Consider the following 54103-nt stretch of genomic DNA (forward strand, 5'->3'; position numbering starts at 1 on the left):
AAGAGAAACCGCGCCGTCCCTCCTCCTTCGGATCCCCCCCCCCCGCTTCTCTCATTCCGAGAGGGGCTGGCGGGGCAGGCGCCGCACCTTGGCGCGCCGGCGGCGACGCTCGGGCACCATGGAGCGCATCTCGTCGAGCTTCCCGAAGCAGAACAGCCGGTCATCGGCCTCGAGCACGACGTGCTTGCGCGGGTTGGGGATCACCGTCACCCCGCGGTGCAGCGTCAGCACGGTGATGTCGCGTTCCCACAGACCCGCCTCGCCGAGCGTCTTGCCCACGAGGTCGACGGCGCCGTGCACCATGAGCTCGGCGACGCCGTACCCGGTCGAGACCGTGAGACGCTGACGCACATCGATCTCGGGGAACGCGACCTGTCCGGCGATGTAGTCGATGATCGCTCCCGCGACGTCGAGCTTGGTCGCCGTCTCGATGCCCTGGAGACCCGGCGAGGAGTTCACCTCCATCACGAGAGGGCCGTCATCGCCCTCGAGCATGTCGACGCCGGCGACGCGCAGGCCCATGATCTGCGCGGACCGGACGGCGGCGCGCTCGTACACCGGATCGAGCTCGACCGCCTCGACCGATCCGCCACGGTGCACGTTCGATCGGAACTCGTCGCCGGCCGCCGAACGGCGCATCGCCGCGACGACGCGATCACCGACGACGAGCGCGCGGATGTCGCGACCCCGGCTCTCCGCGATGAACTTCTGGATCAGCACGTTCTGCTTCGTGGAGTGCAGCGTCTCGATGATCGCCTCCGCCACCTTGACCTGCGGGGCGAGGATCACGCCGATCCCCTGCGTGCCCTCCAAAAGCTTGATGACGACAGGGGCCCCGCCGACGCGCTCGATGGCCGGGCGCACGTCGGCACGATTGCGCACGAAGGCGGTGGGCGGCATGGCGATGTTGTGCCGCGACAGGATCTGATTCGCGCGCAGCTTGTCACGGGCGCTCGAGATTCCGTTGGCCGTGTTCGGCGTGTAGACGTCCATCTGCTCGAACTGTCGCACGACGGCGGTGCCGAAGTACGTGATCGAGTTGCCGATGCGCGGCAGGATCGCGTCGTAATCGCTGAGCTGACGCCCCCGATAGTGCAGGTCGGGTTCGTCCGCGGTGAGGTCGATCGCGAAGCGCAACGTGTTCAGCACCTTGACGTTGTGCCCGCGCTGGAGCGCGGCGGCACGGAGGCGCTGGGTGGAGTACGCCTGGGGCGCACGGGAGAGCACTGCGAGCTTCACGAAGATTTCCTGCCAGGATGGTCGGGTGACGAAGACATCCCATTCAAACACTCTTACGGGGTGGCGAGAATGGGTGAGCCTGCCCGATCTCGGCGTGGACTGGATCAAGGCCAAGATCGACACCGGCGCACGTACTTCATCGCTCCACGCGTTCGACATCCACGAGTTCGATCAGGACGGCGCGCCGTGGGTCAGATTCAAGGTGAAGCCCTGGCAGGACAGTCAGGCGGATGCCGTCGTGGTCGAGTCCCCCGTGCACGACCGTCGCGCGGTGCGCAGCTCCTCCGGCCACGCGCAGGAGCGCCTCGTGGTGGAGCTCCTCATCCGCCTCGTCGACCGCGAGGTGCTGGCGGAGGTCACGCTGAGCAACCGCGACGAGATGGGCTTCCGCATGCTCATCGGCCGGGAGGCGCTCCGGCAAGGGTTCTCGGTCGACCCCGCGCGATCGTTCCTCGGGGGCCGGGCGCCGCGTGAAGCCCGTCGCCGGAACCGCGGCAGGATCTGACCGCTCAGGTGCGGATCAGCACCGTGCCCACGACCTTGTCGTGGAGTCCGCGCTGGTCGGCATCGAAGATCACTGCGGGGATCACGACGATGAGCAGCGCCGTGCGCACGATCGGTCGCCACAGGCCCACCCAGCCGCCGTCGAGGCGCACCACGCGCATCCCGAGGATGCGGTGCCCGGGGCTTCCTCCCGCCGTGGGGATGAAGAGGATCTGCAGCAGGGCGAACACGGCCATCGGGCCGAACTGGCTGAGTCCCGCCGCGGCGGGCAGCGCGAACTGGTCGAAGCCGAGGAACGCGGTGGCGATGATCGTGGCCGCGACGTAATCGATCAGGAGCGCTCCGATGCGTCGTCCGAGGCGTCCGACGCTCCCCGTGCCCGACGCGGGCAGTCCGAGGCGTTCACCGGGGTAAGCGTTCACAGCATCCGTCACCATCCCAGCCTACCGAGAGCCGATATGCGCTCCGACCGGCGAGGCGCTGTAACACGCTCGAAACAAAGTCGATACCGTGGAGAAATCCCCCGACCGTACTCTGCGAGTGGCCCCGAAGCCATCGATCCGTCTTACAGGAGTCGTACATGTTCAAAGATTCGTCCGAGGTTCTGAGCTACATCAAGGAGAACGACGTCAAGTTCCTTGACATCCGTTTCACCGATCTCCCGGGTGTGCAGCAGCACTTCAACATTCCTGCATCGACGGTCGACGAGGCGTTCTTCACCGAGGGCCAGCTGTTCGACGGCTCCTCGATCCGCGGCTTCGCCAGCATCCACGAGTCCGACATGCAGCTCATCCCCGATGTCACCACCGCGTACATCGACCCCTTCCGCGAGGCGAGCACCCTCGTGATGATCTTCGACATCTACAACCCGCGCACGGGTGAGATCTACTCGAAGGACCCGCGCCAGGTCGCCAAGAAGGCCGAGAAGTACCTCGCCTCCACCGGCATCGCCGACACCGCGTTCTTCGCCCCCGAGGCCGAGTTCTACATCTTCGACGACGTGCGCTACTCCGTCACCGCCGGTGAGAGCTTCTACAAGGTCGACTCCGAAGAGGCCGCGTGGAACACCGGTCGCGAGGAAGAGGGCGGCAACCTCGCCAACAAGACCCCGTACAAGGGCGGCTACTTCCCCGTCAGCCCGGTCGACAAGACGGCCGACCTGCGTGACGACATCACGCTCAAGCTGATCGACGCCGGCTTCATCCTCGAGCGCTCGCACCACGAGGTGGGCACCGCGGGTCAGCAGGAGATCAACTACCGCTTCGACACGATGGTGCACGCGGCCGACGACATCCTGAAGTTCAAGTACATCGTCAAGAACACCGCCAACGAGTGGGGCAAGGTCGCGACCTTCATGCCCAAGCCGCTCTACGGCGACAACGGCTCCGGCATGCACACGCACCAGTCGCTCTGGAACGACGGCAAGCCGCTGTTCTACGACGAGGCGGGCTACGGCCAGCTCAGCGACATCGCGCGCTGGTACATCGGTGGCATCCTGGCGCACGCGCCGGCCCTGCTCGCCTTCACCAACCCGACGCTGAACAGCTACCACCGTCTGGTCAAGGGCTTCGAGGCGCCGGTCAACCTGGTCTACTCGGCCGGCAACCGCTCCGCCGCGATCCGCATCCCGATCACCGGCTCCAACCCCAAGGCCAAGCGCATCGAGTTCCGCGCACCGGACGCCTCGGGCAACCCGTACCTGGCCTTCGCCGCGCAGCTCATGGCCGGCCTCGACGGCATCAAGAACCGCACCGAGCCGCACGAGCCCGTCGACAAGGACCTCTACGAGCTTCCCCCCGAGGAGGCCAAGGGCATCCCGCAGGTGCCGAACTCGCTGCTCGACTCGCTCGACGCTCTTGCGGCCGACCACCAGTTCCTCCTCGAGGGCGGCGTGTTCACCAAGGAGCTCATCGAGACCTGGATCTCGTACAAGTACGAGAACGAGATCCTCCCGATGGCGCAGCGCCCGCACCCGTTCGAGTACGAGCTGTACTTCGGGGTCTGATCCCGGATCGAGAAGAGCGCCCCACCGGCTTCGGCCGGTGGGGCGCTCTTTCGTTCTGCAGCGGCGTCACCCGCGCGGCATCGCGAACGCGTGGAGGCCGAGCTCCCGGCTCAGGACCTCGCTCACGTGATGTCCGCGCACGCTGGTCCCCTGCTCGTCGAGCGGCGGACTCACCACGGCCGCTCCCAGCGCCGTCGGCGCCGCGAGGACGATCGCGCCGGACACGCTCGACTTCGCCGGCACACCGACCTGGCGCATCCACCTCCCCGACCCGTCGTACACGCCGCAGGTCGCCATGACCGAGACGACGTCGCGTGCGACGTCGGAGCCGACGACCTGCACCCCGGTCAGCGGGTTCCGCCCTCCGGCGGCGAGCGTGGCGCCCATGGCCGCCAGATCGCGCGCGTCGACGAGAACGGCGCAGGCGCGGGCGTAGACGCCGACCGCCTCGTCGGCGCCGACCTGCAGCGTGCCCTCCGAACGCATCAGGTGAGCGAGCGCGTGATTGCGATCGCCGAGCAGGTGCTCGCTCTCGGCGACGCTCTCGGAGACGCTCAGGTCACGACCCGCGAAAGCCGACAGTCCCGCGAGGATCCGTCGACTCCTGGCGGCGGCATCCGCGCCGTCCACCAGCGCCGAGGTGAGCAGCGCGCCGGCGTTGACCATCGGGTTGGGCGGGCGGCCGGTGCCGCTCTCCAGCTTGATCGCGTCGAAGGCCTCCCCCGTCGGCTCGATGCCCAGACGATCGAGAGCCGCGGGTCCATGGTCCTGGAGCGCCAGGGCGAAGAGGAACGGCTTGACGGCGGATTGGATGCTGATCTGCACGTCGGCCTGAGCGGTCGCCCTCGTCTCGCCGTCGAGCGTGACGAGCGCGATGCCCAGCAGGTCGGGGTCGGCATCGGCGAGTTCCGGGATGCTGTCGTCGACGGCGCCCCCTCGCTCGCGCAGCGCCCGGTCGCGCACGCCGTCGAGATCGTAGGAGAGGGGATCGACCGCGGAGTTCATGGTCCCAGCCTGTCACGCCCGGGCCGAGGCTGGTCAGCTCGCCGGGTCGTACCCGAACTCCCGGAGCTCCTGAGGGCACCGGCATGCGTGAGCGACGCGCGCAGCCCAGTCGACGGCATCCGCTCGCGTGGGCAGCTCGAGGACGAGGAATCCTCCGGTGATCCGCGACCCGGGATACGTCTCGTCGCGCACGGCACCGCGACCGGTCACCAGCACCGGAGCCACATCCTCGTCGATCCCGCCGCCGAAGACGTAGACGCCCGCGCTCTTCGCCTCGTCGATCACGGCGTGCGAGGTCTCGACGACTTCCGGGAACTCCTCCTCCGTCAGATCCATCGCTTCGGCGGGGAAGGAGATCAGGTACTTGGTCATGCTCCGATGGTGCGTCGCGGGACGGGAGTGCGCAAGAGCCAGTCAGCGCGTGACCGCGGCCGGGTGATCGATACGTCCGTCGACGAGCTGGACCACGGAGTGCATCCGTGGCAGATGGACGAGATCGTGGGTGACGAGCAGCGTCGACGTGCGCCGCTCGTCGGTCAGACGCAGCAAGAGGTCGATGATGCTCGCGCCGCGCTCCTGGTCGAGTGCGCTGGTCGGTTCGTCGATGAGGAGCACGCTCGGTTCGTTCATCAGCGCACGCGCGATGTTCACGCGCTGACGCTGTCCTCCCGAGAGCTGGTGCGGACGCTTGTCGAGGTGCTCCGCGAGGCCGACATCCCTGAGGAGCGATTCGGCACGTCGGGTCGCGGCCGCACGGCGTCGCCGCGGACGACCGCCACCGAGCTCGTTCATGACCACGAGTTGCTCGTGAGCGGTCAGGGACGGGAGAAGATTCGATTGCTGGAAGACGATCCCGATGGACGTGCGGCGCAGTTCGGACGCCCGATCTGCCGTCAGGGTCGTGGCATCGACGCCGTCGATCACGACACGACCGGAGTCCGGCCGGATCAGCGTGGCCGCGACCGCCAGCAGGCTCGACTTGCCCGAGCCGCTCGGCCCGGTGATCGCCGTCACCTCGCCCGGGGACGACGAGAGCGTGACGTGGTCGACGGCGGTGATGCGATCGCTTCCGTCGGGGAAGGTGAGGGTGATTTCTTCGAGGCGGATCATCGGTTGCTCCCGAGTGAGGTGAGGGGGTCGGCGGAGGTGACGGAACGGAGGGCGAACGCGGCGCCGGCGAGACCGAGGACGATCATGAGCACGGCCGGAAGCACGGTGGTGAGCGGACTCAGGAGGAACGGCAGCGCGGCACCCGCAAGAGCTCCGAGGATCGACACGACGCCGATCCCGACGCCGATGCCCACCACGAGCACCAGCGCCGCCTGTCCGAGCGCATCGCGCACGAGCACCGAGGTGCGGGCGCCGAGGGCCTTCAGGATCGCGATGTCGGGTGTGCGCTGCATCGTCCACACGGTGAAGAACGCGCCGATGACCAGCGCCGAGATGCCGAAGAGCATCGCGACCATGAGGAGCAGGGACCCGATCTCCGAACGGAAGGCGCTCAGCGCCGTCAGCGAGCCGACGATGGTCGTCGATCGAGTGCCGATCCGGCTGTCAGCCGCGTCCCAGTCGGGTGAACCGGTGACCGCGAGCACCGTGGCGAAGGCATCCGGATCACCGGTCGCTGCCGCGTACGCCTGCCAATCCGCGAGGGTCATCCGCACGACGGGCGTGTGGCTGTACCAGTCGTCTCCCTCGATACCCACGACCGTGTACGCGGTGCCCGCGATCGTGACCGGGTCGCCGAGGTGCGCGTCGAGCTCGTCCGCTGCGGGACGCGAGAGCACGAGCTCTCCGGAGGCGACGGGCGACTGCGGTGCGAAGCCGGGCTGCACGCCGAAGACGGCGATCGACGCGACGGTGTCTTCCGACTCCGCTCTGGTCTGACTGATGCCGAGGGGGTGCACGGATTCGACACCGGCGGTGGATTCCCACTCGGATGCCTGCTCCGCGGTCACTCGTGACTCGGCGAAGCTCGGGCCATCGTCGGCGCCGGGATCGGCGAAGACCACGCGGTCCCCGGCGATGCCGACCACGGCAGAGATGTTCTGGACGGCGAGGCCGCCGGTCAGACCACTGAGAAATCCGACCAGGACGGTGATGAGCGCGACGACGGTGCCGATCAGGACGAATCGTCCGCGGGCGAAGCGCAGGTCGCGGAGGGCGATGTACATGCGGGGTTCCTCTCCTGCCGTCGGAGTGACGACGCTTCCACTCTCCTGTCTCGGGGGTCCGCGCTCATCGGCCGTGTGCATGGTCCTGACCAGCCGTTCGGTGGGGGACGGAATCGTCCTTTCGGACGATGCGGTGCGCACCCCGAAGCGTAGGATTCGAGGCATGGCCCACACCCCGCTCACACCCGTGTTCACGGGGTTGCGGACGGGATTGCACCTTCTGTTCGTCGCGCTGTGCGGACTCGTCATCGTGCGGGCCTTCCTCGCTCCGACCCCGACGAGCATCCCCGCGATCGCGCTCACCGTCGCGCTTCTGGCGACATACGGGTGCGGGGCGGCGCTGGCTCGCTCGACCTCTCGCTCGAGCTGGCTCACGGGTGTGTGGCTCGCGGCGGTCAGCGTCGAATGGGTGCTCCTGGTCTTCCTCACCGCCGAGGCCGCGTATCTGGTCTTCCCCCTGTTCTTCCTCTACCTGCACGTGCTCGGGCGCCGATGGGGCACGCTCACCCTGCTCCTGGCGACCGGGGTGGCGATCTGCACGCTCGGTCTTCACAGCGGATGGACCGTCGGCGGGGTCGTGGGGCCCCTCGTCGGCGCCGGCGTCGCCCTGCTGATCGGCCTCGGCTACGAAGCCCTCGCTCAGGAGGCACGACAGCGGGAAGATCTCATGCGCGAACTGCTCGCGACCCGCGACCGATTGGCGACCACCGAGCACGAGTCGGGAGTGCTGGCGGAGCGCGCACGTCTCGCACGGGAGATCCACGACACGCTCGCGCAGGGGCTGTCGAGCATCCAGATGCTGCTCCATGCCGCCGAGCGGACGGATCCGGAGCGCCCGGGGATCGAGCACATCCGCCTCGCTCGTGAGACCGCCGCGGACAACCTCGGCGAGGCACGCCGGTTCATTCGCGAACTCGCTCCCCCGGACCTCGATGACCACGGTCTCGCGGGGGCCCTCCGCCGTCTGGCCGACGACCAGTGGTCGCCGCAGGGACTCGACGTCGACGTGCGCGTCTCGGAGGCGGTCGATCTCCCCATGCACGTGCAGACCGCGCTGCTGCGGATCGCCCAGGGAGCGATGTCGAACGTCGTGCAGCACGCCGATGCGCGCACCGCGACGATCGCCCTCACCCTGGGTCCCGGCGACCTGGAGTTCGTGATCTCCGACGACGGCCGCGGGTTCGACGCCGGCCTGGACGCCGACCGCCCCGCCCGTTCGGACTCGTTCGGACTGCGCGCGACGCGCGAGCGCGTGGATCAGCTCGGCGGCACCCTCGACGTCCGTTCCCTTCCGGGTACGGGGACCACGCTGCGCGTCTCCTTGGCTCTCGAGGGCCGCGCATGATCCGCCTCCTGGTCGTCGACGACCATCCCATCGTCCGCGCCGGACTGGTCGCTCTGTTCGCCCTCGACGACGACATCGAGGTCATCGCGGAAGCCTCGACCCCCGACGAGGCCGTCGCCGTCGCAGAACGCGCGAACCCCGATGTCGTGCTCATGGATCTGCAGTTCGGCGCGGGAACGGCCGGATCCGGTGCCGAGGCCACGCGGAGGATCCGGGCACTCGACGCACCGCCCTACGTGCTCGTCCTCACGAACTACGACTCCGACGCCGACATCCTCGGAGCGGTGGAGGCGGGCGCGAGCGGCTACCTGCTGAAGGACGCGCCGCCGCACGAGCTCTCCGCGGCGGTCCGTGCGGCCGCGGCCGGGGAGAGCGCACTCGCGCCCGTGATCGCCACCCGGCTGCTGCAGCGGATGCGCGCCCCGAAGGCGAGCCTGAGCGCGCGCGAGATCCAGGTGCTCGAACTCGTCGAAGCCGGCCGCACCAACACCGAGATCGCGAGCGAGCTCTTCGTGAGTGAGACGACGGTCAAGTCGCATCTCGCGCACATCTACACGAAGCTCGACGCGACGTCGCGCACGGCCGCGGTATCGGAAGCCCGGCACCGCGGCATCCTGCGCTGACCCGCCCTCCACAGGCACAGAACAGTGGCCTGCGCAAGCCCGCGTGTCCCTGCTTGACCCGGGTCGGACGCGGTGGTCAACTGAGAGGTCTGCACTACGAGGGGATCCATCATGCGCCGCAGGAAATCAGTCACGAGGACCGAGACCATCGAATCGGGCCCCGCGACGGGCCGCACCTCGCGGCAGGTCAGCTCGGTCACGGCCGCGGCCCGCACGAATCCCTTCATGTTCGGACTGCTCGGCGCACTCGGCGTGCTGGTGGCCCTCGCGATCGGCGGGATGGTCGGCCAGCTGGCGACGGTGTTCGTCTACATCGGCGTCGCGATCTTCCTCGCCCTCGGACTCGACCCCATCGTCTCGTTCATCGAGCGCAAGCTCCCGCGGCCCGCCGCCGTCGCGATCGTCGTCGCCGTCGTGGTGCTCGCCTTCGCGGGCATCATCCTCGCGATCGTCCCGATCCTCGTGGAGCAGATCACCAACCTCGTCAACGACGGCCCGCAGATGGTCGAGGACTTCATGGCCAGCGCCTGGTTCAAGGACGTGACGGCGCAGTTCGGATCGACCTTCGAAGACGCGGCCCAGGGGGTTCTGAGCTTCGTGCAGGATCCCGGCAACATCCTCAACATCAGCGGCGGGGTGTTCGCGGTCGGCGCGGGTATCGCCGGCGGCTTCACGGGCGTGACGATCGTGCTCATCCTCACCCTCTACTTCATGGCCTCGCTGCGCAGCATGAAGAAGGTCGCGACGCGCTTCGTGCCCGCCTACCAGCGCGACACGTTCAGCGGCCTGCTGGAAGACGTCTCCGGCGCCGTCGGGCGCTACGTCATGGGCCAGGCGAGCCTCGCCCTCGTCAACGGCATCCTGAGCCTGATCTTCCTCAGCATCATCGGTGCGCCGGTGCCGGCACTGCTCGCTCTCATCGCCTTCATCGGATCGATGATCCCGCTGGTCGGCACCCTGGCCGCGTCGATCATCAACTCGCTGATCTGCCTGTTCATCAGCCCCGTGACCGCGCTCATCGCCATCATCTACTACCTGGTGTACATGCAGGTCGAGGCCTACGTGCTCTCCCCACGCATCATGAACAAGGCCGTCGCCGTGCCCGGCGCACTCGTCGTGATCGCTGCCGTCGCCGGCGGTGCGCTCGGCGGCATCCTCGGAGCCCTGGTCGCGATCCCCGTGGCGGCGAGCATCATCATCATCGTGCAGAAGGTCGTGTTCCCCGCTCAGGACCGCAAGCAGGTGCCGCCGGCGCTCACCGCACCGTGAGAGCGCCCGGCTGCACCCGCACCGCGAACTGAGTGATCTCGCCCATCTCCTCACCGTCGATCTCGAAGACGAGCGGCTGGGCAAGCGAGACAGCGATCCTCTCCACGGCGAGATGCTGCGCCGAATCGGTGCTGACCGCCTCGTCGCCACCGGTGAGCAGCCGCCGGATGCCGTTGTCCCACACCACTGAACGCAGGGTGTTCATCCACTGGAGCGCGCCCTCCGAGCTGATGAGGAGAATGTCGAGCAACCCGTCGTCGAGCTGCGCATCGGGGAGCAGGCGGAGTCCGCCCTGGAGCATGCCGCAGTTGCCGATGAGCATTGTGTGCCCGCGCACCTCCTCGGGTTCGCGATCATCCACGGTCACGGTGATGTCGGTCATCTCCGTGCCCGCCAGCGCGCGCCCCATGGCTTCGACATACGCGAGCCATCCCGCCCGGTCCTTGAGGTCGTCGTTCGTCTCGACCAGCATCTGCGCGTCGATCCCGAACCCCACCATGACGGCGAACGCGCGAGTCTCGCCGTTGAACTCCACCCAGCCCAGGTCGATGTGCTGCGGAGTGGCATCGCGCACGCGCTCGAGGGCCGCGACCATACCGGTCAGCGGCACTCCCAGGTTGCGTGCGAGCAGGTTGCCGGTCCCCTGCGGAATGATCCCCAGAGCGACCTCCGTACCGGCCAGGGCTTCAGCGACGGCACGGACCGTCCCGTCACCGCCCACCGCTACGACCACCTCGCACCCGTCCGCAACGGCCTCCTCGGCCATCCCCCGCCCCGGATCTTCGATGCTCGTCTCCCACCACCGAACCGGGGCGTCCGTTCCGAAGACCTCGTCGACCGCGGCGCGCACCTCGTCTCCGTCGATCTTGGACGGATTCCACACGATGCCGATGCTCGAGACGCTCATGAGGCCAAGCCTGGGGCCGAACGCGTCTCGCCGCAAGTCGACACGGGTCTAGCCGTAGAACTCCTGCTCGAACGCCTTGCGGGCGCGGCGAGTGACGCCCAGGTACTCCTCCTCGAGCTCGGTGGCCGAGCGGTCGGGATACCCGAGGATCCGCGCGATCCCGTCGAGCTCGCGGCGATCCGCGGGGAGCACGTCGCTGGTCGTTCCGGTGAGGATCGTGATCGCCGAACGCAGACGGCTCGACAGCAACCAGGCCTCACGGAGGCGATCGGCGGCCTCGGCCGGGAGGAGTCCGGCATCGACCGCCGCGCCGAGCGCTCCCAACGTCGACGTCGTGCGCAGGCCCGGCACGGCGTGGGCGTGCTGCAACTGGAGCAGCTGCACGAGCCACTCCACATCGCTGAGCGTCCCGGGGCCGAGCTTGAGGTGGCGACGCGGGTCGGCCCCCTGGGGAAGCCTCTCCCCCTCGACGCGCGCTTTGATGCGCTTGATCTCGCGGGTGCCCTGCAGATCGATCGACGCGGGGTAGCGGATCGTGTCGGCGAGCTCGGTGAAGCGCGCGATCAGCTTGGCGCTGCCGGCGACGCCACGCGCCCGAAGGAGCGCCTGCGCCTCCCACGACAGCGACCAGCGGCGGTAGTACTCGGCATACGCCTCGATCGATCGCACCACCGGACCGTTGCGACCCTCCGGGCGCAGTCCCGCGTCGAGATCGAGCGGAAGCCGATGGTCGGTGACCTGTTCACGGAGACCGGCGACGATCTTCGTCGCGAGAGTCTGCGCGCGGTCGGGATCGACGCCGTTCGCCGCGTACACGTAGAGGATGTCGGCATCCGATCCGAAGCCCAGCTCCGCTCCCCCGAACCGGCCCATGGCGATCACCGCGAAGTCGAGCGCATCGTCCTCGGGCGGCACGACCTCGCGCAGCACCGCACGCAGCGCGGCCTGGATGGTCGCCTCGGTGATGTCAGTGAGAGCGGTCGCGACGTCCTCGATCGTCAGGACGTCGAGCACCCCGCCCATCGCAGTGCGCAGCAGCTCGCGACGCCGTAGCGCGCGCACGGCACGCAGCGCGTCGCCGATCGTCTCGTGCCGCGTCTGGATCGCCCTGGCCTCCTCCGACAGCGCGGCGCCGCCGCGCGGACGCAGGGACTCGGTGCTGTCGAGCCAGGCCACGGACTCCGGGATCCATTCCATGAGCTCGCCGATGTACCGCGACGTCGACAGGATCCGGGTGAGGCTCTCGGCCGCCCCCGAGGAATCCCGCAGCATCCGGAGGAACCAGTGCGTGTTGCCCAGGCGCTCGCTGATGCGGCGGAACGCGATCAGGCCGTAATCGGGATCGGTGCCGTCGGCGAACCATCGCACCATCACCGGCATGAGGTGGCGCTGGATCGTGGCCTTGCGGCTGAGTCCGCTCGTGAGCGCGCCGATGTGGCGCAACGCGCCCGCCGGATCGCGGAAGCCGATCGCCGCCAGACGATCGTGCGCCTGCGCGGTCGACAGGGAGCGCTCGCCCTCGGGCAACGCGGCGACCGCGCTGAGGAGGGGACGGTAGAAGAGTCGCGTGTGGATCTCGCGCACTTCGCGTCGCACGCTCTCCCAGCGCGCCCAGATGCCGTCACCGCTGTCGGCCAGCGCCGTGCTGCGCGCGAGGACCCGGAGTCCCGCGGGCGTCCGCGGCAGGAGGTGGGTACGGCTGAGCTCCTTGAGCTGGAGCCGGTGCTCCATCAGTCGCAGGACCCGGTAGTCGTCGGCGAAGGTCGTCGCCTCGACCCGTCCGATGTAACCGCCCTCGACGAGGGCCTCCAGGCTCTCGAGGGTGCCACGGGTGCGCAGGCTGGCATCCGTGAGTCCGTGCACCAGTTGCAGCAGCTGGACGGTGAACTCGATGTCACGCAGTCCGCCCTCGCCGAGCTTGAGCTGGTACGGGGCATCCTCCGGATCGATGTGCTCCTTGACGCGCTCGCGCATGCGCTGGACGCTGTCGACGAAGTCCTCGCGGGCCGCGCTCGACCAGATCTTCGGCTGCACGGCGCCGATGTACTCCGCCCCCAGCTCCGGATCGCCGGCGAGGGGCCGCGCCTTCAGCAGGGCCTGGAACTCCCAGCTCTTCGCCCAGCGGTCGTAATAGGCCAGATGGGATCCGAGCGAGCGGACCAGAGCACCCTGCTTGCCCTCCGGCCGCAGGTTCGCGTCGACCTCCCAGAGAGGCGGCTCCTTCTCGATGCCGCTCAGGCCGCGCATGGTCTCGCGGGCGAGCTTCGTCGCCAGATCGATCGCACGCGACTCGGAGACGATCTCCTCATCGGCCGTGCCGCCGACGAAGATCACGTCGACGTCGCTGACGTAGTTGAGCTCCCGCGCACCGGCCTTGCCCATGCCGATGATCGAGAGGCGGACGGCCGCCACCTCGCGCTGATCGACGGTCTCGCGCAATCGACTGCGCGCCACGGCCAGCGAGGCCTCGAGCGCCGCACCGGCCGCGTCCGCCAGCGCCGCCGCCACATCGGCGAGAGCCTCGACCGGTGCGGTCCGGGTGAGGTCGTAGGCCGCGATCGCCGCGAGGCTGCGGCGGTAGGCGACCCGGAGTGCCACGACCTCGTCGTCACCGCCGGACCGTGCGAATCCGTCGACGGCGCCGACACCGGCGAGCATCGCCCGGGTGAGGTCGTCGGCGGTCGGCAACGCATCGACCTCGGCGGCGAGCACCGCGAGCTCCGCGGGGTTGCGGAGGAAGAAGTCCGCCAATCCCTCGGATGCCCCGAACACCCGCCAGGTGCGGCGCTGGGTGTCTCCGCCGTCGAGCAGGGCCGCCAACGGCGCGGGATCGCGTCGCGCCACCCTCAGCATCCCGCGCACGGCCGCGTCGGGATCGGCGGCATCCGCCTCCGTCAGCAGCTCGGCACGCGAGCGACCGAGCAGTTCGGCGAGCTCGGCGAGGGCCTCCGCGGCCTCGCCGAGCTCATCGAATCCGAGTCGAGCCAGCGCGGACAGCGAGAAGGAATCGTCCGGACGGGCCATGCGCACGGCTCAGAGCAGCTCGAGGTTGTTCTTCAGCTCGAGCGGCGTGACCTGGCCGCGGTACGCCTCCCACTCCTTGCGCTTGTTGAGCAGCACGTAGTTGAACACCTGCTCGCCCAGCGTCTCGGCGACGAGCTCGGAGTCCTCCATGTACTCGAGGGCGTGGTCGAGGCTCGCGGGCAGCGACGAGTAGCCCAGCGCGCGGCGCTCGGCGTCGCTGAGCGACCACACGTTGTCCTCGGCCTCGGGCGGGAGCTCGTACTCGTCCTCGATGCCCTTGAGGCCGGCGGCCAGCATGAGCGCGTACGCCAGGTACGGGTTCGCGGCGGAGTCCAGCGCGCGGTACTCGACGCGCGACGACTGCCCCTTGTTGGGCTTGTACATCGGCACGCGCACGAGCGCGGAACGGTTGGCGTGCCCCCACGTGACGAAGCTCGGGGCCTCGTCGCCGCCCCACAGGCGCTTGTACGAGTTGACGAACTGGTTCGTGACGGCCGAGATCTCGTTCGCATGGCGCAGGAGGCCGGCGATGAAGTGACGCCCGGTCTTCGAGAGCTGGTACTTCGCGCCCTCTTCGTAGAACGCGTTCTGGTCGCCCTCGAACAGCGACATGTGCGTGTGCATGCCACTGCCCGGGTGGCCGCTGAGGGGCTTCGGCATGAAGGTCGCGTACACGCCCTGCTCGATCGCCACCTCCTTGATCACCGTGCGGAACGTCATCACGTTGTCGGCGGTGGTGAGGGCGTCCGCGTAGCGCAGGTCGATCTCGTTCTGACCGGGTCCGCCCTCGTGGTGGCTGAACTCGACCGAGATGCCGAGGTCTTCGAGCATCCGCACCGAACGACGACGGAAGTCGTGCGCCGTGCCGCCGGGCACGTTGTCGAAGTACCCTGCGGAGTCGACGGGAACCGGTCCCTCCGGACCGTACTGCGACGACTTGAGCAGGTAGAACTCGATCTCGGGGTGCGTGTAGAACGTGAACCCGGCATCGGCCGCCTTCGCGAGCGTGCGCTTGAGCACGTGGCGCGGGTCGGCGACCGCGGGCTGGCCGTCGGGCGTCGTCAGGTCGCAGAACATGCGGGCGGTCGGGTCGATCTCGCCCCGCCACGGCAGAGTCTGGAACGTCGTCGGATCGGGCTGCGCGAGCAGATCGGACTCATGGCTGCGCGTGAGCCCCTCGATGGCCGAGCCGTCGAAGCCGATGCCCTCGGCGAACGCGCCCTCGACCTCGGCCGGCGCGATGGCGACCGACTTGAGCGTGCCGATGACGTCGGTGAACCACAGGCGGACGAACTTGACGCCGCGCTCCTCGATCGTCCGGAGGACGAAGTCTCTCTGCTTGTCCATATCGTGCGGAGCCTCAGCCCTTTCCTTCGTCCCAGCCGGATTCGGCCGCTTCTTCATCGGCCCAGGCGCGGGAGCGCGCCTTCAGCGTCTCGGGTGCGTTCGCGGCCTCGGCCTCGGTGTCGAACGGGCCCACGCGGTCGATCGACTGCGAGATCATCCCGAATTCGACCTGCTTGGTCTCGAGGTTGTACCAGTACTTGTGTTCGCCGTCGGACATGGCCCGTCCCTTCGTCGTCTGATGTCATCGATCCTACTGGCGCGAACGCCTGTCGCTATGCTGTGGGTCATGGCAAAAGCGATCGGCGTCGACATCGGCGGTACCGGAATCAAGGCAGGAATCGTCGACCTCGAGCACGGCACGATGGCGTCCGATCGGGTACGGGTGCCCACGCCCGAGGGCGCGGCTCCCGGCGACGTGCTGCAGGCCGTGCAGACGGTGCTGAAGACCCTCGACGTGCACGAGTCGACCCTCCCCCTCGGCGTGGCCTTCCCGGCCATCGTGAAGCGCGGCAAGACGCTGTCGGCCGCCAACGTGTCGAAGGAGTGGGTCGACTTCGACGCCGAGCGCTTCTTCCGCGACGGCCTCGGCCGCAACATCGTGTTCGTGAACGATGCGGATGCCGCTGGCGTCGCCGAGGCACGGCACGGTGCGGCGCGCGACGTGCGCGGATTCACCCTGCTCACGACCCTCGGCACCGGCATCGGCTCGGCCTTCATCAACGACGGCGTACTGCTGCCCAACACCGAGCTCGGGCACCTCAACTTCCGCGAGTACGAGTCCGTCGAGCAGTGGGCCGCGACCTCTGCGCGCGAGCGCGAGGGGCTCACCTGGGCCGAATGGGCCGAGCGCCTGCAGGCGTTCTACTCGCACATCGAGTTCCTCTTCAGCCCCGACCTCTTCGTGGTCGGCGGCGGCGTGTCGAAGAACGCGGGCGACTTCCTCCCGCTCCTCGACCTGAAGACCCCGATCGTCCCGGCGATCCACCGCAACAACTCCGGCATCATCGGCGCAGCCTCGCTCGCGGGCGACTGACACCCTCGAGACCGCGAGAAGGCCCGGTGACCTGATGGTCACCGGGCCTTTCACGTCGAGGCGAATGGGCCGACCTGTACGCCGGGTTCTGTTCCGGGGTTCTTCGCCCCTTCGACGGCCATCTCTCTCGGCGACACGTTGCCGTGCCGCTCCAGCGGTCTACCCGAGGACTCGGCGAGCCGCGTCAACATCCTCTGTCTGACCTTGCTCCGGGCGAGGTTTACCTGGCGGGACATGTCACCATGTCCCCCGGTGGTCTCTTACACCACCCTTTCACCCTTACCCCCGGCGAACCGGGGGCGGTCTGCTCTCTGTGGCACTGTCTCGCGGATCACTCCGGGTGGGTGTTACCCACCGCCCTGCCCTGTGGAGCCCGGACGTTCCTCGGTGCGGTTGCCCGCCACGCGACCGTCCAGTCGACCCATTCGCATCTGCCAGTCTACGACGCCCGGCCGCGCCTCATTTCTCGGCGGACTCGGTGATGCGCAGATCCAGTGGCACGTCGATCGGGAACGTACCGAACAGGCGTGTGGTCGCGACGGCCGCCGCCTCGCGCACGGCGTCGGCGGCGGCATCCGCGAGCTCGACGGGGACGTGCAGGATCACCTCGTCGTGCAGGAAGAACGCGAGGTGCGCGGCCTCCGCGAACGGGCCGGATGCCGTGGCCGGAGTCGCAGCGGGCGGCAGGCCGCGCAACCGATGACGGATCTCGGCGAGCCAGATCAGCGACCACTCCGCCGCGGTGCCCTGCACCACGAAGTTGCGGGTGAAACGCCCCCAGTCGCGAGCGCTGCGCCGCGCCTGCGCGACCAGCGCCGCGTCGACGTCCGCTCCGGTGGCCGCGGACTGGAGCGCCGCCCACTCGGGTGACGGCTTCGGCGACGAGCGTCCGAGCCAGGTCGAGACCACCCCGCCGTCCTCCCCCGCGCGTGCGGCGGCATCGACGAGCGCCATCGCTCGCGGGTAGACCTTGCGCAGTCGCGGCACGAGCCGGCCGCTGTCGCCCGTCGTCGCACCGTACATGGCACCGAGCACGGCGTACTTGGCCTCTTCGCGTGTCGCCACCGCGCCCGAGTCGACGACTCCGGCGTACAGATCGGTGCCCTGCGCCGCACGCGCCATCACGGCATCCGAGGCCATCGCCGCGAGCATGCGTGGCTCGAGCTGGGCGACATCGGCGACCACGAGGGTCCACCCGGGGTCCGCCCGTACGGCGGGGCGCAGACTACGCGGCAGTTGCAGCGCTCCCCCGCCGGCCGATGCCCAGCGCCCGGTCACGACGCCACCGGGGATGTACACCGGGCGGAACCGCCCGCGGTGCACCCAGTCGGCGAGCCAGACCCACCCGTTGGCGCTGAGCAGACGCGACATCTTCTTGTAGGCCAGGAGCGGTTCGACGACCGGGTGTTCGTACTGCGCGAGCTCCCATTTGCTCGTCGACTCGACGGCGACCCCGGAGCGATGCAGCGCCCGCAGAAGCTTCGGCTGGCTGTCGAGATGAAGGGTGGCGTCGCCGAGGATCGCGCGCACCTGTTCGCCGAGCGCGACCATCTTCGCCGGGAGCCCGCCGGCGGGCGATCGAGCGCCGAGCGTCTCGGTGAGGATCTCGTCGTGCACGCCCTCGTTCCAGGGCACCCCCGCCGCGCGCATCTCCTCGGCCACGAGGCCGCCGGCAGATTCTGCGGCGCAGAGCAGGGCGAGCCGGCCGTCGGATGCCGCGGCGATCACCCGGCGCTGCGCGCGGTACTGCTCCAGGGCGTCGGCGACCGGATCCGCGCGCGTCGAATCCGTGTCGAAGAGATCGAACAGCCCGGGTGCCGCATCGGGCGCCTCGCGGCGCACCCAGTCCTCGGACGGCTCCAGCGGGTGCGGGACGGATGCCGTGTCGCGGAGGATCGCGTGGCACAGGACCAGATCATGGGTGCGTCCGACACGCACGCCGTCGGCGAGCAGCGGTGCATAGGTCTCGCGCGCGCTGCGGATCACCCAGCGCGGCGCGTCGCGCTGCTCGGACTCGGCGACCCAGCCCGGCAGATCGCGCTCGCTCAGTCTCTCTCGGCGGATCTCGACGTCTGCGGCATCGAGATCGACGGCGACGTATGCGCCGCCTCCGTCGGCGACCAGCAGAATGCGTCGCTCGGACGATGTGGGCGACGCGCTCACGACGAGGGCGCCGCGTGCATCACAGTCCCGATTCCTCCGTGCGCACCAGGATGCAGCCGCATTCGGGGCAGTACACGACCGCGTCCTCGGCGGCGCGACGGATCTCGGCGATGTCGGTGCTGGGGAGCATCATGCGGCACCCCTCGCACGTGCCACGGGTCAGCAGGGCCGCACCCGCACTGTTCGCGGCGCGACGCGTGTACTCGGCCAGCAGCGTCGCGGGGATGCTCTCGGCCACGGCTGCACGATCGCGGGCGAGTTGAACGCCGAGCTCGGCAGCGGCGGCGACGTCGGCCTTGCCCTGCGCGCTGAGCGTCGAGCCCTCGGCGGTCGTGATGTCGATGAGCGCCTGCTGAGCGGCGACGGCGGCCTCGGCCTCTTCGACCCGCCCCATGACGTCGAGCTCGGCGTCTTCGAGGTCGCTCTGGCGGCGGGTGAGACTCGCGATCTCGTGCTCGAGGGCCTGCGCCTGCTTGGGGTCGGTCGCGACCGCGAGGCGCTCGGCGTCGCGTGCCCGGCGCTGCTCGACGAGCTTCACGTCGGACTCGAGACGGGTCAGCTCGGTGCGTGCGTCGTCGCGGGTGCCGGTGAGCGCGGTGAGCTCGCGCAGCTGCTCCTGCCGGATCGCCACCAGCTCGTTGATGCGCGCGGCCTGCGAGGGATGGGTGCGGGCACGATCGGCCTGCGCGATGCGCCGGTCGAGGTCGGCGATGTCGAGCAGGATGCGCTGGTGTTCGGAGCTGGCGTTCACGCTGTCCAATCTATCGTCTGGCGGGGGCCGCCATCACAGCAGGTCGCCGTCGACGTACAGCCAACGGCGCTCCTCGCGCACGAACCTGCTGCGTTCGTGCAGCACGCCACGGGCTCCGTTCTGGAGCCAGTGCGCCGCGAACTCCACGACCCCGTCACGATCGAAGGGGCCGCCCGCCTCACGGTCGAGCACCACGAGTCGCCGCCAGCGCAGGTCCGGTTCGATCTCGATCGATGCCGGTCGCGTGGAGGCGTGCCAGGTCGCGCGCAGGTGGGCGACGTCGCCGATCACGAACGCCGTGTAGCGCGACCGCATCAGCCGCTCGGCCGTCGGGGCGGTGGTCTCGGCCCGGAGGATCGGGCCGCAGCATCCGCCGAAGAGGTCGCCCGATCCGCAGGGGCACCGGGCGGAGTCAGTGATCGCTGCGTCATGCGGCGCCATCTCCGCCTCGGGTGTCATCCCTCCAGCGTACGCTCGAGACACCGACCGAGAAGGAGCACCGTGAGCACTCAGCCCGCCATCCCCACGTTCACCGCCCACAACGGATTCGCCCTGCCGGCGATCGGCCTGGGGACGTACGCGCTCAACGGCGATGCCGGGGCGGATGCCGTGACCGGCGCCATCGGTGCCGGGTACCGCCTCATCGACTCCGCCTTCAACTACGAGAACGAGGGTTCCGTCGGACGCGGGGTCGCGGCATCCGACGTCGATCGCGACGAGATCATCGTGACCACGAAACTTCCCGGTCGCCATCACCCCGCCGAGAAGGCCCGGACGAGCATCGAGGAGAGCCGGTCGCGTCTCGGCCTCGACATCACCGACCTGCACCTCATCCACTGGCCCAACCCGAGCCAGGACGAGTACGTGCAGGCGTGGGCGGCGCTCGTCGACGCCCAGCAGCGCGGGGTCGTGCGCCAGATCGGCGTCTCGAACTTCCTGCCCGAGCACCTCGAGCGCATCGAGCGCGAGACCGGGGTGCGTCCCGTCGTGAACCAGATCGAGGTGCACCCCTACTTCCCGCAGAGCGAGCAGCTCGCGTACCACCGGGAGCACGGCATCCTCACCGAGGCGTGGAGCCCGCTCGGCCGCGCGAAGGAACTGCTCGACGAAGACGTGATCCGCGAGGTCGCGGCCTCGCACGGCATCACTCCGGCACAGACGGTTCTCGCCTGGCACGTCGCCCGCGGCACGGTCTCGATCCCGAAGGCCTCGTCGCTCGAGCACCAGGTCGCGAACCTCGCCGCCGCCGAGGTCGCGCTCGACGAGGCGGAGGTGCTGGCGATCACGGGTCTCGGGCGTGCGGACGGGCGACTCTTCGACGCCGATCCCGCGCACCACGAGGAGTCCTGACCGAGGATCAGACCTTCTGCGTCCCCAGCACGCGCAGGAACTCGAGCTTGCTCGCCGCCTCGCTGCCCGGCGCCGCGGTGAGCACGATGAGCGCCTGGGACTCGTCCTCGGTGAACAGCGCCTGACAGTCGACCTCGATCTCACCGAGCTCGGGATGGATCATCGTCTTGTGCTGCTCGAAGCGCCTGCTCACCTCGTGGTTCTCCCAGAGCCCGATGAACTCGTCGCTGCGCGCCGAGAGTTCTCCGGCGATCTCGCCGGCCCGCGATCGCGCCCCCATCACGCCGTGCGCGGCGCGCAATGAGGCCACCATGGCGCGGCTCTGGCGAGCGTGGTCGGCCTCGGGATAGCGCCGCCGCTCGGTCTCGGGCATCGCGAACCACCGGTAGATGCCGCTGCGTTCGAGTCCCGTCAGCGCGCTCGCGTCGCCGAGGAGGGCCCGAGCGGCGTCGTTCTGCACGAGCACCTCGTCGAGGACCGAGACCACGAACGCCGGGGTATCGTGCAGGCGGTCGAGCACGCGCAGAATGCCGGGGCGCACGTACTCCGTGACGTGCGCGCGATCGGGGGCGCTGTAGCCGCACAGGCGATAGAGGTAGTCGCGCTCGTCTTCGCTGAGCCGGAGCGCGCGAGCGAGCGATGAGAGGATCTGGGCGCTGGGCTGCGGTCCACGGCGCTGCTCGAGGCGCGTGTAGTAGTCCGTCGACATCGTCGCGAGCTGAGCGACCTCCTCGCGGCGCAGCCCGGCCGTACGCCGACGCGGCCCCGGCGACAACCCCACGTCGTCGGGGGTCAACGCCTCCCGGCGACGGAGGAGGAAGTCGGCCAGCGCATCACGATCCACCCCCCGAGTATCCCGCGAGTCGTCGACCCGATCCAGGGATCGCCGCTCCCTGGATCAGCCGTCTCTGGAGCGGTCCATGCGATCGACGGAGGCTGGACGCATGAACATCAGCGGAAACACCATCTTCATCCCCGGAGCGACGAGCGGCATCGGCCTCGCGCTCGCCCTCGCCCTGCGCGATCGCGGCAACACCGTGATCGTCGGCGGCCGGCGCACCGACCGTCTGGAGGCGATCGCCGCCGAGCACCCGGATCTCGGCACCGTGCGGATCGACACCGCGGATGCCGGGAGCATCGAGGACGCCGCCCGCACGGTGCTCGCCGAGCATCCCTCCCTCAACGTGCTCGTGACGATGGCGGGCATCATGCGCACGGAGGACTGGCGCACGCCGGACGGTTTCCTCGCCACGGCCGAGGAGATCGTCATCACGAACGTCCTGGGGCCGATCCGCCTCATCGCGGCGTTCGTCGAGCACCTGCGCCGTCTGCCCGACGCCACGATCATGACGGTGTCCTCCGGGCTCGCCTTCGCTCCGCTGCGGGTCACGCCGACGTACAACGCGAGCAAGGCGGCGATCCACATGCTCAGCGAATCGCTGCGTCTCCAGTTCGAGGGATCGAGCGTCTCGGTCATCGAGCTCGAGCCCCCGGCCGTGCGCACCGACCTCATGCCCGGACACGCCGAGAACGACGCCGCGATGCCGCTCGACGAGTTCATCGCGGAGGTCATGACACTGCTCGAAACCCGGCCCGACGCCTCGGAGGTGCAGGTCGAGCGAGTGAAGTTCCTCCGCTACGGCGAGGCGCGCGGGGACTACGCACAGGTGGTCGCTGCACTCAACAGCACCGACCCGCACGGGAAGTGAGAGCGACCGGGGCACCGGCCCCGGTGCCCCGGCCCACATCTCCGGGGGCGGATACGGTCAGGAGCGCAGGGTCGCCGCGGCCGAGCGGAGCGCGTCGGCGGATCCGCGCAGCAATGCCAGCTCGGAGTCGGAGAACGACGTGTTCCGGATCGGCACGGCACCCGAGGCGCTGACGATCGACGGCACCGAGAGTGCGACGCCGTCGATCCCGTGGAAGTCGTCGAGCACCGTGCTCACCGGCATCACCGCGTGCTCGTCGTGCAGGATCGCCTCGACGATGCGTGCGCTCGAGAGACCGATCGCGTAGTTCGTCGCTCCTTTGCCGCGGATGACCTTGTAGGCCGCGTCGCGGACGTCGACGGCGATCTCGTCGAGCTCGGCGAGCGTGAAACGGGGATGCTCGGGGGTCTCCCATTCGAGGATCGGCACGGTTCCGATCGTGGCCCGCGACCACAGGGGGAACTCGGTGTCGCCGTGCTCGCCCACGATGTGCGCATGCACGCTCGCCGTCGAGACGCCCGCTCGCTGCGCCAGCTTCCAGCGCAGCCGCGAGGTGTCCAGCACGGTACCGGACGCGAAGATGCGCTCGGGCGGCAGACCCGTCTCCTGCTGGGCGATGACGGTGAGCACGTCACAGGGATTGGTGACGATCACGTACACGGCGTTCGGGGCCACCTCGAGGAGTTCCGGCATCATGCGGCGGATGATCCCCGCATTCACGTCCGCGAGCTCGATCCGCGTCTGACCGGGCTTCTGCTTCGCCCCGGCGGTGATCACGACCACGTGGGAGCCTGCGGCGACGGAGACGTCGCTGCCGCCGACGATGTCGCTCGTTCCCGTGAACTGCGTACCGTGCGCGAGGTCGAGCACCTCGGCCTCGACCTTCTCGGTCGCGATGTCGTAGAGGGCGATGTGCCGCGCGGACCCGCGGATCAGCGCCGCATAGGCCACGCTCGACCCGACGCTGCCCGCGCCGACGACCGTGAGCTTCGCGTTCTCGATGATCTCCATCCGCCCAGTGTGACAGGTGGCCGGGTGGATAGCATGGGGCGGTGTTCGCCGGCATCCGCATCGCTCCCCCGGCGGCACGCGCGTACTTCGCACTGCAGGCCGTGGCCGGCGGATGCTGGTGGCTCGGAGTGCTCCTGATCCCCGTGATCCGCTCGGCGACGCTCGACGGACTCCCCGTTCTCCCGATCGCGATCGCCGACATCCCTCTCTTCGTCGGAGGGTCGGCGCTCGCCGCGTGCGGCGTGCGGGCGGCGGTCTGGGTCGTCACCTCCTGGACCGTGCTCGTGGCGGCCGGGATGGTCGTGCACGCGACCGTCACCGGCCTGGCCGGGTGGGGTGCGCTCCTCATGGTGGCCGCCGCGGCGGGGAGTCTCGCCGCCGGCGTCGTGATCATCGTGGGCCGGGCACCCTTCGAGTGGATCGCTCGTGGACCGTTCGCCTTCCGTACCTCCCGCGCCCAGGGGCGCGCCCGGGTGATGGCGCGCACGGGACTTCAGACCCTGTTCTTCTGGGGCGTGTTCCTCGGGCTCCTCCCGCTGCTCATCGCCATGGTCGAGGCTCGGTGGGGGCTTCATCTCGAGATGCCTCTCGCGCTCCGTCTGACCGGTGTCGCGCTGTTCCTCGCCGCGACCGCTCTGGGCCTCTGGTCGGCGATCACGATGTCGCTCCTCGGCGAGGGAACGCCGCTCCCCTCCGAGATGGCGCGCCGTCTCGTCATCGCCGGTCCGTACCGCTTCGTGCGCAACCCGATGGCCGTCGCCGGCATCGCCCAGGGCGTCGCGGTCGGGTTGATGCTCGGCTCCTGGCTGGTCGTCGTCTACGCGCTGTGCGGCTCGCTGGTGTGGAACACCGCCGTGCGTCCGATCGAGGAAGCCGATCTCGCGGAGCGGTTCGGCGACGACTATGCCGACTACCGCCGCCGAGTCACCTGCTGGGTGCCGCGGTTCGCCGGCTGACGGTTCGCGCGCACCCTGTCGAGCGACCCGAGTGCACGTAAACGAAGAGATTTCGGCCCCGACACGCCGTTTCTCGCTTGTCGTCCGGCCCGGAGACGTGAAATGGTATCCCGGGCGGATCCCCCACCGCTCGTCCTCCGGTTCCTGCGTGACTCCCCTACTCGTCGGAACCTCGTGCTCCATCCGTGCCGCTCCGCCCACCGCGGGCAGAGCGAGTCACCGAGCGAGCCACGAAACCCCACCGATCGACCATCGGGGAGCGAAGGAGGAGGGTGTGGCCAGCACTTACATCGAGACCGGCGGTCACGTGCGGGTGTACGACGACGCCGTGCGCACACACCAGGCGTTCCCCCTGGGGACCTATCGGGTCAGCTTCACCTCGAAAGAGGGCTTCAGCCTCGTGCGCATCGATGATCTGACCGTCGGAGCGGAGCGCATCTACGGCGGCCGCGATCGCAAAGTCGCCAAGATCTTCCGCTCCTACGCTCTCTCCGACCGCAGCCTCGGGGTCATGCTCTCCGGCGACAAGGGCATCGGCAAGTCGCTGTTCCTGCGCATGGTCGCCGAGGCCGCGCGCGAGCAGGGCCTTCCCGTGGTGGTCGTCTCCGAGGACCACGACGGCATCGTGGAGTTCCTCGACAGCCTCGACGAGTGCCTCATCGTCTTCGACGAGTTCGAGAAGATCTTCCCGGCGGGCCGCCGAGGAATCACCGACGGGTTGAATCGGCAGAACCAGTTCCTGTCGCTGTTCGACGGGCTCTCCTCCGTGAAGCGCGTCTACTGCCTCTCGGTGAACGCGATCGCCGACGTGAGCACGTATCTGGTCAACCGCCCCGGCCGGTTCCACTACCACCTGCGCTTCGACTATCCGGGTCCCGACGAGGTGCGGCAGTACCTTCTCGATCAGGCACCGAACGCGCACCCCGACGAGATCGAGAACGTGGCGTTGTTCTCGCGGCGGGCGCGGCTGAACTACGACCATCTGCGGGCGATCGCCTTCGAGCTGCAGCAGCCCGACACGCTGTTCGCCGAGATCGTCGACGATCTCAACATCAAATCGGTCGAGCCCGGGACGTATCGCATCGAGGCGCGCTTCCCCGACGGCAAGGTCTGGTTCGACGAGGTCGAGATGAACCTGTTCGAACGCGGAGACGTCGGGCGCACGTTCGAGCTGCGCAACGGCACCCGTTCGCTCTTCGCGTCGTTCGTGCCGCGCGACCTGATCTTCGAACCCGACGGCAGCATCTTCGTGCCGATCGATCGACTCGATCTGCTCGGTGACGACGACGAGGAACCGGAGGTCTATCCGACGACCGTCAGCCTCGCGCTCGTCGCCCCGGCGACGTACGGATTCGGACTCTGACGTCCGGACCCGTGTCGTTCAGTCGGTGACGTCGGTCAGTCGGTGACCTTGACGCGACGATTGACCTCGCGGGTCGCGGAGAACTTCAGCACCGTGTAGTCGGTGACCTCGCCGGTGCCCTCGTCCTTGCCGAACTGCACGCGGTGTCCCTTGTGGGTCTGCGGATAGAACTTGCCGAAGTTGGTGAGGGTGACGGTGTTGCCCTGGCTGACGAGATCGAGGAGTTCGTCGATCATCGCGTTGTACGCCGTCTGAGCGGCGAAGACCGAGATCCCTCCGCGTCGCGCGAATCGCTGTACGAATTCGCGCTTGCTCACGCGATTGGCCTCGAGCGTCTTGGATGTGCTCATGCTCTGTACCGTCCCCTGGTGTGTTCGCTCGTCGCCGAGCGTCTTGCGCTGCGCCCGTGACAGCTGCACCGGTGATTCGTCGAAGGCCCCCCTGCGACGAACCGGGATCAGCGAGGCCCCAGCCCTTACCCCTCAGAGGATAGTGCCTCTTCCTTGGTATATGCGGTGAACTCCGGTTTCACCTGATTCTTCCGTGTTTTCACGATTTCTCGGGCCGAGCGTGCGGCGGCGGTCGACATGTCGATCTGCGTACGGATGTCGAGGCCGCGTTCGTCGGCGCTCACCGAGAGCTCGGTCGGCTCGAGCGTCTTGGTGTTCACCACCACGTCGCCGTCGTTGATCAGCAGATCAGCCCTCACACCGAAGGCGCGGCCGACGACCGCCCCGCGCGCATCGAGCAGCGACGCGGTGTTCTCGCCGGCGGCCTCTGCGATCGCGGCGAGTTGGGCCGCGGTGTAGCGGGCCGAGTTCTCGTACTCCGCATCGGACGGCTCCTCCTTCGAGGGGACGAGTGCGAGTTCGGTCTCCCCCGGTGCCCGACGGTCGCCGGGATGCACCCGTGCGTCGAGGTAGTGGACGGCGCCGTCTGCATCGTCACCGACGATGAGGCGGTCGTCGTAGGCGAGGACCACGAGGTTGACCCCCTTCGTCGCACCGGGACCGTGCGTACGAGAGCGAAGATCGACCATCCGTCACCGTCCGCCGAGAAGCGAACGGATCGGGTAGGTCTGATCCTCGAGGATCACCTGCACCGCGCGTCCGCTCCCGGGGTGGACGACGATCGGCGCGCGCAGATTCACGTGCACACCCTCGTCCCCGGGGTTGGCCACGACCAGCATCTGGAGCGCATCGTCCGCGGATGCTCCGATCTCGGCGCGGACGGATGCCGGAACCTTCGGCGCGTACGCACGATCGACGAACGGCGCATCCACCACGAACAGGCGCAGCTCGGCATCCGTCGCCCGGAGCGCGTACAGACCGTCGGCCCCGTCGATGCTCTCGAGGGTGAACGTCGTGTACGGGGCCAGGCCGAGCATCGGCGAGGTGAACTCGATCACGCGGGCTGCCGACTCGATGTTCTCTCGGGCGGTCGTCGCGGTCATCGCAGGAACTCCAGGAGGTTGGTCTGCAGCGACTTGGCGGTCACCTGCAGGGCGGATTGGAAGACGAGCTCGGCGGACTGCAACCGCACGAGGACCTCGAGGCTGTCGACGTTCTCGACCTCGGCACGACGCGCCTCGAGGTCGGTGGAGGTGGCGAGGTTCTGCGAAGCCGCGCGCTCGATCTGCACCTGCCGGGCACCGGTCGTGCCGCGCGCGGCGATGACGTCCTTCAGGCGCGCGTCGATGTCGTCGAGGCGCGGGCCGACGTTCGCGCCGCTGCGCAGTTCGGCCGCGATATCCCTCAGAAGTGCGAAAGCGCTGTTCGCTCCCTCGCCGAAGGCCTGCGAGCCGTCGAAGTCGACGCGAACCGTCTCGTTGTCGCTGATACGTCGCTGCACGCCGTCTCCCGGGCTGCCGTGGAACGCGAAGGTGTCGGGGTCGAACGCGGCACCGGCATCGCCGGTCCCGGCGAAGACGCTGCGGCCCAGCACCGTCGTGTTCGCCTGAGCGAGCAGCTCCGCACTGATCGTCTCGAGCTCCTGCGCGATGGATTCCCTCGCCGTCGGGCTCAGCGCCCCGGAGTTCGCTCCCTGCGCCGTCAGATCGCGGGCCCGGTTGAGCAGGTCGGTGCTCGCTCCGAGCGCCGTGTCGACCGTGGTGACCCAGGCCATACCGTCGCTCAGATTCCGTGCGAACTGTGCGACCCGCGCCTGTTCGCCGTGCACGCCGAGCGTCGTCGCGGCGGCGGCGGGATCTTCGCTCGGCGAGCGGAAGGCGCGCTGCGAGGCGGCCTGGTTCTGCAGGCGCTCGCGGTCCGCGAGGTTGGTCTGCAGCGTGCGCAGCGACTGCTGCGTCATGGTGCTGCTCGTGATGCGTCCGATCATGGTCGACTCCCGGGTCAGCGGCCGACCAGGCCGGTGCGGTTGATGAGCAGGTCCAGCGCCTCGTCCATCGCCGTCAGCACGCGGGCGGCGGCCTGGTAGGCGGTCTGGTAGGTCAGCAGGTTGATGGTCTCCTCGTCGCCGTCGACCGAGGCGTTCGACTGCTGCGCGGTGACCGCGGCCACGGCGCCCATGTCGGCGATGTCAGCCCGCTGCAGATCACCGGCGACCGCGACCGCGAACCCGGTGACGAACGTCGCCCAGGTCTTGCTCGGCCCCGTGGCGGAGGCACCGAGAGCACTGATGCGGTCGGCGATCGTGGTGTCCTTCGCTCCGGCTCCCGGCGCCGCCAGAGCGAGCTGATCGAGCCCGGTGGGCACGACGCTCAGTCCGAGCGCCGCGGGCCCCGTCGTGTCGAGAGCGAAGAAGTCGCCCCCGGCCGCACCGCCGGCCGTCACCCCGGTGCGGTGCACGTCGTTGACCGCCGCGGCGAGGGCGGCTGCGGTGTCGTTGTACGCGGCGGCGACGCCGGCGAGCGTGCCACCGTCCGCCGCCGGGGCGAGTGCGCTGATGGTGCCGCCGATCACCCCGCCGCCGACGGCGACGGGAACGTCCGGCCGATCGGCCCACGACACGACGATACGACCGGCATCCGAGATCTCGCGCGGACCGCTCACCTGGAGCGCTCGGCTGCTGTCGCCCGAGACCAGCGCATTCCCGTCGACACGGAGGGTGAGAGTGCCGTCCGACTCGACGACGCCCGTCGCCCCGATCGCCGAGGACAACTGCTGGGCGAGCACGTTCCGCTGATCGATCAGTTCGTTGGCATTGCGTCCGGCGTGCAGCGCGTCGCGGATCTGACCGTTCAGCGTCGCGACCTGACCCGCCACCGCGTTCACGTCGGCGATATCGCGATCGACCTGTCCGCGCAGATCACCCCACTGGCCCGCGACGGCCTGATAGCCCGCCGCGATCTGGCCGACGAGCACCTGAGCGTTGGTGAGCACAACCTGCGCCGCCGCCGGTTCCGGGGTGTTCGCGAGATCCGACCATCCGGCCCAGAAGCGGTCGAGGTTCGCGGCGAGGCCGTCCGCGGTCGGCTCCGCCATCGTGCTCTCGGCGCGGGCGGCCGCGGTCGCCCGCGCGCTCCAGAATCCGGAGGTCGAGAGGGCATCGCGCACCCGCGCGTCGAGCACGGCATCCCCGAGGCGTGCGACACCGGTGACGGAGACGCCTCCGCCGATGCCGAGGCCGCTCTTCCACAGTCCGGTCTGACCCACGCCGGTGAGCGGAGCCTGATCGATCCTCTGCCGGGTGTACCCGGTGGTCGTCTGATTGGCGATGTTCTGACCCGTCACGGTCATGCCCGCACGGGCGGCGGAGAGGGCGGATTCCGCCAGGCGAAGACCTGAGAACGAAGACATGGTCACCTCACATCCGGGTGTCGAGAAGTCGGGCGTCGCCGCCGCGGACGACGTCGCCGCTGGGCGTGTACTCGCCGGTCGGCTCGCCGAGCCCGGCGATGGTCTCCTGGGTCACGCGGATCGCCGTGCGCAGACGCTGCTCGTTGACCTGCTTCATCTGCTCGATCTCGTCGGCCAGCGCGGTCATCGCGGAGAGGTGACCCTCGAGCACCTCCCGCCATCCGTCGGAGGGCGCCGCGGCGATCAGCTGCCGCAGAGTCGTCGCCTCGGGTGCACCCCACTCGTCGGCCACGGCCACGACGAGTGCATCACGCGAGAGCGCGACGGTCGGCATGGCGGCGAGCACGCGCTCGATCTCGGTCGACGCGTGCCGGATCCACCGGTTGCGGCCGGTCGCGAGCAGCATCTGCTGCTCGTCCAGTTTGAACAGCAGCGTCTCGAGCAGCTCGCGCTCGCGCAGCAGGTGCATGCTCAGGTCGTGAGCGGCCACAGGGCGTCACCTCGTCGGGTCGGGTCGTCGATGACGGGAATCCCCGTCACATCTACGACTATCGCGACATCGCGGAGGCGAGTAACTCGACACGGATGGGGAGAACTCCCCATTGACACCCGTCAGGAAGCTCCACTCAGGCGTCGCAGGGCACCGAGGAGCGCGCTCTCCGCCGACTCGTCACCCGCGGTCTGCACCGCCTGCTGGTTGGCATCGCCGACCGCGAGCACGATCTCCGCACGGTTGATGCGGGTGTCGCGAGGGGCGTCGATCCCGACCCGGACGCCGCTCGGGGTGACCGCCAGGATCGTCACCGTGATGTCGTCGCCGATCACGATGCTCTCGTTCGCGCGCCTCGTCAGAACCAGCATGTCCGTCCGCCTTCCCTGGCTGCGGCGCACTCGCGCCATCCTCTTCACCAAGGTAGTGCATGCCCTCGTAAACGAGCGGAATCTGCAGATCAGCCCGCCGCGCTGGGGAGAGCGGACGGAGCGATGCGCACGACCCCGACGACGTCGGTCGCGTGACCCGCCGCCCCGGCCTCGTCGTACGAGAGCACGGGGAGCGACTCGACCTGCGGTGCGAGCATTCGTCGTACCGCCTGACGCAGCGACGGCGCGCAGACGAGCACCGGTTCGGGCCCCGCCTGCGTGAGCTCCGACACCGTGCGGCGCACGCTTTCGAGCACCTGCAGCGTCGCCTCCGGCGTGAGAACGATCTGGGGATTGCCGTCGACGACGCGCATCCCCTCGAGCATCTGCTGCTCCAGCATGGGATCGAACATGACGACCCGGATGCGCCCGTCCTCGGCGAAACGTGCGGCGATCGCGGGTCCGAGCGCCGCACGCGCGGCATCGATGAGTCCGGGGATCTCGGTCGAGGTCTTGCCCCGGAGCACCAGCGCCTCGTAGATGCGCGCGAGGTCGTTGATCGGCACGCGTTCCGCCAGCAGTCCGGCGAGCACCCGCTGGATCGCCGCCAGCGAGAGTACGGCGGGAGTGAGCTCCTCGACCGTCGTGGGGCTCGTCTGCTTCAGGTGCTCGGTCAGCTGGCGCACGTCTTCGAGTGAGAGCAGGCGGTGCGCCTGGCTCTGCACGATGTCGGACAGGTGGGTGATGATGACGCTCGCGCGATCGATCACCGTGGCCCCCGCCATGTCGGCCGCGTGCGACATCTCGGCCGGCACCCACTTGCCCTCGAGCCCGAACACCGGGTCGACCACGGCCTCGCCGGGGAGCTGCTCGAGCCCCGTGCCGATCGCCAGCACGTGACCGCGGGGCACGGCTCCGCGACCGACCTCGACGCCGGCGATGAGGATCGCGTAGGTCTGCGCCGGCAGGTCGATGTTGTCGCGGGTGCGCACGGGAGGCATGAGGATGCCGATGTCGAGGGCGAGCTTGCGACGGAGGGACTTGACCCGGGTGAGCAGATCCCCCGAGCCACCGGCGGCGAGGTCGACGATGTCGGTGGAGAGTGAGATCTCGAGCGCGTGGACCCGCATCCGGTCCATGAGGTCGTCCGGTCCCTCCGCGCCGGCCTCGGCGGCTTCCTGCTCCAGCGCATCGGCCGCGCGCGCGGCATCGCGATCCTCACTCGCCTTCACGCGCGACGCGGCGAAGAGCAGCACGGCGCCGATGCTCGCGAACACGAGCAGCGGCATCCCGGGGACGAAACCCATCGCGACCGCCGCCAGCCCCGTGATGACGAGCGCAGTGCGCGACTGCAGCAGCTGCCGGGCCGCGGCCTGCCCCATCTCAGCCTCGACGTTCTCGCGGGTGACGATCATGCCCGTCGACACCGCCATCAGCAGCGCCGGGATCTGCGTCACGAGCCCGTCGCCGATGGTCAGGATGCTGTAGGTCTCGAGCGCCTCGCCCATCTCCATGCCGCGCTGCGCCATGCCGATGATCATGCCGCCGACGAAGTTGATGACGACGATGACGATGCCCGCGATCGCGTCGCCCTTGACGAACTTCGACGCGCCGTCCATCGCCCCGTAGAAGTCGGCCTCCGCGGCGACCTCGGCACGGCGGCGGCGTGCCTCTTCGTCGGTGATGAGGCCCGCATTGAGATCGGCGTCGATCGCCATCTGCTTGCCCGGCATCGCGTCGAGGGTGAAGCGCGCCCCGACCTCCGCGACGCGCTCCGCGCCCTTGGTGACCACGACGAACTGGATGACGACGAGGATCAGGAAGATCACCGCACCGATCACGAGCGACCCGCTGATCGTGATCTGCCCGAACGCCTGGATCACCTGGCCCGCGTGCGCCTCGCTCAGCACCAGGCGCGTGGACGCCACGTTGAGTCCGAGGCGGAACAGCGTCGCGACGAGCAGCAGGCTCGGGAACACCGAGAAGTCCAGCGGCTTCTTCACGAACATGGCCGTGAGCAGGATCAGGAGCGCGAACGAGATGTTCACGACGATGAGCACGTCGAGCAGCGGCGTCGGGATCGGCACGATGAGCAGGAGGATGATCCCGACCACCCCGACGGGGACGGCTCCCTTCGACAGCAGCTGACCGATCATGCGTCCTACCTTCTCGTTTTCCGTGTCTGGGGGTTCGGGTCAGAGCCCGCGGTCGCGGGTGCTCGCGAACGGCATCGTGTGGGTACCGCGCGCCGAGCCCCGCCGCTTGAGGTGCTCGATGAACGCCAGCACCTGGGCCACCGCGGTGTAGAGCTCCTCGGGGATCTCGCGGCCGATCTCGCAGGCCGCATGCAGGGCGCGGGCGAGCGGGATGTCACGCACCAGCGGCACCCCCGACTCCTCGGCCCGCTCGCGGATCTTCTGCGCCACGATGCCGGCGCCCTTCGCGACGACGCGAGGAGCGGACTTCCCGGGCTCGTACCGCAGCGCGACGGCGACGTGGGTGGGGTTGACGAGCACGACGTCGCTGTCGCCGACCGCCGCGATCATGCGGTTGCGACTGAGGGCGATCTGGCGCGATCGCCGCTGCGAACGCACGAGCGGATCGCCCTCGCTCTTCTTGTGCTCGTCCTTCGCCTCCTTCTTCGTCATGTGCGTGTGCTTGCGGTTGCGGCGCAGCACGACGGCGACGTCGACGGCGGCGAGCAGGATGCCGACGACGACGGCGACCTGCAGGAGGGCCATCACGCCCCCGGCCGCCTGCTCGAGGAGCCAGGTGATGTTGTGGCTGCCGCTGGCCATGAGCACGGGGACCAGGCCGGACACCACGATCCAGAGCGCGAGACCGATGGCCGTCGTCTTGAGCAGCGCCTTCGCGCCCTCCCAGAGCGCCTGCCGTCCGACGACGCGCTTCAGCCCGGTGACGAGGTTGAATTGCTCGGTGCGCATCGTCACACCGCGCAGGTGGATGCCGCCCTGTGCGACGGCGGTCGCGGTCGTCGCGAGGAGCACGACGACCAGCAGCGGCAGCAGGATGCCGCCCATCGACGTCAACGCCGCCCCCAGCACCTCGACCGCGGCGTCGGCGGTCGGATGACCCGCCACCGGCGCCACCCGCAGGAAGAGCTCGGTGAGCACCTGGGTCGCCGAGGCGATCGCCGGGAGCGACATGATCGCCGCCGCTGCGATGCAGACCCAGGCCGTGAAGTCCTGGCTGCGACCGATCTGGCCCTTCTTCCGCGCCTCCTTCAGGCGACGATCGGTCGCTTTCTCGGTGCGTTCTCCGGTATCGGTCTCGCTCATCGGGTCACCTCCAGGAGCAGCCGGGCGGCGTCGTCGGCGATCGCCGCGACCACGCCGGGGAGCGCCGCGTACACGAAGCCCACGAGCAGGAGGGTGAGCCCGATCTTGATCGGGAAGCCCATCGCGAAGGCGTTGAGGGCCGGGGCGACGCGGGTCACGAGGCCGAGTCCGACGTCGGCGAGGAAGAGCACGATCAGCAGGGGGCCGGCGATCTGCACGGCGCTGAGCATCATCTGCCCCGCCGCTCCCACGAGCGCTTCGGCGGGATGGGCGAGATCGATCATCCCCGTGACCGGCACCGCGTCGAACGAGCGGAAGAGTCCGCCGAGAACGAGCTGGTAGCCGTCGGAGGCGAACAGCAGCACGATCGCGGTCATCTGGAACAGGCGGGTGAACTGGGCGCCGTTCACCGCCATGCCGGGGTCGAAGGCCTGCGCGAGCTGGAAGCCGCCGAAGGTGTCGACGAGGTAGCCGGAGCTCTGGATCGCACTGAAGAGCACCATCACGAGGAAGCCGAGAAGCGCGCCCGTGAGGGCCTGCCCGACCAGTGCGAGCAGGAATCCTCCGGTGTCCAGCCGCTCGTAACCCGCGGTGACGACCGGCGACACCGCCAGCGCGAGACCTGCGCCGAGCATGGCGCGAATGCGCATCGGCACCGTGCCGTGGCTGAACGGGGGCGCGATCACGAGGAACGCCGTGATCCGCACGCAGGCCAGAGCCGTCGCCTCGAGCCAGGTGAAATCGATCGGGATGTGCATCAGCCGCCGTTCAGCAGCGACGGTATGCGTGCGAACAGTTCGTTCGAGAACGCGATCATCTCGGAGATCATCCAGTGCCCGCTCACCAGCAGCGCGATTCCGACCGCCACGAGCTTGGGCACGAAGGAGATCGTCATCTCCTGCACCTGGGTGATGGACTGCAGCAGCGAGATCGCGAAGCCGACCACGAGTGCCGTGATCAGGAGCGGGGCGCACAGCTTCGCCGCGAGGATGAGTGCCGCCTGGCCGATGTCGATGACCGCTTCGGGATTCATCCCCCACCTCCGGCGTAGGACTGCACGAGGGCGGTGATGACCATCCCCCACCCGTCGATGAGCAGGAACAGCAGGATCTTGAACGGCAGCGAGATCATGACGGGCGGGAGCATCATCATGCCCATCGACATCAGGGCGCTCGCGACGACGAGGTCGATGACGAGGAACGGCACGAAGATGATGAAGCCGATGAGGAAGGCTGCCCGCAGCTCGCTGAGCATGAACGCGGGCACGAGCGTCTGCAGGGGGATGCTGGACGGGTCGCTGGGGTTGTCCATCTGCGCGGCGCGGTGCATCAGCGCGATGTCCTCTTCGCGCGTGTAGGCGAGCATCCACTGCCGCAGCGGTTCCTGGGCGAGTTCGAACGCCCGGCCGAAGTCGATCTGCCCCTCGGTGAACGGGGCGACGGCGACCGTGTTGATGTCGGTGAGCACCGGCCACATGATGAACAGCGTCAGGAACAGGCTGAGGCCGGCGAGCACCTGGTTCGGCGGGATCGACGGCAGCGACAGGGCGTTGCGGGTGAGGGCGAGCACCACGAAGATCTTCGTGAAGCTCGACATCATCAGCAGCAGCGCGGGTGCCACGCTCAGCACCGTGATGCCGAGCAGCGTCACGATGCTGTCGGACGGCGTGCCGTTGATGCCGTTGATCGTCACGCCCTCGCCGTCTCCCGACTGCGCGGGGACGACGGATGCCGCGGCGTGGGCGCCCGTGGCGCCCCAGAGCACGAACACCGCCACGAGCACGAGGACGACGGCGGCGAGGCCCCCGATCCGGCCGCGGGCTCGCCGCGCGGGCGCCATCGGCGCGGCGGCGAGGGCTGATGCGGGCACGGCGGCACTCCGAAGATGGGTGTCGTGGCCGATCCGTAGCCAGGGGGACGAGCGATCCGTGCTCACACGCGACTATCGCGACAGGGGTTCTCCCGCGTAACCCCGCGAAGCGGCGAGCACGCCGATCAGGCGACGGAGGTGAGCGGCGGGCGTTCCGTGTCGTCGCCGCGCTCGTCGTCGATCGTCTCGTCGTCGATCGTCTCGTCGATCTCGGCCGGAGCCTCCTGCGTGTCGACCACGCTCACACCGCCCTCGGTGACGCCGAGCACGTAGCGGATTCCCCCGAACTCGGCCACCACCAGCTGGGCCTTGGCACCGATCCCGGTGCGGGCGACGACGGTGATCTTCTCGGGACGCGGCCGCGCGGACTTCGACGCCGAGGATCGCGGCGGACGGAGCACGGACAGCCGCCCGAGCTTCTTCGGCAGGAGTCCGTCCAGCGGGCTCCCGCCCTTCGCACCGGCCTTCTGCAGACGTCGACTGAGGAACAGCAGCAACCCGAGCACCGCGGCCAGGGCCACGATCATCCGCAGCGCGACGAGGACGTCGTCCATGTTCAGACGCTCTCGGCGCCGTCGAGGATGCGTTCGACGCGGATCGCGAAGTCGCCGTCGGCCACGACCACGGTGCCATGACCGATCAGACGCCCGTTGAGCTTGATGTCGGCGGGAGAACCCGCGGCACGGTCGAGCTCGACCACGTTGCCCGGCTCGAGCGCGAGGACGTCGCGCACCGGCATCCGCGTGCGGCCGATCTCGACCACGAGCTCCATCTCGACGCCGGCGATGCGATTGATGCGCTGCGGTCCCGCGGAGCCCGAGCCCGTTCGATCGCCGTCGATGCGCACCGAGGCGCGCGCGGCGATCGCACCGGTCGAATCGACCAGGTCGAACACCTGCGTGCCCGGAGCCGCGAACACCTCGGTCGCCGCGACGGTCTCTCCGGAGCCGAGAGCCCCGGGCCCGAGCACGATCGACGCCGCCTCGAAGATCGGATGCAGCCGGTCGGCGAGATCGGCCTTCTTCGATCCGTCCTCCAGCTGCGCGGGATCGATGACCTGGATGGCGAGCCGGGCCCCCGGTGTGCCGGTGAAGGTCACGGCGATCGCCTCTCCCACCGCGCCGGGGTCGGTCGACGGCGTCGGGATGACGGGGAAGCCGAACGGCAGCTTGCCGGCGATCGCCGCGGCGATGGCGGTCTCGTGGAAGGTGCTCATCAGTGGTTCTCCTCGTGGGTGGTCGTGATCGTGCAGGCGAGGCGCGATCCGCGGCTGCCGGGCGTCGCGCGCGCGATGGGCGTGTCGCCCGCCATCAGTTCGTAGGGCATCGTCTCGGGGTGGGGCAGGCGCAGCAGATCGCCCGGGGCGAGGTCGAGCACCTCCCCCGCTCCGATCGTGATCGGAGCGAGACGCAGCGTGATCTCGAGCGGAGTGCTGTGCACCTGGTCGCGCGTATGACCCGCGCCGCGCGTCGCCGCGGCATCCGCCCCCGCCTCGGCGAGATGGTCGACGACCGCGGAGGCCGGCAGCATGATCGAGGCGACCGTGCGTGAGTCGCCCAGGCGCATCGTGTATCGGGCGACGATCACGGCGGCCGACGCCGAGATGACCTGGAGGTACTGCGGGTTGTAATGCACACCGCCGAAGACGGGCTCGCCGGGGAGCAGCGGACCGAGGCTCGCCGACAGGTGCTCGAACGTGCCCTCCATGAGGTTGCGCACCAGGGCGAGCTCGATCGGCGTGAACGTGCGGGCATCCGGGAGGGAGGTGCTGCGCCCTCCCATCATCTGCACGACCCAGAGCAGTGCGCTGTCGAGCCCGAACTGCACGACGCACGGCTCGTCGCGATCGGCGAAGGCCCCGGCGACCATGGCCGTGGTGCTCGGCAGCGTCTGCGCGTACTCCTCGTACGACACGAGTTCGACGTCGTCGAGGGTGAGGTGCGTGCGCACGCGGATCTTCGCGGTCAGCTGCGACGACCACAGGCGGGCGAAGGACTCGAACGACGCCTCCAGCCGGCGGATGCTGTCGCGCCCGAGCTGCGCGGGGCGACCGAAGTCGTACGCCGGATAGCGCCCGGCGGGGTCGTCCGGCACGGCGTGCGCGGTCATGGCGGTCTCCTCGGAGATGATGGACACGTCTCAGCCCTTCCCGGCCGCGTCGGCGAGTGCGGGGAGCAACGCCCGCACCTGGTCTTCCTCGGTGGACTCGACGACGATGTCGACCCGTCGGTTGCTCGCGAGCGCCTCCGGGCTGTCGCCCTCGACGAGCGGACGCGTGTCGGAGAACGCGGTCGCCTTCACCCGCGCACCGCCGACGAGTTCGTGCTCGACCAGGAAGCGCGCCACCTGCGTGGCGCGACCTCCCGACAGCTCCCAGTTCGTCGGGAAGGGCGCGGCCGAGAGACGCCGATCGGCATGCCCCTCGACGCTCACCTGATTGTCGACGGTCGTCAGCACGTCGCCGATCGCGTCGAGCACGGCGTCGGCCTTGGCCGAGAGATCCGTGCTGTTGTCGCCGAAGAACGTCTCCGCGCCGACCAGACCGACCTTGAGCCCCCGGTCGTCGATCACAAACTCGACCGTGTCCTGCAGCCCCTGGGCGGCGAGCGATGCCCGCATGCGCTCCCGCAGTTCCTCGAGCGACTCGTACTCCGCCGCAGCGCGCTGGGTGAGGTCGGGCTCGCCCTCCTCGTCGAGCATCTCCGGCGGGATCACCAGCCCCTCGGAGATGTCGGCACCGCCGGTGGTCGTCTCCTCCTGCCCGAAGCCGGTCGCGAGGCTGTTCGCCAGCAGCTCGAACTTGGTCTTGTCGACGTTCGAGACGGCGAACAGCACGATGAACAGGCACATCAGCACCGTGACCATGTCGGCGTACGACACGGCCCAGCGCTCGTCCGGCTCGTCGTGCGATTCGTCCTCGTGGCCGCGCCCGCCCGCGCGGCGGGCCGTGCTCACAGGCCCTCCTCCGAGCCCTGCGCCTCCGCGCCCTTCGTCGCCTTCGGAGCCCGTCGCTTCGGCTTGACGGTCGACAGCGCCTCGAGGCGCTCCTGCAGCAGATGCGGCGCGCTGCCCGCCTGGATGGCGAGCATCCCCTCGCTGACGATCATCATGCGCTCGAGCTCGACGGCCCCGATGCGGTTCAGGCGCCCGGCGATCGGGTTCCAGATGAAGTTGGCCGAGAGGAGCCCCCACAGCGTCGCGACGAACGCCGCCGCGATCATCGGACCCAGGTGATCGGGCTCGTCGAGCTTCTCGAGCACGTGGGTCAGCGACACCACCGTGCCGACGATGCCGATCGTGGGCGCGTAGCCGCCGAGCGACGAGAAGAACTTCGCGGCGATCCGCGTCCGCGACGAGGCAGCCGTGATCTCGTCGTCCATCATGAGGCGCAGGTCGTCGGCATCCGTCCCGTCGGCGAGTGCCTGGAGCGCCTGCCGGGTGAACTGGTCGGGAGCCGAATCGAGCTCCTGCTCGAGGGCCAGCAGGCCGTCGCCGCGGGCCTTCTCGGCGTAGCCGACGAGGAACGGGATCACGGCTTCGGGCGTCGAGCGGGGCCCGCGCACCATCCGGCCCAGGCTCTGCACGGCCAGGCGCGTGTCGCGCAGCGTGTGGCTGGCGATGCCCACGCCGATCGTCGAGCCCAGCACGAGGATCATCGGTGCCGGGATGAGCAGCGCCTCGAAGCTCGCGCCCTCCATGGTGATCATCGCGACGAGAGCGCCGAACGCGACGACGACGCCGATGAGGAATGCGGGATCCACCGTCAGTCCCCCGACTTCCGGCCGAGCGTCTGGGCGGCGTCGAGCACGCGGGCACGATAGGCGACGATCAGCTCGACGACCGTGTCGAGGCTCTCCTCGACCACGTACACCCCGCCGTCGATCATGTGCAGGGTCGTGTCGGGCGACGAGTACACGCGCTCGATGAGATCGGGGTTCACCGCGAACCGTGTGCGGTCGAGGCGGGTGACGATGATCATCGAGGAGTCTCCGGGCGAGGGGCGTCGGGTGAGAGGCGGTTCAGCCCCGACTATCGCGACGTGGCCCGCCCCGGGTAACCAGGGCGGGCCACGTGCGATGCGGGATCAGCGCTTGAGCTGGGTGAGCTCCTGCAGCACCTCGTCGCTCGTGGTGATGATGCGGGCGTTCGCCTGGAAGCCGCGCTGCGCGACGATCAGGTTCGTGAACTCCTGCGAGAGATCCACATTGCTCATCTCGAGCGCGCCGGAGACGAGGCTGCCGAATCCGGCCTGGCCCGCCTCGCCGATCTGCGCGGGGCCCGAGTTGACCGAGAGGCGGTACGACGAACCGCCGGCCTTCTCGAGCCCTTCGGGATTGGCGAACGTCGCCATCGCGATCTTGCCGAGGGTCTGGGTCGCGCCGTTGCTGAACGTGCCGACGATCGATCCGTCGCCCGTGATGCTGTACGACTTGAGCGTGCCGGCCGCTGCACCGTTCTGATCGGTGACGGCGACCGTCGACAGGCTCGCGTACCCGGTGACCGCGGTGAGGTCGACGGTCACGGCGCCCGCGGTGAGGGTGAGCCCCGGGCCCGTCTGCTTGCCGTCCGTGAACGCGAGGACACCCGTCGCGCCACTCACGGGCTCGGAGACGTCCCAGCCCGCGGCCGTGCGCGTGAACGTGAGGCTCAGCGTGGTCGGCGTGCCCTGGGCGTCGAAGACCGTGACGTCGCGCACGACCTCGTCACCGGCGGCGGCGGTCGAGGGGAGGTTCCCGGTGACCGTCGCTCCGGTCGTGGCGCGAGCGGGCGAGACGGCATCGAGGGGCAGCACGATGTTGCCGACGGCCTGGCCGGTGTTGACGACGCCGTTCTGCGCCGACCAGCCCTGCACGATCGCCCCGTCGGCGGTGACCATCTTGCCGGTCGGGTCGAACGAGAATCCTCCCGCACGGGTGTACAGCGTCTCGCCGCCCGCGCGCACGGCGAAGAAGCCGTCGCCCGAGATCATGAGGTCGCCGCCGCGCCCGGTGGCCTGCGCGGAACCCTGGGCGAAGTTGGTGCGCACGCCCGCGACCTGCACCCCGAGACCGACCTGGGCGGGGTTGCGCCCGCCGACCTGGTCGTCGGGGATGCCGGCGTTGCCGATGAGCTGCGAGAGGGAGTCCTGGAAGACCACGGACGAGCCCTTGAAGCCCGCGGTGTTGACGTTGGCGATGTTGTTTCCGGTCACGTCGAGCATGGTCTGGTGCGAGCGGAGTCCGGAGATGCCGGAGTAGAGCGAGCGGAGCATGGTGTTCTCTCTTCCTGTGTGTCAGGTGGTCGGTGCGGTCGGGGTGGTGACGCCCGTGATGGCGTCGAGTGCGATGGTCTTGTCGCCGATGGTCACCTGCGGCACGGGGCCGTCGAACGAGACCTTCGTGACGACGCCGGTGACGGCCTTGCCGTCGGCGTCCTCGTAGCTCGCCTCCTGCCCGATGAGGGCGGCGGCGGCCTGGCGCATGTCGAGCGCGAAGGCCTCGGCGCCGTTGTCGGCGAGGGCCGTGAGCTGCTCCATCATGGCGAGCTGCGTGGTCTGCGAGATCATCTCGTTGGTGTCCATCGGACTCGAGGGGTCCTGGTGGGTGAGCTGGGTGACGAGCAGCTTGAGGAAGACCTCGCCGTCGAGCACCTGCTTTCGGGCGGCGGGATCGGTGGTGCTTCCGGTGTGGATCGCGGTGGGTGCGCTCACGGCGTCGACGGTCACGGGGTGTCCTCTCAGGCGAAGGTGTCGAGACCCGCGCCGGCGACGGCGAGGGCGGAAGTCGGGACGGAACGTCGATCGGGCGCATCGACACGAAGACCCGGGGCGACCACGGGGCCGCTGCCGCGCCTGTCACCCGCCTGTCCCCCGGCGCCGGGATCGGCTTCGGGCTGCGCGAACCGATCGGAACCTCCGGCATCCGCCGACGATGCGGATGACGAGGTGAGCGAGAGGTTCGCGTGGGGCAGGACGGCGGCGAGGTCGCGACGCAGATCGGAGACCATCGCGCGCAGCGCTTCGCGCCCGGCGTCGGTCGCTCCGACGAGCTCGACGCGCACGTCCCCGTTCTGGCCGATGTGCGCCCGCACGGTCACGGGGCCGAGGGTGTCGGGACTCACCGTCATCGTGAGTTGATGGCTGCCGGCCGGGCGCTGGGCGATGTTGACGACGACCGGGGACACCTGGGTGGCGACGGACCGGGCGGATGCCGGGGGCTCCGGCGGCGAGACGACCGCGACGGCGGGTGCCGACGCGCTCGCCGCGGGTGCGACGACCGGGCCGGACGGCGTCGCGGCCGCGGGGCTTGCGGGCCGATCCGAGGGGTCGGCGACGGTGCGGGGCGCAGGTGCGGCAGCCGCCGTGACCCCGGATGCCCCGGTCGACGATGGCGCGGACGGCGCAGCGATGGGAGGAGCGGATGCCTCCACCCGCGTCGCGGCAGGCGCGGGAGTGAGGGTCGTCGGTGCAGCCATGACCGGCGGGACACCGTTCACCGGCCCAGCGGCGGACGACGGGCCCGTCGACGGCACGGAAACAGTGGGGTCCGGGGCCGCGGATGCGCGAGCGGGAGCTGCGGCGCTGTCGAGCGGGGCATCGGCATCCTCTCCCCCGGTCGCCGACGTCGGCGGCGCGAAGAGCGTGGAATCGATCCCGTCGTCGGCCGTCGCGTCGGAGCGGGAGGCGGAAGCGGTCTCCGTCGTTCCGGGCGTCGATCCATCGTCGGCGGCGAACGTCGTGGCCGTCGGCGCATCGGCGGGAACCGCGGTCGGGGCCGGCGTCGGAGCGGGAGCCGCGGCCATCGCGCTGATCATCGAGACGGCGTCGACGGGGACCGCACTCACCGATGTCTCGCCCGGCGCCGACTCCGTCGCCTCCGTGGAGTGCTCTCCGGCACTCGGAGCGGCCGCGAGCTCCGTCGTCACGGTCGGCCCGAGGCGCACCGATCCGTCCGTGCCGGTCGGGGCGTCGAGCATCCGTTCCGCGAGTTCCAGCGCGGCCCCGAACGACCTCGTCTCCGCGGGCGTCCCGCGTCCGGTCGGGGCCGCGCCCCCGGCGACGAGCACGGCGAACGGGTCGGATGACGCCGTTCCCGCGGCGATCCCCGCCCTCATGCGGTGCGCTCCTCGCGCCGGCTGCGCATGACGGCGATCTCGTCGAGAGCCGTCTGCTCCGCGTGCTGCGCGATCCGGGCGCTCTCGACCCGGTGGGCGTCCTCGAGGCGTTCGAGGCCGCGGAGCTCGCGGCGGGCCTCGACGTGGGCCGCCTTCGCCTCCGCCTCCTCGGCACGGCGCATCTCGGTGAGCGCCTGCACGTCGCTCAGGGCACTGCGGCCGGCGGCACGAGCCGCGGCCATCGCGAGCAGGGTCGGCGCATCGTCGACCTGTGCGCTGATCTCGACGAGACTCGCGACCGCTCCCTGTTCGGCGGTCTCGGCCTGCAGCCGCGCGGATGATGTGCGGGACAACTGCTCCGCGGCGACGCGCTCCTGCGCATCGCGCACGCGCAGGAGGCCGGCGAGGGGGAACGTCATGGCGTCAGTCCTCCGAACTCGGTGGTGAGGGCGGCGAGGAGCCGCCAGGAATCCTCGGTTGTGGTCAGATCGTCCATGCGCTGCGTCAGGAACGCGGCGATGGCCTGCTCGTTCGCGAGGGCGGCATCGACCAGTGGATTCGCCCCTGGCCGGTACGCACCGATGTCGATGAGGTCGTTCGCGCTGCGACGCGCGGCGAGCACGCTGCGCAGCGCCACCGCATGCGCTCGCTGCTCGGAGGTCGTGATCTTCGAGACGACGCGCGAGATCGACCCCAGCGCATCGACGGCCGGGAAGTGGCCGCGCACTGCGAGGGCGCGGTCGAGCACGACATGCCCGTCGAGGATGCCGCGGGCCGCGTCGGCGATCGGCTCGTTGTGGTCGTCCCCGTCGACGAGCACGGTGTACAGGCCGGTGACGGATCCGACCGGCCCCGTGCCGGCACGTTCGAGCAGGCGGGCGAGAACGGAGAAGGTAGACGGTGGATACCCGCGGGTCGCCGGTGGCTCGCCCGCGCTCAGCCCGATCTCACGCTGAGCCATCGCGACACGCGTGACGGAGTCCATCATGAGCACGACGTCGTTCCCCTCCGCCCGGAAGCCCTCGGCGATGCGGGTGGCGACGAACGCCGAGCGCATGCGCACCATCGCCGGCTGGTCGGAGGTCGCGACGACCACCACCGAACGCGCCAGGCCCTCGGGCCCGAGGTCGTCCTCGAGGAACTCCCGCACCTCTCGACCGCGCTCGCCCACCAGAGCGATCACGGTGACGTCGGCCGTCGAGCCGCGGGCGATCATCGACATCAGCGACGACTTGCCCACCCCCGATCCTGCGAACAGACCGAGGCGCTGTCCCGTGCCGACCGGGGTCAGCGTGTCGAGCACGCGGACGCCCAGTCCGAGTTGGCGGTCGATCCGCTGACGGTTCAGGATGCTCGGAGCCTCGTGATCCAGCGGGACGAACGCGGTGTCGCGGCCGAGCGGCCCCTTCCCGTCGATCGGGCGGCCGAGACCGTCGAGCACCCGCCCGAGCAGTGAGCGACCGGTCGGCACGCGCAGGCGCTCGCCGGTGTGCAGCACGCGGGCCCGCGAGGTGATCCCGTCCAGCGGTCCGAGCGGCATGCACCGCGCCGATCCGCCATCGACCGCGACGACCTCGGCATCCACGCGGCGTCCGTCCGCCACGTCGATCCGCACGCGGTCGCCGACCGCGGCATCGATGCCGACGACCTCCGCTCGGAGGCCGAGCACGGACTTCACCGTGCCCGATCGCTCGGGGCGCGCGGCGCGGAGCACGCGCTCCCACGACACCGTGCGCGCACTCATGCGAGAGCCTCGCGATCGGCATCGTCATCGCGGTCTCCGCCGCTCAGGGCATCGCTCGCCCGACGCAGTGCCTCCGCGACGCGCACGTCGACCGCGCCATCGGCGATCTGCACGATGGCGCCGCCGGGCGAGACGGATGCATCGTCGATCATCTCGACGCCGTGCAACGCGGCCACGGCATCCGCATCCGCGCGCAGGACCTCGCCGTCCCGTGGATGCACGGCGACGCGCGTCCACCGGTCCACGGGCATCTCGGCGAGGGCCCTGCGGAGCGCGTGCGCGGCCGAGCGCGCCGGGTCCGACAGCTCCGCGCCGAGGATCGCGGTCGCGAGCTCTACCGCGAGCTCCTCGATTCGGTCCCCCGAGAGAGCGCTGGTCGTCCGGACGCGATCCGCCACCGCCGATCGCGCATCGTCGAGTGCGGTCAGGGCGCTCTCGTACCGCACCGCCCGTGCATCGCGCTCCTGTTGGAGCCGCTCGGCCTCGGCGGCCCGCTGCGCCCGCGCCTCGTCGAGCGCGATCCGGCGCCCCTCCGCGAACCCTTCCGCATAGCCGCGCGTGCGCGCCCGAGCGGCCTCGTCGCGCACGTCGGTCGGGGTCTCCCCCACGCGCGGCACGACGAGCGGGGTGAAGGCGGTGTCGGAGAGCGTCATTCGATCAGCTCGTCCTCGTCCTCACGGGAGATCGTGATCTCCTCCGCCGCCTCGAGCTCGCGGATGATGCGCACGACCTCGGCCCGCGCCTCGTCGACCTGACGCACGCGCACCGATCCGAGCACCCGTGCCTCCTCGGCGAGGTTCTCCTTGTTCCGCTCGGTCATGTTGCTCGTGACCTTGAGAGCGATCTGCTCGTCCGCCCCCTTGAGAGCGAGAGCCAGGACCCGCAGATCGATCCCGCGCAGCACGCGCTGCGCATCCCGGTCCTCGAGACGCGTGAAGTCGGCGAACGTCACCATGCGGCTGCGGATGTCCTCGGCCAGGGCGAGGTCGCGTCCCTCGAGGCTCGCCAGCAGCGACTTCTCGAGCGCGGTGTCGGAGCGGCTGATGATCTCGACCAGGGGCTGGACGCCGCCGATGGACTCGTGATTGTCGCGCATGGCGAAGACCCCGGTGCGCGAGCGCAGGGAGTCGGCGACGATCGAGATGGCCTCCTGCGTGGCGGTGCCCATCGTGGCGATCGCCTGCGCGACGTCGGTGCGCAGCGGATCCTGCAGGGCGGCGAGCACGGCGGCGGCACGATCCGCCCGCAGGTTCGCGAGCACGACCGCGACCGTGGTCGGCAGCTCTCCCTCGAGGATGGTGGCGAGCTGGGCGGGATCGGCCGCGTTCAGGAAGTCGAACGACACCGCGCCCTGCGACATCACCCTGCCGACCATCCCGACCGCCTTCTCCCGGCCGAAGGCGGTCTCCAGCAGTCCGGTCGCGAGCTCCTGCCCGCCCCGGGAGGGCACCGATCCGCCCGTCGCGATGCGGGTGAAGGCGGCGAGAGCGCGGGCCGTGGCTGCGAGGTCGACCCCACCGAGCTGCGTGAGCTCCGCGGCGAGCAGCTCCGACCGGTCCTCGCCGAGCAGACGCAGCACCTCGGCGCTCGCCTCCCGGTCCATGTTCAGGAGCACGATGGCCGCCTGCCGCAGCCCGCTCATCGGAGCGATCGCCTGACCGGACGCGGCGACGACGGCCTCCGTGATCTGCTCGGTCGGGGCATCCGGGGATTCGATCTGCATGCTCATACGGTCGACTCGTCCATCAGGCTCGCCAGCGCGGTGGCGGTGGCTTGGGGTTCGCGGCGGGCGATGTCGTCGATCTCACGGCGACGACGCTCGACGAGGATCTGCTCCCGCTCGGGCTCCTCCTCGACGTCGAGGAGGGTCGGTGAGACCTGCGGCAGCAGCGGTGCCGTCAGGGCTTCGCGGTCCTGCAGACCCTTGAGCGACTTGAGCTTCTGCTCCTCGCTCTCGGTCAGGGTCGCGAGGTACTCGATCGGGCCCTCGTCGGTGTAGGCGATGCGACGCTTCATGCGCAGGCGGATCGACAGGAAGACGACGAGGATGATCACGGCGAGCAGGATCGAGCCGCCGATGATCGCCGACCGCACGAGCTCCTGCTGGAACTGCGCGGCCTGCTCGGCCTCGGCGGCCGCCAGTGCGGTCTGCGCGGCATTCGCGCCGGCGCCGGCGAACTCCACGAACTCGACGGCGATCGTGTCGCCGCGCTCGACGTCGATGCCGGCGGCCGAGGCGACGAGGGTCTCGATCTGCGCCGCGGTCACGCCGGTCACCGTGCCGCGGTTGAGCGCGATGCTCACGGTCTGCCGGGTCACCTCGCCGGCGGGGGTGATCGTCTTCTCGGTCGACTTGTTGACGGCGTTGTTGCGCGAGGTCTCCTCGAACTCGTACGCGCCGTCGCCGTCCGCACCGTTGGGCACCGCGATGTTGTCGGGGCCGAGCACACCGGTGCCCCCGCCCTGCCCGCCGGTGTAGGTCTCGGTCTTCGTCTGCTCCGAGGCGCTCAGATCGCCCTCGGGAGCGGAATAGGTCTCGTCCATGCGCTCGGAGGTCGAGTTCGCGACGTCCGCCGACACCGTCACGGTCGCGTTCCCCGGGCCGACGATCGTCTCCAGCATCCGGTTCACCGACGCCGCCACCCGGGCCTCGTGCTCGGTCGCCTGCTTCGACGAGTTGCCGGCCACGCCCGAGCCGACGGCCGAGAGCACCGTGCCGTTCTGGTCGGTGACCGCGACGTCCTCCGGCGTCATGCCCGGAACCGACGCGCTCGTGAGGTGGATGATCGCCTCGATCTTCTCGTCGCTGAGCGTCGACCCGTTGCGGGTCTTCACGAACACCGATGCGGTGGGGGTCTGCTGCTCCGAGACGAACACGCTCTCCTCGGGGATGGCCAGCTGCACCGACGCCGTGCTGATGCCGTCCATCGCGCCGATCGTGCTCGCGAGCTCGCCCTCGATCGCGCGCTTGTAAGTCACCGACTGCTGGAACTCGCTCGCGGTGACGCCCATCTTGTCGAGCAGGGTGTAGCCCTCGCTCGTGTCACCGGGGAGCCCGGCGGATGCTGCCGCCAGCCGCTGCGCGTACACCTGATCGTCGGGCACGAGGATCGTCGCGCCGCCCTCGGCGAGCTCGTAGCCGACGCCCGCCGACTTGAGCTGATCGACGACCGCCGAGGCGTCGCCGGCGCTGAGTCCGGTGAAGAGCGGGCTCATCTGCGGCTTGGTGAGCCAGGCCCCGAGCGCGACGGCACCCATGACCAGCAGCGCGACGCCGATGATCGCGATCGTGCGCTGAGCGACGCTGAAGCCCGAGACGATCAGCTTCACGCGTTCGAAGGAGTTCGTGATCACCTTCGGCATGATCAGGCCTGCATCCGCATGATCTCGTTGAACGCCGAGACGCTGCGGTCACGGATCGCGACCACGAGGTCGAGCGTCACGCCGGCGCGGGCGGAGGCGATCATGGCCTGATGGATGTCCTGCAGGTCGCCGGTGACGGCCTGAACGGCGAGCTCGTTCGAGGTCGACTGCAACTGCTGCAGGTTCTCGATCGCGCCGGACATCGAGGTCGCGAAGGCGCCCGCCGAGGCGGACGATCCGGTGCCGTCGGCACCGGATTCGAAGCTGAGGGCCGACATCGGGCTGACGCCTGTGGCGGAGATCGCGTCGATGGGGGTCGACATCAGTTGCGTCCGATCTGCAGGGCGGCCTCGTAGGTGGTCTTGGCGCGGTCGACGACGGCGGCGTTCGCCTCGTAGCCGCGCTGGGCGAGGATCAGCATGCTCATCTGGTCGCCGAGTTCGACGTTCGGGTACTGGACGTACCCGTCCTCGTTCGCATACGGATGCTCGGGGTCGTAGACGAGCTTCGCCTCGGCCTCCGATTCGACGACCCCGGCGACGAAGACGCCCGGACTCTCGGTACCCGCCTGCACCGTGACGAACTTCTCCCGGAACGCCTCTTCACCGGCCGGTGTGGCGGTGTTGACGTTCGCGATGTTGTCGCTGAGCGCATCGAGCCACTTGCGGTGCACGTTCAGTCCGGTGCCGGCGATGCCGATCGCGTCGAAGGTCATGCGGATGCCTGGCCGATCGCCTTGGTGATCGATGCCGCCTGGCCGCCGATCGCCTGGCTGGCGAACTGGAACCGGAGCACGGTGTCGATGTTCGACAGCGTCTCGGTGTCGAGGTTCACATTGTTGCCGTTCAGGCGGGTGGGCTCGAGCGAGCGCTCGACGGTCGCGGCGACCGACCCCGATCCGCCGTCGACCGCGCGACGCAGCTCGTCCTCGAACTGCACCCGCTTCGCCTGGTAGCCGGGCGTGTTGACGTTCGCGATGTTCTCGGCGATGGAACGCTGGCGCAGCGCCAGACCGTCGAGCGCGCTGATCAGCGCGGAGGAGGTTACGGATTCGAGCACGGCGGCACCCCGGATGTGTGGTGGAGAAGCCGATCCGTGGCCTGCGTCGAGCGATCCGTGCTCGTGGCCGACTATCGCGACAGTGCGGTCTCGGCGTAACCGCCGCCGCTCATCCTTCGACGTCGAGGTACGCGGGAGCGTCGGGCGACCCCGTCGGCACCCGACGGAGCGCGGCGAGTTCACGCGCCACGTTCGCCCGCGAGGCGGTGAGACCGCGGATCATCATCTGCTGACGCGCCAGCACCGCCTCCGCGCGTTCGCGCAGCTCTTCGGGCACGGGTCCGGGAGGCGGCTCGAAGGTCGGGTCGAGCTGGTCGTCGGCGGCATCGAGCGCCCGCTCGAAGGTATCGAGCACGGCCAGCCACGACGCGAGGTTGTCGGTCATGCGACTCAGCCCAGCGCGGATGCCGGGGCGGGAGCCGCGGCCGAGGTCACCGCTGCGGCCTGGTGCCACGCTTCGCGGAGCGGCGCGACGAGTTCGCGGCACTCCGCCGTGGCCAGCCGATCGCGGCCGATGTTCGCGGTGATCAGGCGACCGGTGACGTAGGTGTACACCGCGCGCAGGTCGGCCGCGCCGTCCCAGGCGTCGGTGAGCGACCCGCTCAGCTCGGCGACGATCTGCTGGGCGTGAGTGAGGTGGGTGCCCGCGGCCGCCCAGTCCTCGGCATCCTGCGCGGCGCCGGCTCGATCGATGTCGACGAGCAGGCGGTCGTACAGCAGGGTGAGCAGACGCTCGGGCGAGGCCGAGGCGACCTGCTGCTCGAGGTACTGCTGCTTGGCGCGTTCCAGGGATGTCAGGGGCATCGCTTGTCTCTCCTCGGCGATCAGGACTTGGTGGCGGTGAGGGCGGCGAGCTGCCCGGTGAGCCACGACGACTGGGATTCGAGCTTCGACAGCTGCACCTCGAGCTGCGAGTACGTGCGCTCCAGGGTCGCCCGACGCTGTTCGAGACGGACGTCCCACCGCTCGACCTGCGTCTTGAGGGTCTTGACCTCGGACTCCTGCCCGGTGATGCGCTGCGTGAGCAGGCCGTCGTACTTGTCGGAGTAGGTGTCGGCCACGCCCTCGAGGCGACCGGCGACGCCCGAGAACAGCTCCTGGGTCTTCTCGGGATCGTCGGCGAGTGCCTGGGCGAACTTCTCGGCGTCGAACGAGAGCACGCCCTTCTCGTTGATCGAGATGCCGATGCTCGAGGGCGAGACCCCGTCGATCGGGTGCTGCACGGCGTTGGCCAGGGCTGTGCGGAGGTTGCGCACGGTGCTGTCGCCGGTGAACACGCCGAGGGTGGTCTTCTCCCCCACCGCGCCGACCGTGGCCTTCGAACCGTTGTCGATGCGGGTGAGGAGACCGGCGATCTCCTTGATGAACGCCTCGGCCGTGGCCGTCTGCGCCTTCGCATCGAGGGCGACGGTGACCGTGACCGGGTCGGCGCTGGGCTTCGTGACCGTGACGGTGACGTCGTCGCCGACGGTGATCGTGTTGCTCGCGCTCGTCAACACCTGCTCGGCCGAGGTCCCCGCGAAGAGGCGGATGCGGGCGTCGGCACCGGCCGTCAGCACGGCGGCTCCCGGCTCCGTGCCGAGGTCGATCGCGGTGCCCGCGTCGAGATCGTCGCCGTTGCCGCGGTGCAGCGTGAAGGTGTTCTCGGCACCGGTCTCTGCGGCGTTCAGTTGGATGCGCGAGAGCGGGGCGCCGTCGGCATCCGTCCCGGCGGGCACGACGGTCGCCGTCACCCCCGCCTTCGCGGCGTTGATGGCTTTGGCGAGATCGTGGGGCGATGCACCGGCGGGCGCGATCTCGGTGCGGGTGCCGTCGGCGGCCACCAGCGTGAACGCTCCTCCCCAGGAATCCGCGCCCGCAGCCGCGGTGACGACCGAGTGCGCGGTGGCGACGGCGTCGACGACGACGCTCGTCGAGAAGGCGCTCGCCTTCGGCCCCGCGTTCACGGTGACGCTCTCGGACGACGACGTGGCGGTGAAGGCGGCCAGCGAGGTGGCGGACGCAGCGGTCTTGGCCTTCTCGACCAGCGCCTGCAGCGAGGTGTTCAACGACTGCAGGTTCGTGATGATCGAGGTGCGGTCGGTGATCTTGGTGGTGATCAGCTTCTTCGGGATCGCCGACACGTCCATGAGCGCGTCGATGAGCTCGCCGGTCTTCAGTCCGGAGACCAATCCGTCCAGTTTCATCCTCGGATGCCTTCCCTCGGGGCGTGTCGCAGGTCTTAGGGGAAGGCGCCCGAGCGGAGTGTCCCCCGCCCGGGCGCCCGGTGCGCCTCAGGCGCGGCGGCTCAACGGAGCAGCTGGAGAACGCCCTGGCCGGACTGGTTCGCCTGCGCGAGCATCGCGGTGCCCGCCTGCTGCAGGATGTTCGCAGCCGTGTACTTGACCATCTCGGCCGCCATGTCGGTGTCGGCGATGCGGCTCTTGGCCGCCGAGAGGTTCTCGGCCGAGACCTGCAGCGAGTTGATCGTCGACTCGAAGCGGTTCTGCACCGCACCGAGGTCGGCGCGGGCCGACGAGACGCTCTTGATCGCGGCGTCGACCGTGTCGATCGTCGCGGCGGCGGCGGTCGGGTTGGCGAAGCCATCCGCAGTGGTGAGGATGTCGTCGCGCAGGTCTGCCGCCAGCGTGGCGATGTTCGCCGTGCCGAGGTTCACGGTGATCTGGCTCGAAGCGGAACCGTCGGCGCCCACCTGGAAGCTCAGCACACCGTTGCCCGCCGCGCCGGCGGTGCCGTCGAGCAGCTGGATGCCGTTGAAGTTGGCGCTCTCGGCGATGCGGTCGAGTTCGTCCACGAGCTGCGTCACCTCGGTGGTGATCGCCTTGCGCGAGTCCGCGTTGTTCGAGTCGTTACCGGCCTGCACCGCGAGGTCGCGCACGCGCTGCAGGATGGAGTGGACCTCGGTGAGCTGGCCTTCTGCGGTCTGGATGACCGAGATGCCGTCCTGAGCGTTGCGGGCTGCGACGTTCAGGCCGTTGACCTGCGAGCGCAGGCCCTCGGAGATGGCGAGGCCGGCGGCGTCATCGGCTGCGCGGTTGATGCGCAGGCCGCTCGAGAGCTTCTCGAGCGACTTCGAGACGTCGTTCTGGTTGCTCGACAGGTTGCGGTACGAGTTGAGCGCGCTGACGTTGGTTGCGATCTGAAGACCCATGAGTATCCTCCGTGGTTATGGGACTGGAAGCGGGTCCATCCGTGGACCTGCACATCCCACATTCGCGACACCTCGCGCGGTCCGTAACCGGTGACCGACGGGAAAGTCAGATCGCGGGCAGGAGGTCTTCGCTGCGGTGCGCGCTCGCGGGCTTCTCCGGTCCGAAGAGCGCTCCGAAGAACTCGGCCTTCGCGGGGCTGGTGCGGTCGCCGGCGGTCCCCTGCTCCCAGGCCTCCATCGCCTCACGCATGAGAGCGAGACCGCGCGAGCGCAGCTTCGACACGTAGGCGTGGCTCACCTCCATCTCGTCGGCGAGGTCCTTGACCATGCGATCGTCGAGGTAGATCCCGCGGATCACCCGGCGCATCGCGTCCGGCAGCGCATCGAGCACGCGCACGACCATGTCACGCGTCTCGTTCTGCTCCGCGGCGAACTCGGGGAGCACGACGCTGTCGGTGAGATCGACCGCCTGTCGACCCGATTCGGGATCGAAATGCTCCTCGAAGCTCGTGGCCGTGCGCACCATCGCATCCAGGTGCAGCATCTCGGCGACCGCCGCGATGTCGAGGCCCGCTTCCTTCGCGACCTCGGCGGGTGTGCCGGCACGACCCGTGCGAGCGAGCACGGCGTCGCCGGCGGCGCGGATGAGCTCGATCTTGTCGCGCCCGCGCTCCCCGGCGGGGTCGGCGCGACGCATCTCCGAGAGCATCGCCCAGGTGATCTGCGTGCGGGCGAAGGCACCGAAGGGGATGCCGCGCTCGGGTTCGTAGGTCATCGCCGCGCGGGCGAGTCCGAGGCGAGCGGCCGACATGAGGTCGTCGAGGTCGACGTGCTCCGCCGTGCGGGCCTTCTCCAGCGCGAGGAACGTCGCCAACGCCATGTTGTCGCGCGCGAGCCGCTCGGCGGTGGCCGGGGCCGTCGCGCGCGATCCGGAGACAGCAGAGGAAGCAGAATCCTGCAGCAACGTGGCTCCTTGAGTTATCAACTGATTTACGTGTGAAGCTAGCAGGTTTTACACGTAGACAAGTAAATAATTGATTTCGCAGGAGTGTCGGATCGACTTCGCCACTCGTGGAGATGCGCGGACGTTCGACAGATGTCGTAGCGCGGCCGTCGCCCATCCGCTTGAATGACCCCACACGAGCGAAGGCAGGCGAGCATGAGTGTGATCTCCCGCGGATTCGGAGCGCGCAGACGAGAGTCCGACGAGCGGCTCCCTCCCGGTCAGTATCTGACCGGCGACTTCCCCGTGCTCTCGGCCGGACCGACGCCCCGGATCCCGACCGAGTCCTGGGAATTCGTCGTCGTCGGTCGCGACGGGATTCGGCACACCTGGACGTGGGAGGAGTTGCACGCGCTCCCGATCGAGACGATCACCACCGACATCCACTGCGTGACCCGCTGGTCCAAGCTCGGCACGCAGTGGCGCGGGGTCGCGGTCGAACGCCTCCTCGACGCAGTCGGCGACGATGCGGCATTCGCCGAGGTCTTCTCCTACGGCGGGTACACGACCAACCTCTCCCGCGACGACCTCGTCGGAGGGCGCGCGTGGATCGCGCTGGAGTTCGACGGCGAGCCCCTCGCCCCCGAACACGGTGGACCCGCACGCCTGCTCGTTCCGCACCTCTACTTCTGGAAGTCGGCGAAGTGGGTGCACGGGCTGAATCTGCGCGAGCACGACGCACCGGGATTCTGGGAGCAGAACGGCTACAACATGCACGGCGACCCCTGGAAGGAGGAACGGTACTGGTGACGACCGCACCGCTGTGGCGCCCGGCGACCGTCGTCACGACACGCAGCGCCGGAAGCCACGGGCGCATCCTCGGACTGCAGGTCGACGGCTGGCCGGGCAATCTCGCCGGGCAGCACGTGGACGTGCGCCTCACGGCCGAGGACGGCTACCAGGCCGTGCGGTCCTACTCGCTCGCCTCCTCCGGTCCCGGAGAGGTTCTCGAACTCGCGGTCGACGAGGTTCCCGACGGCGAGGTCTCCCCCTACCTGGTCGAAGACGTGCGGCCCGGCGATCAGTTGGAGATCCGCGGACCGATCGGCGGCTACTTCGTCTGGACCCCCGATCGCCCCGAGCCCGTTCAGCTGATCGCCGGCGGATCGGGCATCGTTCCCCTCAT

General features: G+C 69.6%; 61 protein-coding genes and 1 other RNA gene (1 of these 62 cut by a window edge). 12 read left to right on the forward strand and 50 right to left on the reverse strand.

What is annotated here, in order from left to right:
* Positions 1 to 51: 51 nt before the first annotated feature.
* On the reverse strand, positions 52 to 1239 hold the full coding sequence (locus ACTJKK_RS04260; RefSeq protein ID WP_247622353.1) for a RimK family alpha-L-glutamate ligase: 1188 nt from the start codon (positions 1237 to 1239) through the stop codon (positions 52 to 54).
* 25 nt (positions 1240 to 1264) lie between these two features.
* Here ACTJKK_RS04260 and ACTJKK_RS04265 point away from each other — a divergent pair, with 25 nt between their 5' ends.
* Positions 1265 to 1744 carry an ATP-dependent zinc protease family protein gene (locus ACTJKK_RS04265; RefSeq protein WP_282185356.1) on the forward strand — a complete coding sequence of 160 codons (480 nt, stop codon included), beginning with the start codon at positions 1265 to 1267 and terminating at the stop codon, positions 1742 to 1744.
* 4 nt (positions 1745 to 1748) lie between these two features.
* On the opposite strand, the gene ACTJKK_RS04270 is transcribed toward ACTJKK_RS04265, so the two are convergent.
* Positions 1749 to 2180: an RDD family protein gene (locus ACTJKK_RS04270; RefSeq protein WP_440747106.1), complete on the reverse strand. Its 432-nt coding sequence runs from the start codon at positions 2178 to 2180 to the stop codon at positions 1749 to 1751.
* Positions 2181 to 2323: 143 nt separating this feature from the next.
* Between ACTJKK_RS04270 and glnA (ACTJKK_RS04275) the strand changes: the two genes are divergently transcribed.
* Entirely contained in the window at positions 2324 to 3748 is a 1425-nt protein-coding gene (gene glnA, locus ACTJKK_RS04275) for a type I glutamate--ammonia ligase (RefSeq protein WP_247622350.1), read from the forward strand.
* 66 nt (positions 3749 to 3814) lie between these two features.
* Here glnA (ACTJKK_RS04275) and glsA read toward each other — a convergent pair whose 3' ends face one another.
* The 4 genes from glsA to ACTJKK_RS04295 are packed head-to-tail and all read right to left on the reverse strand — an operon-like array spanning position 3815 to position 6927.
* Entirely contained in the window at positions 3815 to 4753 is a 939-nt protein-coding gene (glsA, locus tag ACTJKK_RS04280; protein ID WP_440747107.1) for a glutaminase A, read from the reverse strand.
* Between the two features lie 33 nt (positions 4754 to 4786).
* Complete coding sequence (locus ACTJKK_RS04285) at positions 4787 to 5125, reverse strand: YciI family protein (RefSeq protein WP_247632123.1); 339 nt, start codon at positions 5123 to 5125, stop codon at positions 4787 to 4789.
* A 42-nt stretch (positions 5126 to 5167) separates the two neighbouring features.
* Positions 5168 to 5863: an ABC transporter ATP-binding protein gene (locus tag ACTJKK_RS04290; RefSeq protein ID WP_440747108.1), complete on the reverse strand. Its 696-nt coding sequence runs from the start codon at positions 5861 to 5863 to the stop codon at positions 5168 to 5170.
* Positions 5860 to 6927 carry an ABC transporter permease gene (locus tag ACTJKK_RS04295; RefSeq protein ID WP_440747109.1) on the reverse strand — a complete coding sequence of 356 codons (1068 nt, stop codon included), beginning with the start codon at positions 6925 to 6927 and terminating at the stop codon, positions 5860 to 5862. Before ACTJKK_RS04295 ends, ACTJKK_RS04290 begins: the two co-directional genes overlap by 4 nt.
* Positions 6928 to 7090: 163 nt before the next feature.
* On the opposite strand from ACTJKK_RS04295, the gene ACTJKK_RS04300 reads away from it, so the two are divergent.
* From ACTJKK_RS04300 to ACTJKK_RS04310, 3 genes are all read left to right on the forward strand, one after another.
* A complete protein-coding gene (locus tag ACTJKK_RS04300; protein ID WP_440747110.1) occupies positions 7091 to 8272 on the forward strand; it encodes a sensor histidine kinase in 1182 nt (393 codons plus the stop codon).
* Complete coding sequence (locus tag ACTJKK_RS04305) at positions 8269 to 8895, forward strand: response regulator transcription factor (protein ID WP_247622344.1); 627 nt, start codon at positions 8269 to 8271, stop codon at positions 8893 to 8895. Before ACTJKK_RS04300 ends, ACTJKK_RS04305 begins: the two co-directional genes overlap by 4 nt.
* 111 nt (positions 8896 to 9006) lie before the next feature.
* A complete protein-coding gene (locus ACTJKK_RS04310; RefSeq protein WP_404596317.1) occupies positions 9007 to 10164 on the forward strand; it encodes an AI-2E family transporter in 1158 nt (385 codons plus the stop codon).
* Here ACTJKK_RS04310 and ACTJKK_RS04315 read toward each other — a convergent pair.
* Genes ACTJKK_RS04315 through ACTJKK_RS04330 form a run of 4 tightly spaced genes read right to left on the reverse strand, consistent with a single transcriptional unit; the run spans position 10151 to position 15659 of the window.
* On the reverse strand, positions 10151 to 11071 hold the full coding sequence (locus tag ACTJKK_RS04315) for a diacylglycerol/lipid kinase family protein (RefSeq protein WP_440747111.1): 921 nt from the start codon (positions 11069 to 11071) through the stop codon (positions 10151 to 10153). The two genes, ACTJKK_RS04310 and ACTJKK_RS04315, sit on opposite strands and share 14 nt — an antisense overlap.
* Positions 11072 to 11119: 48 nt before the next feature.
* Positions 11120 to 14095 carry a bifunctional [glutamine synthetase] adenylyltransferase/[glutamine synthetase]-adenylyl-L-tyrosine phosphorylase gene (locus ACTJKK_RS04320; protein ID WP_440747112.1) on the reverse strand — a complete coding sequence of 992 codons (2976 nt, stop codon included), beginning with the start codon at positions 14093 to 14095 and terminating at the stop codon, positions 11120 to 11122.
* Positions 14096 to 14104: 9 nt separating this feature from the next.
* Entirely contained in the window at positions 14105 to 15442 is a 1338-nt protein-coding gene (gene glnA, locus ACTJKK_RS04325; RefSeq protein WP_247622339.1) for a type I glutamate--ammonia ligase, read from the reverse strand.
* 13 nt (positions 15443 to 15455) lie between these two features.
* The gene (locus tag ACTJKK_RS04330) at positions 15456 to 15659 is read right to left on the reverse strand and encodes an SPOR domain-containing protein (protein WP_247622338.1); all 204 of its coding nucleotides are present in this window, start codon (positions 15657 to 15659) and stop codon (positions 15456 to 15458) included.
* Positions 15660 to 15728: 69 nt separating this feature from the next.
* Between ACTJKK_RS04330 and ppgK the strand changes: the two genes are divergently transcribed.
* On the forward strand, positions 15729 to 16475 hold the full coding sequence (ppgK, locus tag ACTJKK_RS04335) for a polyphosphate--glucose phosphotransferase (protein WP_247622337.1): 747 nt from the start codon (positions 15729 to 15731) through the stop codon (positions 16473 to 16475).
* Between the two features lie 61 nt (positions 16476 to 16536).
* Here ppgK and rnpB read toward each other — a convergent pair.
* The 4 genes from rnpB to ACTJKK_RS04355 all read right to left on the reverse strand — a co-directional run bounded on the left by rnpB (position 16537) and on the right by ACTJKK_RS04355 (position 19848).
* Positions 16537 to 16899: RNase P RNA component class A (gene rnpB / locus ACTJKK_RS04340), an RNA gene on the reverse strand.
* Between the two features lie 35 nt (positions 16900 to 16934).
* A complete protein-coding gene (locus ACTJKK_RS04345) occupies positions 16935 to 18638 on the reverse strand; it encodes a bifunctional 3'-5' exonuclease/DNA polymerase (protein WP_440747113.1) in 1704 nt (567 codons plus the stop codon).
* A gap of 19 nt (positions 18639 to 18657) precedes the next feature.
* Positions 18658 to 19389 (reverse strand): zinc ribbon domain-containing protein, encoded by a 732-nt coding sequence (locus tag ACTJKK_RS04350; protein WP_440747114.1) that lies wholly within the window; start codon positions 19387 to 19389, stop codon positions 18658 to 18660.
* A gap of 33 nt (positions 19390 to 19422) precedes the next feature.
* Positions 19423 to 19848: a YchJ family protein gene (locus ACTJKK_RS04355; protein WP_247632115.1), complete on the reverse strand. Its 426-nt coding sequence runs from the start codon at positions 19846 to 19848 to the stop codon at positions 19423 to 19425.
* Positions 19849 to 19890: 42 nt separating this feature from the next.
* Between ACTJKK_RS04355 and ACTJKK_RS04360 the strand changes: the two genes are divergently transcribed.
* Entirely contained in the window at positions 19891 to 20739 is an 849-nt protein-coding gene (locus tag ACTJKK_RS04360; protein ID WP_440747115.1) for an aldo/keto reductase, read from the forward strand.
* Positions 20740 to 20746: 7 nt separating this feature from the next.
* On the opposite strand, the gene ACTJKK_RS04365 is transcribed toward ACTJKK_RS04360, so the two are convergent.
* Entirely contained in the window at positions 20747 to 21583 is an 837-nt protein-coding gene (locus ACTJKK_RS04365) for a helix-turn-helix transcriptional regulator (protein ID WP_247622332.1), read from the reverse strand.
* 100 nt (positions 21584 to 21683) lie between these two features.
* Here ACTJKK_RS04365 and ACTJKK_RS04370 point away from each other — a divergent pair, with 100 nt between their 5' ends.
* On the forward strand, positions 21684 to 22448 hold the full coding sequence (locus ACTJKK_RS04370) for an SDR family oxidoreductase (RefSeq protein ID WP_440747116.1): 765 nt from the start codon (positions 21684 to 21686) through the stop codon (positions 22446 to 22448).
* Between the two features lie 57 nt (positions 22449 to 22505).
* Here the strand turns inward: ACTJKK_RS04370 and ACTJKK_RS04375 are convergent, their stop codons facing one another.
* Entirely contained in the window at positions 22506 to 23459 is a 954-nt protein-coding gene (locus ACTJKK_RS04375) for an L-lactate dehydrogenase (protein WP_440747117.1), read from the reverse strand.
* A 41-nt stretch (positions 23460 to 23500) separates the two neighbouring features.
* Here ACTJKK_RS04375 and ACTJKK_RS04380 point away from each other — a divergent pair, with 41 nt between their 5' ends.
* Together ACTJKK_RS04380 and ACTJKK_RS04385 are read left to right on the forward strand one after the other, a co-directional pair.
* Entirely contained in the window at positions 23501 to 24415 is a 915-nt protein-coding gene (locus tag ACTJKK_RS04380) for a methyltransferase family protein (protein ID WP_440747118.1), read from the forward strand.
* Between the two features lie 274 nt (positions 24416 to 24689).
* Positions 24690 to 25778, forward strand: coding sequence for an AAA family ATPase (locus ACTJKK_RS04385; protein ID WP_440747119.1), 1089 nt, complete (start codon positions 24690 to 24692; stop codon positions 25776 to 25778).
* A 35-nt stretch (positions 25779 to 25813) separates the two neighbouring features.
* On the opposite strand, the gene ACTJKK_RS04390 is transcribed toward ACTJKK_RS04385, so the two are convergent.
* The 34 genes from ACTJKK_RS04390 to ACTJKK_RS04555 form a co-directional block, all read right to left on the reverse strand.
* Positions 25814 to 26128: an HU family DNA-binding protein gene (locus tag ACTJKK_RS04390; RefSeq protein ID WP_247622327.1), complete on the reverse strand. Its 315-nt coding sequence runs from the start codon at positions 26126 to 26128 to the stop codon at positions 25814 to 25816.
* A 125-nt stretch (positions 26129 to 26253) separates the two neighbouring features.
* Entirely contained in the window at positions 26254 to 26817 is a 564-nt protein-coding gene (locus ACTJKK_RS04395; RefSeq protein ID WP_440747120.1) for a hypothetical protein, read from the reverse strand.
* Positions 26818 to 26820: 3 nt separating this feature from the next.
* On the reverse strand, positions 26821 to 27231 hold the full coding sequence (locus ACTJKK_RS04400) for a flagellar assembly protein FliW (protein ID WP_440747121.1): 411 nt from the start codon (positions 27229 to 27231) through the stop codon (positions 26821 to 26823).
* Positions 27228 to 28115 (reverse strand): flagellar hook-associated protein FlgL, encoded by an 888-nt coding sequence (gene flgL / locus ACTJKK_RS04405; protein WP_247632106.1) that lies wholly within the window; start codon positions 28113 to 28115, stop codon positions 27228 to 27230. The genes ACTJKK_RS04400 and flgL overlap by 4 nt, the downstream gene beginning before the upstream one ends.
* Positions 28116 to 28129: 14 nt before the next feature.
* The gene (flgK, locus tag ACTJKK_RS04410; RefSeq protein ID WP_440747122.1) at positions 28130 to 29536 is read right to left on the reverse strand and encodes a flagellar hook-associated protein FlgK; all 1407 of its coding nucleotides are present in this window, start codon (positions 29534 to 29536) and stop codon (positions 28130 to 28132) included.
* A 7-nt stretch (positions 29537 to 29543) separates the two neighbouring features.
* Complete coding sequence (gene flgN, locus ACTJKK_RS04415) at positions 29544 to 30026, reverse strand: flagellar export chaperone FlgN (RefSeq protein ID WP_247632104.1); 483 nt, start codon at positions 30024 to 30026, stop codon at positions 29544 to 29546.
* 122 nt (positions 30027 to 30148) lie between these two features.
* A complete protein-coding gene (gene csrA / locus ACTJKK_RS04420) occupies positions 30149 to 30397 on the reverse strand; it encodes a carbon storage regulator CsrA (RefSeq protein WP_247622321.1) in 249 nt (82 codons plus the stop codon).
* An 89-nt stretch (positions 30398 to 30486) separates the two neighbouring features.
* Positions 30487 to 32553, reverse strand: a complete 2067-nt coding sequence (locus ACTJKK_RS04425; protein ID WP_440747123.1) for a flagellar biosynthesis protein FlhA — start codon at positions 32551 to 32553, stop codon at positions 30487 to 30489.
* Positions 32554 to 32592: 39 nt separating this feature from the next.
* A complete protein-coding gene (locus tag ACTJKK_RS04430; protein WP_440747124.1) occupies positions 32593 to 33696 on the reverse strand; it encodes an EscU/YscU/HrcU family type III secretion system export apparatus switch protein in 1104 nt (367 codons plus the stop codon).
* A complete protein-coding gene (locus ACTJKK_RS04435; RefSeq protein ID WP_247622318.1) occupies positions 33693 to 34454 on the reverse strand; it encodes a flagellar biosynthetic protein FliR in 762 nt (253 codons plus the stop codon). Before ACTJKK_RS04435 ends, ACTJKK_RS04430 begins: the two co-directional genes overlap by 4 nt.
* Positions 34454 to 34729 (reverse strand): flagellar biosynthesis protein FliQ, encoded by a 276-nt coding sequence (fliQ, locus tag ACTJKK_RS04440; protein WP_247622317.1) that lies wholly within the window; start codon positions 34727 to 34729, stop codon positions 34454 to 34456. The genes ACTJKK_RS04435 and fliQ overlap by 1 nt, the downstream gene beginning before the upstream one ends.
* A complete protein-coding gene (gene fliP / locus ACTJKK_RS04445) occupies positions 34726 to 35535 on the reverse strand; it encodes a flagellar type III secretion system pore protein FliP (RefSeq protein ID WP_440747203.1) in 810 nt (269 codons plus the stop codon). The genes fliQ and fliP overlap by 4 nt, the downstream gene beginning before the upstream one ends.
* Before the next feature lie 155 nt (positions 35536 to 35690).
* Entirely contained in the window at positions 35691 to 36119 is a 429-nt protein-coding gene (locus ACTJKK_RS04450; RefSeq protein WP_247622316.1) for a flagellar biosynthetic protein FliO, read from the reverse strand.
* Between the two features lie 2 nt (positions 36120 to 36121).
* Positions 36122 to 36781: a FliM/FliN family flagellar motor switch protein gene (locus tag ACTJKK_RS04455; RefSeq protein WP_336640248.1), complete on the reverse strand. Its 660-nt coding sequence runs from the start codon at positions 36779 to 36781 to the stop codon at positions 36122 to 36124.
* On the reverse strand, positions 36781 to 37701 hold the full coding sequence (locus tag ACTJKK_RS04460; protein WP_440747125.1) for a flagellar motor switch protein FliM: 921 nt from the start codon (positions 37699 to 37701) through the stop codon (positions 36781 to 36783). Before ACTJKK_RS04460 ends, ACTJKK_RS04455 begins: the two co-directional genes overlap by 1 nt.
* A gap of 3 nt (positions 37702 to 37704) precedes the next feature.
* Complete coding sequence (locus ACTJKK_RS04465) at positions 37705 to 38520, reverse strand: OmpA/MotB family protein (RefSeq protein WP_247622313.1); 816 nt, start codon at positions 38518 to 38520, stop codon at positions 37705 to 37707.
* Entirely contained in the window at positions 38517 to 39326 is an 810-nt protein-coding gene (locus ACTJKK_RS04470) for a motility protein A (RefSeq protein WP_440747126.1), read from the reverse strand. Before ACTJKK_RS04470 ends, ACTJKK_RS04465 begins: the two co-directional genes overlap by 4 nt.
* A 2-nt stretch (positions 39327 to 39328) precedes the next feature.
* Positions 39329 to 39544, reverse strand: coding sequence for a flagellar FlbD family protein (locus tag ACTJKK_RS04475; protein ID WP_440747127.1), 216 nt, complete (start codon positions 39542 to 39544; stop codon positions 39329 to 39331).
* Between the two features lie 105 nt (positions 39545 to 39649).
* Positions 39650 to 40816, reverse strand: a complete 1167-nt coding sequence (locus tag ACTJKK_RS04480) for a flagellar hook protein FlgE (RefSeq protein ID WP_440747128.1) — start codon at positions 40814 to 40816, stop codon at positions 39650 to 39652.
* A gap of 21 nt (positions 40817 to 40837) precedes the next feature.
* Positions 40838 to 41254: a flagellar hook capping FlgD N-terminal domain-containing protein gene (locus ACTJKK_RS04485; RefSeq protein WP_440747129.1), complete on the reverse strand. Its 417-nt coding sequence runs from the start codon at positions 41252 to 41254 to the stop codon at positions 40838 to 40840.
* Between the two features lie 26 nt (positions 41255 to 41280).
* Positions 41281 to 42657 (reverse strand): hypothetical protein, encoded by a 1377-nt coding sequence (locus ACTJKK_RS04490; protein ID WP_440747130.1) that lies wholly within the window; start codon positions 42655 to 42657, stop codon positions 41281 to 41283.
* A complete protein-coding gene (locus ACTJKK_RS04495; protein ID WP_440747131.1) occupies positions 42654 to 43076 on the reverse strand; it encodes a hypothetical protein in 423 nt (140 codons plus the stop codon). The genes ACTJKK_RS04490 and ACTJKK_RS04495 overlap by 4 nt, the downstream gene beginning before the upstream one ends.
* A complete protein-coding gene (locus tag ACTJKK_RS04500; protein ID WP_440747132.1) occupies positions 43073 to 44401 on the reverse strand; it encodes a FliI/YscN family ATPase in 1329 nt (442 codons plus the stop codon). The genes ACTJKK_RS04495 and ACTJKK_RS04500 overlap by 4 nt, the downstream gene beginning before the upstream one ends.
* The gene (locus ACTJKK_RS04505; RefSeq protein ID WP_440747133.1) at positions 44398 to 45054 is read right to left on the reverse strand and encodes a FliH/SctL family protein; all 657 of its coding nucleotides are present in this window, start codon (positions 45052 to 45054) and stop codon (positions 44398 to 44400) included. Before ACTJKK_RS04505 ends, ACTJKK_RS04500 begins: the two co-directional genes overlap by 4 nt.
* Complete coding sequence (locus ACTJKK_RS04510; RefSeq protein WP_247622304.1) at positions 45051 to 46130, reverse strand: flagellar motor switch protein FliG; 1080 nt, start codon at positions 46128 to 46130, stop codon at positions 45051 to 45053. Before ACTJKK_RS04510 ends, ACTJKK_RS04505 begins: the two co-directional genes overlap by 4 nt.
* On the reverse strand, positions 46127 to 47764 hold the full coding sequence (gene fliF / locus ACTJKK_RS04515; RefSeq protein WP_247622303.1) for a flagellar basal-body MS-ring/collar protein FliF: 1638 nt from the start codon (positions 47762 to 47764) through the stop codon (positions 46127 to 46129). The genes ACTJKK_RS04510 and fliF overlap by 4 nt, the downstream gene beginning before the upstream one ends.
* Before the next feature lie 2 nt (positions 47765 to 47766).
* Positions 47767 to 48087, reverse strand: a complete 321-nt coding sequence (gene fliE / locus ACTJKK_RS04520; protein ID WP_372491548.1) for a flagellar hook-basal body complex protein FliE — start codon at positions 48085 to 48087, stop codon at positions 47767 to 47769.
* The gene (locus ACTJKK_RS04525; RefSeq protein ID WP_247622302.1) at positions 48087 to 48479 is read right to left on the reverse strand and encodes a flagellar basal body rod protein FlgC; all 393 of its coding nucleotides are present in this window, start codon (positions 48477 to 48479) and stop codon (positions 48087 to 48089) included. The genes fliE and ACTJKK_RS04525 overlap by 1 nt, the downstream gene beginning before the upstream one ends.
* Positions 48476 to 48823, reverse strand: coding sequence for a flagellar basal body rod protein FlgB (locus tag ACTJKK_RS04530; protein ID WP_247622301.1), 348 nt, complete (start codon positions 48821 to 48823; stop codon positions 48476 to 48478). Before ACTJKK_RS04530 ends, ACTJKK_RS04525 begins: the two co-directional genes overlap by 4 nt.
* Positions 48824 to 48932: 109 nt before the next feature.
* Positions 48933 to 49208 (reverse strand): hypothetical protein, encoded by a 276-nt coding sequence (locus ACTJKK_RS04535; protein WP_247622300.1) that lies wholly within the window; start codon positions 49206 to 49208, stop codon positions 48933 to 48935.
* Positions 49209 to 49213: 5 nt separating this feature from the next.
* The gene (gene fliS, locus ACTJKK_RS04540) at positions 49214 to 49627 is read right to left on the reverse strand and encodes a flagellar export chaperone FliS (RefSeq protein ID WP_400438487.1); all 414 of its coding nucleotides are present in this window, start codon (positions 49625 to 49627) and stop codon (positions 49214 to 49216) included.
* A gap of 20 nt (positions 49628 to 49647) precedes the next feature.
* Positions 49648 to 51009 carry a flagellar filament capping protein FliD gene (gene fliD / locus ACTJKK_RS04545; protein ID WP_440747134.1) on the reverse strand — a complete coding sequence of 454 codons (1362 nt, stop codon included), beginning with the start codon at positions 51007 to 51009 and terminating at the stop codon, positions 49648 to 49650.
* Between the two features lie 101 nt (positions 51010 to 51110).
* Positions 51111 to 51974, reverse strand: coding sequence for a flagellin N-terminal helical domain-containing protein (locus tag ACTJKK_RS04550; protein ID WP_247632090.1), 864 nt, complete (start codon positions 51972 to 51974; stop codon positions 51111 to 51113).
* Between the two features lie 106 nt (positions 51975 to 52080).
* Positions 52081 to 52938 carry a sigma-70 family RNA polymerase sigma factor gene (locus ACTJKK_RS04555; RefSeq protein WP_440747135.1) on the reverse strand — a complete coding sequence of 286 codons (858 nt, stop codon included), beginning with the start codon at positions 52936 to 52938 and terminating at the stop codon, positions 52081 to 52083.
* 195 nt (positions 52939 to 53133) lie between these two features.
* Here ACTJKK_RS04555 and ACTJKK_RS04560 point away from each other — a divergent pair, with 195 nt between their 5' ends.
* Together ACTJKK_RS04560 and ACTJKK_RS04565 are read left to right on the forward strand one after the other, a co-directional pair.
* The gene (locus ACTJKK_RS04560; protein WP_247632088.1) at positions 53134 to 53727 is read left to right on the forward strand and encodes a molybdopterin-dependent oxidoreductase; all 594 of its coding nucleotides are present in this window, start codon (positions 53134 to 53136) and stop codon (positions 53725 to 53727) included.
* On the forward strand, positions 53724 to 54103 hold the 5' portion of the coding sequence (locus ACTJKK_RS04565; protein WP_440747136.1) for an FAD-binding oxidoreductase. It continues 346 nt past the right edge of the window; 380 of the gene's 726 nt are visible here — the first part of the coding sequence; it begins with the start codon at positions 53724 to 53726; the stop codon falls past the right edge of the window. Before ACTJKK_RS04560 ends, ACTJKK_RS04565 begins: the two co-directional genes overlap by 4 nt.

It is taken from the genome of Microbacterium sp. 22179, assembly GCF_052045715.1.
In the GTDB taxonomy this organism is placed as follows: Bacteria; Actinomycetota; Actinomycetes; order Actinomycetales; family Microbacteriaceae; genus Microbacterium; species Microbacterium galbinum.

Coding starts and splice junctions, on each gene's coding strand:
- fliF (WP_247622303.1), bottom strand. CDS start 47,764: ATGCCGAAGGTGATCACGAACTCCTTCGAACGCGTGAAGCTGATCGTC.
- ACTJKK_RS04495 (WP_440747131.1), bottom strand. CDS start 43,076: ATGACGTTCCCCCTCGCCGGCCTCCTGCGCGTGCGCGATGCGCAGGAG.
- ACTJKK_RS04505 (WP_440747133.1), bottom strand. CDS start 45,054: ATGACGCTCTCCGACACCGCCTTCACCCCGCTCGTCGTGCCGCGCGTG.
- fliP (WP_440747203.1), bottom strand. CDS start 35,535: ATGGCGCCCGCGCGGCGAGCCCGCGGCCGGATCGGGGGCCTCGCCGCC.
- ACTJKK_RS04525 (WP_247622302.1), bottom strand. CDS start 48,479: ATGACCTTCGACGCGATCGGCATCGCCGGCACCGGACTGAACGTGCAC.
- ACTJKK_RS04490 (WP_440747130.1), bottom strand. CDS start 42,657: ATGAGGGCGGGGATCGCCGCGGGAACGGCGTCATCCGACCCGTTCGCC.
- ACTJKK_RS04270 (WP_440747106.1), bottom strand. CDS start 2,180: ATGGTGACGGATGCTGTGAACGCTTACCCCGGTGAACGCCTCGGACTG.
- ACTJKK_RS04320 (WP_440747112.1), bottom strand. CDS start 14,095: ATGGCCCGTCCGGACGATTCCTTCTCGCTGTCCGCGCTGGCTCGACTC.
- ACTJKK_RS04290 (WP_440747108.1), bottom strand. CDS start 5,863: ATGATCCGCCTCGAAGAAATCACCCTCACCTTCCCCGACGGAAGCGAT.
- ACTJKK_RS04355 (WP_247632115.1), bottom strand. CDS start 19,848: ATGACACCCGAGGCGGAGATGGCGCCGCATGACGCAGCGATCACTGAC.
- ACTJKK_RS04455 (WP_336640248.1), bottom strand. CDS start 36,781: ATGAGCACCTTCCACGAGACCGCCATCGCCGCGGCGATCGCCGGCAAG.
- ACTJKK_RS04450 (WP_247622316.1), bottom strand. CDS start 36,119: ATGGACGACGTCCTCGTCGCGCTGCGGATGATCGTGGCCCTGGCCGCG.
- fliQ (WP_247622317.1), bottom strand. CDS start 34,729: ATGAATCCCGAAGCGGTCATCGACATCGGCCAGGCGGCACTCATCCTC.
- ACTJKK_RS04370 (WP_440747116.1), top strand. CDS start 21,684: ATGAACATCAGCGGAAACACCATCTTCATCCCCGGAGCGACGAGCGGC.
- ACTJKK_RS04310 (WP_404596317.1), top strand. CDS start 9,007: ATGCGCCGCAGGAAATCAGTCACGAGGACCGAGACCATCGAATCGGGC.
- fliD (WP_440747134.1), bottom strand. CDS start 51,009: ATGAAACTGGACGGATTGGTCTCCGGACTGAAGACCGGCGAGCTCATC.
- ACTJKK_RS04375 (WP_440747117.1), bottom strand. CDS start 23,459: ATGGAGATCATCGAGAACGCGAAGCTCACGGTCGTCGGCGCGGGCAGC.
- ACTJKK_RS04285 (WP_247632123.1), bottom strand. CDS start 5,125: ATGACCAAGTACCTGATCTCCTTCCCCGCCGAAGCGATGGATCTGACG.
- ACTJKK_RS04430 (WP_440747124.1), bottom strand. CDS start 33,696: ATGAGCGAGACCGATACCGGAGAACGCACCGAGAAAGCGACCGATCGT.
- glnA (WP_247622350.1), top strand. CDS start 2,324: ATGTTCAAAGATTCGTCCGAGGTTCTGAGCTACATCAAGGAGAACGAC.
- ACTJKK_RS04390 (WP_247622327.1), bottom strand. CDS start 26,128: ATGAGCACATCCAAGACGCTCGAGGCCAATCGCGTGAGCAAGCGCGAA.
- ACTJKK_RS04510 (WP_247622304.1), bottom strand. CDS start 46,130: ATGAGCATGCAGATCGAATCCCCGGATGCCCCGACCGAGCAGATCACG.
- ACTJKK_RS04400 (WP_440747121.1), bottom strand. CDS start 27,231: ATGACCGCGACGACCGCCCGAGAGAACATCGAGTCGGCAGCCCGCGTG.
- csrA (WP_247622321.1), bottom strand. CDS start 30,397: ATGCTGGTTCTGACGAGGCGCGCGAACGAGAGCATCGTGATCGGCGAC.
- flgK (WP_440747122.1), bottom strand. CDS start 29,536: ATGTCTTCGTTCTCAGGTCTTCGCCTGGCGGAATCCGCCCTCTCCGCC.
- ACTJKK_RS04395 (WP_440747120.1), bottom strand. CDS start 26,817: ATGGTCGATCTTCGCTCTCGTACGCACGGTCCCGGTGCGACGAAGGGG.
- ACTJKK_RS04480 (WP_440747128.1), bottom strand. CDS start 40,816: ATGCTCCGCTCGCTCTACTCCGGCATCTCCGGACTCCGCTCGCACCAG.
- ACTJKK_RS04500 (WP_440747132.1), bottom strand. CDS start 44,401: ATGAGTGCGCGCACGGTGTCGTGGGAGCGCGTGCTCCGCGCCGCGCGC.
- ACTJKK_RS04330 (WP_247622338.1), bottom strand. CDS start 15,659: ATGTCCGACGGCGAACACAAGTACTGGTACAACCTCGAGACCAAGCAG.
- ACTJKK_RS04300 (WP_440747110.1), top strand. CDS start 7,091: ATGGCCCACACCCCGCTCACACCCGTGTTCACGGGGTTGCGGACGGGA.
- ACTJKK_RS04560 (WP_247632088.1), top strand. CDS start 53,134: ATGAGTGTGATCTCCCGCGGATTCGGAGCGCGCAGACGAGAGTCCGAC.
- ACTJKK_RS04475 (WP_440747127.1), bottom strand. CDS start 39,544: ATGATCATCGTCACCCGCCTCGACCGCACACGGTTCGCGGTGAACCCC.
- ACTJKK_RS04535 (WP_247622300.1), bottom strand. CDS start 49,208: ATGACCGACAACCTCGCGTCGTGGCTGGCCGTGCTCGATACCTTCGAG.
- fliS (WP_400438487.1), bottom strand. CDS start 49,627: ATGCCCCTGACATCCCTGGAACGCGCCAAGCAGCAGTACCTCGAGCAG.
- ACTJKK_RS04435 (WP_247622318.1), bottom strand. CDS start 34,454: ATGCACATCCCGATCGATTTCACCTGGCTCGAGGCGACGGCTCTGGCC.
- ACTJKK_RS04425 (WP_440747123.1), bottom strand. CDS start 32,553: ATGATCGGTCAGCTGCTGTCGAAGGGAGCCGTCCCCGTCGGGGTGGTC.
- flgL (WP_247632106.1), bottom strand. CDS start 28,115: ATGATCGGACGCATCACGAGCAGCACCATGACGCAGCAGTCGCTGCGC.
- ACTJKK_RS04305 (WP_247622344.1), top strand. CDS start 8,269: ATGATCCGCCTCCTGGTCGTCGACGACCATCCCATCGTCCGCGCCGGA.
- ppgK (WP_247622337.1), top strand. CDS start 15,729: ATGGCAAAAGCGATCGGCGTCGACATCGGCGGTACCGGAATCAAGGCA.
- glnA (WP_247622339.1), bottom strand. CDS start 15,442: ATGGACAAGCAGAGAGACTTCGTCCTCCGGACGATCGAGGAGCGCGGC.
- fliE (WP_372491548.1), bottom strand. CDS start 48,087: ATGTCGACCCCCATCGACGCGATCTCCGCCACAGGCGTCAGCCCGATG.
- ACTJKK_RS04550 (WP_247632090.1), bottom strand. CDS start 51,974: ATGGGTCTTCAGATCGCAACCAACGTCAGCGCGCTCAACTCGTACCGC.
- glsA (WP_440747107.1), bottom strand. CDS start 4,753: ATGAACTCCGCGGTCGATCCCCTCTCCTACGATCTCGACGGCGTGCGC.
- ACTJKK_RS04295 (WP_440747109.1), bottom strand. CDS start 6,927: ATGTACATCGCCCTCCGCGACCTGCGCTTCGCCCGCGGACGATTCGTC.
- ACTJKK_RS04315 (WP_440747111.1), bottom strand. CDS start 11,071: ATGAGCGTCTCGAGCATCGGCATCGTGTGGAATCCGTCCAAGATCGAC.